This is a genomic window from Streptomyces sp. NPDC048352 (assembly GCF_040651895.1).
Lineage (GTDB): Bacteria > Actinomycetota > Actinomycetes > Streptomycetales > Streptomycetaceae > Streptomyces.
The window spans coordinates 86,576-141,730 of sequence record NZ_JBEZKZ010000001.1; the positions used below are offsets into that span (position 1 = coordinate 86,576).

At 70.8% G+C, this 55,155-nt stretch carries 53 protein-coding genes and 8 pseudogenes (1 of these 61 running past the window's edge); 28 read left to right on the forward strand and 33 right to left on the reverse strand.

Annotated elements, in window-relative coordinates; all coding sequences use genetic code 11:
• Positions 1 to 267: 267 nt before the first annotated feature.
• Together AB0D45_RS00370 and AB0D45_RS00375 are read right to left on the reverse strand one after the other, a co-directional pair.
• Entirely contained in the window at positions 268 to 789 is a 522-nt protein-coding gene (locus tag AB0D45_RS00370) for a hypothetical protein (protein ID WP_362454502.1), read from the reverse strand.
• A gap of 279 nt (positions 790 to 1,068) precedes the next feature.
• Complete coding sequence (locus AB0D45_RS00375; protein ID WP_362454740.1) at positions 1,069 to 1,740, reverse strand: HNH endonuclease family protein; 672 nt, start codon at positions 1,738 to 1,740, stop codon at positions 1,069 to 1,071.
• Positions 1,741 to 2,379: 639 nt separating this feature from the next.
• On the opposite strand from AB0D45_RS00375, the gene AB0D45_RS00380 reads away from it, so the two are divergent.
• From AB0D45_RS00380 to AB0D45_RS00390, 3 genes are read left to right on the forward strand one after another with little or no spacing between them, the layout of a single operon-like run.
• A complete protein-coding gene (locus AB0D45_RS00380) occupies positions 2,380 to 2,865 on the forward strand; it encodes a hypothetical protein (RefSeq protein ID WP_362454504.1) in 486 nt (161 codons plus the stop codon).
• 1 nt (position 2,866) lies between these two features.
• Positions 2,867 to 3,283, forward strand: coding sequence for a hypothetical protein (locus tag AB0D45_RS00385; protein WP_362454742.1), 417 nt, complete (start codon positions 2,867 to 2,869; stop codon positions 3,281 to 3,283).
• Complete coding sequence (locus tag AB0D45_RS00390) at positions 3,252 to 3,803, forward strand: EF-hand domain-containing protein (protein WP_362454506.1); 552 nt, start codon at positions 3,252 to 3,254, stop codon at positions 3,801 to 3,803. Before AB0D45_RS00385 ends, AB0D45_RS00390 begins: the two co-directional genes overlap by 32 nt.
• Positions 3,804 to 4,084: 281 nt before the next feature.
• Here AB0D45_RS00390 and AB0D45_RS00395 read toward each other — a convergent pair.
• Both AB0D45_RS00395 and AB0D45_RS00400 read right to left on the reverse strand, forming a co-directional pair.
• Positions 4,085 to 4,334: pseudogene (locus AB0D45_RS00395) on the reverse strand (thioredoxin-disulfide reductase); the annotation flags it as partial.
• Positions 4,335 to 4,460: 126 nt separating this feature from the next.
• Positions 4,461 to 4,877 (reverse strand): arsenate reductase ArsC, encoded by a 417-nt coding sequence (locus AB0D45_RS00400; RefSeq protein ID WP_362454508.1) that lies wholly within the window; start codon positions 4,875 to 4,877, stop codon positions 4,461 to 4,463.
• A 103-nt stretch (positions 4,878 to 4,980) separates the two neighbouring features.
• Here AB0D45_RS00400 and AB0D45_RS00405 point away from each other — a divergent pair, with 103 nt between their 5' ends.
• Genes AB0D45_RS00405 through AB0D45_RS00415 form a run of 3 tightly spaced genes read left to right on the forward strand, consistent with a single transcriptional unit; the run spans position 4,981 to position 7,172 of the window.
• Entirely contained in the window at positions 4,981 to 5,295 is a 315-nt protein-coding gene (locus AB0D45_RS00405; protein WP_362454510.1) for a metalloregulator ArsR/SmtB family transcription factor, read from the forward strand.
• Positions 5,296 to 5,337: 42 nt separating this feature from the next.
• Positions 5,338 to 6,120, forward strand: a complete 783-nt coding sequence (locus tag AB0D45_RS00410) for an MIP/aquaporin family protein (protein WP_362454512.1) — start codon at positions 5,338 to 5,340, stop codon at positions 6,118 to 6,120.
• Positions 6,117 to 7,172: an ArsO family NAD(P)H-dependent flavin-containing monooxygenase gene (locus AB0D45_RS00415; RefSeq protein WP_362454514.1), complete on the forward strand. Its 1,056-nt coding sequence runs from the start codon at positions 6,117 to 6,119 to the stop codon at positions 7,170 to 7,172. Before AB0D45_RS00410 ends, AB0D45_RS00415 begins: the two co-directional genes overlap by 4 nt.
• A 44-nt stretch (positions 7,173 to 7,216) precedes the next feature.
• Here AB0D45_RS00415 and AB0D45_RS00420 read toward each other — a convergent pair whose 3' ends face one another.
• From AB0D45_RS00420 to AB0D45_RS00435, 4 genes are all read right to left on the reverse strand, one after another.
• Positions 7,217 to 8,032 (reverse strand): sulfite exporter TauE/SafE family protein, encoded by an 816-nt coding sequence (locus tag AB0D45_RS00420; RefSeq protein WP_362454516.1) that lies wholly within the window; start codon positions 8,030 to 8,032, stop codon positions 7,217 to 7,219.
• A 170-nt stretch (positions 8,033 to 8,202) separates the two neighbouring features.
• Positions 8,203 to 8,703, reverse strand: coding sequence for an N-acetyltransferase family protein (locus tag AB0D45_RS00425; RefSeq protein ID WP_362454518.1), 501 nt, complete (start codon positions 8,701 to 8,703; stop codon positions 8,203 to 8,205).
• Complete coding sequence (locus AB0D45_RS00430; RefSeq protein WP_362454519.1) at positions 8,700 to 9,068, reverse strand: metalloregulator ArsR/SmtB family transcription factor; 369 nt, start codon at positions 9,066 to 9,068, stop codon at positions 8,700 to 8,702. Before AB0D45_RS00430 ends, AB0D45_RS00425 begins: the two co-directional genes overlap by 4 nt.
• A 510-nt stretch (positions 9,069 to 9,578) precedes the next feature.
• Positions 9,579 to 9,818, reverse strand: coding sequence for an NAD(P)-binding domain-containing protein (locus tag AB0D45_RS00435; RefSeq protein ID WP_362454521.1), 240 nt, complete (start codon positions 9,816 to 9,818; stop codon positions 9,579 to 9,581).
• Positions 9,819 to 10,055: 237 nt separating this feature from the next.
• Here AB0D45_RS00435 and AB0D45_RS00440 point away from each other — a divergent pair, with 237 nt between their 5' ends.
• Both AB0D45_RS00440 and AB0D45_RS00445 read left to right on the forward strand, forming a co-directional pair.
• Entirely contained in the window at positions 10,056 to 11,423 is a 1,368-nt protein-coding gene (locus AB0D45_RS00440; RefSeq protein ID WP_362454523.1) for an FAD-dependent oxidoreductase, read from the forward strand.
• A gap of 1 nt (position 11,424) precedes the next feature.
• On the forward strand, positions 11,425 to 12,642 hold the full coding sequence (locus AB0D45_RS00445) for an MFS transporter (RefSeq protein ID WP_362454525.1): 1,218 nt from the start codon (positions 11,425 to 11,427) through the stop codon (positions 12,640 to 12,642).
• Positions 12,643 to 13,137: 495 nt separating this feature from the next.
• Here AB0D45_RS00445 and AB0D45_RS00450 read toward each other — a convergent pair whose 3' ends face one another.
• Positions 13,138 to 13,488, reverse strand: a complete 351-nt coding sequence (locus AB0D45_RS00450) for a hypothetical protein (RefSeq protein ID WP_362454527.1) — start codon at positions 13,486 to 13,488, stop codon at positions 13,138 to 13,140.
• A 324-nt stretch (positions 13,489 to 13,812) separates the two neighbouring features.
• Here AB0D45_RS00450 and AB0D45_RS00455 point away from each other — a divergent pair, with 324 nt between their 5' ends.
• Positions 13,813 to 14,289, forward strand: a complete 477-nt coding sequence (locus tag AB0D45_RS00455; RefSeq protein WP_362454529.1) for a hypothetical protein — start codon at positions 13,813 to 13,815, stop codon at positions 14,287 to 14,289.
• Positions 14,290 to 14,572: 283 nt separating this feature from the next.
• Positions 14,573 to 14,731 (forward strand): hypothetical protein, encoded by a 159-nt coding sequence (locus AB0D45_RS00460; RefSeq protein ID WP_362454531.1) that lies wholly within the window; start codon positions 14,573 to 14,575, stop codon positions 14,729 to 14,731.
• A 71-nt stretch (positions 14,732 to 14,802) separates the two neighbouring features.
• Here the strand turns inward: AB0D45_RS00460 and AB0D45_RS00465 are convergent, their stop codons facing one another.
• The 4 genes and pseudogenes from AB0D45_RS00465 to AB0D45_RS00480 all read right to left on the reverse strand — a co-directional run.
• The gene (locus tag AB0D45_RS00465; protein ID WP_362454533.1) at positions 14,803 to 15,468 is read right to left on the reverse strand and encodes a class I SAM-dependent methyltransferase; all 666 of its coding nucleotides are present in this window, start codon (positions 15,466 to 15,468) and stop codon (positions 14,803 to 14,805) included.
• Between the two features lie 485 nt (positions 15,469 to 15,953).
• On the reverse strand, positions 15,954 to 16,214 hold the full coding sequence (locus tag AB0D45_RS00470; RefSeq protein WP_362454535.1) for a hypothetical protein: 261 nt from the start codon (positions 16,212 to 16,214) through the stop codon (positions 15,954 to 15,956).
• 200 nt (positions 16,215 to 16,414) lie between these two features.
• A complete protein-coding gene (locus AB0D45_RS00475) occupies positions 16,415 to 16,978 on the reverse strand; it encodes a hypothetical protein (protein WP_362454537.1) in 564 nt (187 codons plus the stop codon).
• 253 nt (positions 16,979 to 17,231) lie between these two features.
• Positions 17,232 to 17,498, reverse strand: a pseudogene (locus tag AB0D45_RS00480) (hypothetical protein); the annotation flags it as partial.
• Between the two features lie 393 nt (positions 17,499 to 17,891).
• Between AB0D45_RS00480 and AB0D45_RS00485 the strand changes: the two are divergent.
• Together AB0D45_RS00485 and AB0D45_RS00490 are read left to right on the forward strand one after the other, a co-directional pair.
• Positions 17,892 to 18,146 (forward strand): hypothetical protein, encoded by a 255-nt coding sequence (locus AB0D45_RS00485; protein ID WP_362454539.1) that lies wholly within the window; start codon positions 17,892 to 17,894, stop codon positions 18,144 to 18,146.
• A gap of 803 nt (positions 18,147 to 18,949) precedes the next feature.
• Positions 18,950 to 19,428 (forward strand): annotated as a pseudogene (locus tag AB0D45_RS00490) (leucine zipper domain-containing protein); the annotation flags it as partial.
• 482 nt (positions 19,429 to 19,910) lie between these two features.
• Here the strand turns inward: AB0D45_RS00490 and AB0D45_RS00495 are convergent.
• The 7 genes and pseudogenes from AB0D45_RS00495 to AB0D45_RS00525 all read right to left on the reverse strand — a co-directional run bounded on the left by AB0D45_RS00495 (position 19,911) and on the right by AB0D45_RS00525 (position 27,113).
• Positions 19,911 to 22,034 carry an MMPL family transporter gene (locus tag AB0D45_RS00495; RefSeq protein ID WP_362454541.1) on the reverse strand — a complete coding sequence of 708 codons (2,124 nt, stop codon included), beginning with the start codon at positions 22,032 to 22,034 and terminating at the stop codon, positions 19,911 to 19,913.
• Positions 22,035 to 22,222: 188 nt separating this feature from the next.
• A pseudogene (locus AB0D45_RS00500) lies at positions 22,223 to 22,432 on the reverse strand (oxidoreductase); the annotation flags it as partial.
• Between the two features lie 234 nt (positions 22,433 to 22,666).
• Entirely contained in the window at positions 22,667 to 23,338 is a 672-nt protein-coding gene (locus AB0D45_RS00505; RefSeq protein ID WP_362454542.1) for a LysE family translocator, read from the reverse strand.
• 63 nt (positions 23,339 to 23,401) lie between these two features.
• Positions 23,402 to 23,542, reverse strand: coding sequence for a hypothetical protein (locus AB0D45_RS00510; protein ID WP_362454544.1), 141 nt, complete (start codon positions 23,540 to 23,542; stop codon positions 23,402 to 23,404).
• Positions 23,542 to 23,844 carry an aminotransferase class III-fold pyridoxal phosphate-dependent enzyme gene (locus AB0D45_RS00515; protein ID WP_362454744.1) on the reverse strand — a complete coding sequence of 101 codons (303 nt, stop codon included), beginning with the start codon at positions 23,842 to 23,844 and terminating at the stop codon, positions 23,542 to 23,544. Before AB0D45_RS00515 ends, AB0D45_RS00510 begins: the two co-directional genes overlap by 1 nt.
• Before the next feature lie 847 nt (positions 23,845 to 24,691).
• On the reverse strand, positions 24,692 to 25,420 hold the full coding sequence (locus tag AB0D45_RS00520; protein ID WP_362454546.1) for a DUF6193 family natural product biosynthesis protein: 729 nt from the start codon (positions 25,418 to 25,420) through the stop codon (positions 24,692 to 24,694).
• Between the two features lie 190 nt (positions 25,421 to 25,610).
• A complete protein-coding gene (locus tag AB0D45_RS00525; protein WP_362454548.1) occupies positions 25,611 to 27,113 on the reverse strand; it encodes a hypothetical protein in 1,503 nt (500 codons plus the stop codon).
• 112 nt (positions 27,114 to 27,225) lie between these two features.
• Between AB0D45_RS00525 and AB0D45_RS00530 the strand changes: the two genes are divergently transcribed.
• On the forward strand, positions 27,226 to 28,419 hold the full coding sequence (locus AB0D45_RS00530) for a HAMP domain-containing sensor histidine kinase (protein ID WP_362454550.1): 1,194 nt from the start codon (positions 27,226 to 27,228) through the stop codon (positions 28,417 to 28,419).
• Complete coding sequence (locus AB0D45_RS00535; protein ID WP_362454551.1) at positions 28,416 to 29,114, forward strand: response regulator transcription factor; 699 nt, start codon at positions 28,416 to 28,418, stop codon at positions 29,112 to 29,114. Before AB0D45_RS00530 ends, AB0D45_RS00535 begins: the two co-directional genes overlap by 4 nt.
• 568 nt (positions 29,115 to 29,682) lie before the next feature.
• Here the strand turns inward: AB0D45_RS00535 and AB0D45_RS00540 are convergent.
• Both AB0D45_RS00540 and AB0D45_RS00545 read right to left on the reverse strand, forming a co-directional pair.
• Positions 29,683 to 30,825, reverse strand: a complete 1,143-nt coding sequence (locus AB0D45_RS00540; protein ID WP_362454745.1) for a serine hydrolase domain-containing protein — start codon at positions 30,823 to 30,825, stop codon at positions 29,683 to 29,685.
• A gap of 167 nt (positions 30,826 to 30,992) precedes the next feature.
• Positions 30,993 to 31,889, reverse strand: a complete 897-nt coding sequence (locus AB0D45_RS00545; protein ID WP_362454553.1) for an alpha/beta hydrolase — start codon at positions 31,887 to 31,889, stop codon at positions 30,993 to 30,995.
• Positions 31,890 to 31,996: 107 nt separating this feature from the next.
• Here AB0D45_RS00545 and AB0D45_RS00550 point away from each other — a divergent pair, with 107 nt between their 5' ends.
• The 4 genes and pseudogenes from AB0D45_RS00550 to AB0D45_RS00565 form a co-directional block, all read left to right on the forward strand.
• Positions 31,997 to 33,031 carry a helix-turn-helix domain-containing protein gene (locus AB0D45_RS00550; RefSeq protein ID WP_362454554.1) on the forward strand — a complete coding sequence of 345 codons (1,035 nt, stop codon included), beginning with the start codon at positions 31,997 to 31,999 and terminating at the stop codon, positions 33,029 to 33,031.
• A 154-nt stretch (positions 33,032 to 33,185) separates the two neighbouring features.
• Positions 33,186 to 33,440, forward strand: a complete 255-nt coding sequence (locus AB0D45_RS00555; protein WP_362454556.1) for a DUF6332 family protein — start codon at positions 33,186 to 33,188, stop codon at positions 33,438 to 33,440.
• Between the two features lie 214 nt (positions 33,441 to 33,654).
• A complete protein-coding gene (locus AB0D45_RS00560) occupies positions 33,655 to 34,233 on the forward strand; it encodes a suppressor of fused domain protein (protein ID WP_362454557.1) in 579 nt (192 codons plus the stop codon).
• Between the two features lie 183 nt (positions 34,234 to 34,416).
• A pseudogene (locus AB0D45_RS00565) lies at positions 34,417 to 34,506 on the forward strand (IS630 family transposase); the annotation flags it as partial.
• Between the two features lie 21 nt (positions 34,507 to 34,527).
• On the opposite strand, the gene AB0D45_RS00570 reads toward AB0D45_RS00565, so the two are convergent.
• The gene (locus AB0D45_RS00570) at positions 34,528 to 35,388 is read right to left on the reverse strand and encodes an alpha/beta hydrolase (RefSeq protein ID WP_362454559.1); all 861 of its coding nucleotides are present in this window, start codon (positions 35,386 to 35,388) and stop codon (positions 34,528 to 34,530) included.
• A gap of 255 nt (positions 35,389 to 35,643) precedes the next feature.
• Here AB0D45_RS00570 and AB0D45_RS00575 point away from each other — a divergent pair, with 255 nt between their 5' ends.
• Both AB0D45_RS00575 and AB0D45_RS00580 read left to right on the forward strand, forming a co-directional pair.
• Complete coding sequence (locus AB0D45_RS00575; protein ID WP_362454561.1) at positions 35,644 to 37,020, forward strand: M1 family metallopeptidase; 1,377 nt, start codon at positions 35,644 to 35,646, stop codon at positions 37,018 to 37,020.
• A 154-nt stretch (positions 37,021 to 37,174) separates the two neighbouring features.
• A complete protein-coding gene (locus AB0D45_RS00580) occupies positions 37,175 to 37,672 on the forward strand; it encodes a hypothetical protein (protein ID WP_362454563.1) in 498 nt (165 codons plus the stop codon).
• A gap of 8 nt (positions 37,673 to 37,680) precedes the next feature.
• Here the strand turns inward: AB0D45_RS00580 and AB0D45_RS00585 are convergent, their stop codons facing one another.
• Positions 37,681 to 39,273, reverse strand: coding sequence for an ISL3 family transposase (locus AB0D45_RS00585; RefSeq protein WP_362454565.1), 1,593 nt, complete (start codon positions 39,271 to 39,273; stop codon positions 37,681 to 37,683).
• A gap of 81 nt (positions 39,274 to 39,354) precedes the next feature.
• Positions 39,355 to 39,564: a hypothetical protein gene (locus AB0D45_RS00590; RefSeq protein WP_362454567.1), complete on the reverse strand. Its 210-nt coding sequence runs from the start codon at positions 39,562 to 39,564 to the stop codon at positions 39,355 to 39,357.
• 337 nt (positions 39,565 to 39,901) lie between these two features.
• Here AB0D45_RS00590 and AB0D45_RS00595 point away from each other — a divergent pair.
• Positions 39,902 to 40,381: pseudogene (locus tag AB0D45_RS00595) on the forward strand (IS5/IS1182 family transposase); the annotation flags it as partial.
• Between the two features lie 54 nt (positions 40,382 to 40,435).
• Here the strand turns inward: AB0D45_RS00595 and AB0D45_RS00600 are convergent.
• Positions 40,436 to 40,981, reverse strand: a complete 546-nt coding sequence (locus AB0D45_RS00600; RefSeq protein WP_362454569.1) for an MOSC domain-containing protein — start codon at positions 40,979 to 40,981, stop codon at positions 40,436 to 40,438.
• Between the two features lie 105 nt (positions 40,982 to 41,086).
• Positions 41,087 to 41,643 (reverse strand): annotated as a pseudogene (locus AB0D45_RS00605) (transposase); the annotation flags it as partial.
• Between the two features lie 129 nt (positions 41,644 to 41,772).
• Between AB0D45_RS00605 and AB0D45_RS00610 the strand changes: the two are divergent.
• The 3 genes and pseudogenes from AB0D45_RS00610 (at position 41,773) to AB0D45_RS00620 (ending at position 43,368) form a co-directional block, all read left to right on the forward strand.
• On the forward strand, positions 41,773 to 42,153 hold the full coding sequence (locus AB0D45_RS00610) for a DUF6221 family protein (protein ID WP_362454571.1): 381 nt from the start codon (positions 41,773 to 41,775) through the stop codon (positions 42,151 to 42,153).
• Positions 42,154 to 42,414: 261 nt separating this feature from the next.
• Positions 42,415 to 42,697: pseudogene (locus tag AB0D45_RS00615) on the forward strand (transposase); the annotation flags it as partial.
• Positions 42,698 to 42,897: 200 nt separating this feature from the next.
• Entirely contained in the window at positions 42,898 to 43,368 is a 471-nt protein-coding gene (locus AB0D45_RS00620; RefSeq protein ID WP_362454572.1) for an SMI1/KNR4 family protein, read from the forward strand.
• Between the two features lie 352 nt (positions 43,369 to 43,720).
• Here AB0D45_RS00620 and AB0D45_RS00625 read toward each other — a convergent pair whose 3' ends face one another.
• Positions 43,721 to 44,167 (reverse strand): transposase, encoded by a 447-nt coding sequence (locus AB0D45_RS00625; RefSeq protein WP_362454574.1) that lies wholly within the window; start codon positions 44,165 to 44,167, stop codon positions 43,721 to 43,723.
• Positions 44,168 to 44,210: 43 nt separating this feature from the next.
• Positions 44,211 to 44,834: a hypothetical protein gene (locus AB0D45_RS00630; protein ID WP_362454576.1), complete on the reverse strand. Its 624-nt coding sequence runs from the start codon at positions 44,832 to 44,834 to the stop codon at positions 44,211 to 44,213.
• Positions 44,835 to 44,962: 128 nt separating this feature from the next.
• Between AB0D45_RS00630 and AB0D45_RS00635 the strand changes: the two genes are divergently transcribed.
• Positions 44,963 to 45,430, forward strand: a complete 468-nt coding sequence (locus AB0D45_RS00635; RefSeq protein WP_362454578.1) for a 2OG-Fe(II) oxygenase — start codon at positions 44,963 to 44,965, stop codon at positions 45,428 to 45,430.
• A gap of 551 nt (positions 45,431 to 45,981) precedes the next feature.
• Here AB0D45_RS00635 and AB0D45_RS00640 read toward each other — a convergent pair.
• From AB0D45_RS00640 to ligA, 3 genes are all read right to left on the reverse strand, one after another.
• Positions 45,982 to 46,398 carry a hypothetical protein gene (locus AB0D45_RS00640; RefSeq protein ID WP_362454580.1) on the reverse strand — a complete coding sequence of 139 codons (417 nt, stop codon included), beginning with the start codon at positions 46,396 to 46,398 and terminating at the stop codon, positions 45,982 to 45,984.
• A 413-nt stretch (positions 46,399 to 46,811) separates the two neighbouring features.
• Entirely contained in the window at positions 46,812 to 47,591 is a 780-nt protein-coding gene (locus tag AB0D45_RS00645) for a hypothetical protein (RefSeq protein WP_362454582.1), read from the reverse strand.
• 216 nt (positions 47,592 to 47,807) lie between these two features.
• Positions 47,808 to 49,862, reverse strand: coding sequence for an NAD-dependent DNA ligase LigA (gene ligA / locus AB0D45_RS00650; RefSeq protein ID WP_362454747.1), 2,055 nt, complete (start codon positions 49,860 to 49,862; stop codon positions 47,808 to 47,810).
• 168 nt (positions 49,863 to 50,030) lie between these two features.
• Between ligA and AB0D45_RS00655 the strand changes: the two genes are divergently transcribed.
• The gene (locus AB0D45_RS00655) at positions 50,031 to 52,514 is read left to right on the forward strand and encodes an MDR family MFS transporter (RefSeq protein ID WP_362454583.1); all 2,484 of its coding nucleotides are present in this window, start codon (positions 50,031 to 50,033) and stop codon (positions 52,512 to 52,514) included.
• Positions 52,515 to 52,629: 115 nt separating this feature from the next.
• On the forward strand, positions 52,630 to 52,920 hold the full coding sequence (locus AB0D45_RS00660; protein WP_362454585.1) for a hypothetical protein: 291 nt from the start codon (positions 52,630 to 52,632) through the stop codon (positions 52,918 to 52,920).
• Between the two features lie 69 nt (positions 52,921 to 52,989).
• Here AB0D45_RS00660 and AB0D45_RS00665 read toward each other — a convergent pair whose 3' ends face one another.
• Positions 52,990 to 53,811, reverse strand: coding sequence for an ATP-grasp domain-containing protein (locus AB0D45_RS00665; RefSeq protein ID WP_362454587.1), 822 nt, complete (start codon positions 53,809 to 53,811; stop codon positions 52,990 to 52,992).
• A gap of 622 nt (positions 53,812 to 54,433) precedes the next feature.
• Between AB0D45_RS00665 and AB0D45_RS00670 the strand changes: the two genes are divergently transcribed.
• Positions 54,434 to 55,155, forward strand: partial view of an MFS transporter gene (locus AB0D45_RS00670; RefSeq protein WP_362454589.1) — the 5' portion only. 469 nt of this gene lie beyond the right edge of the window; only the first 722 of its 1,191 coding nucleotides appear in the window; it begins with the start codon at positions 54,434 to 54,436; its stop codon lies beyond the right edge, outside the window.

Sequence of the window (55,155 nt, forward strand, 5' to 3'; positions counted from 1 at the left end):
TACCGGCTTCCGGCTTCCGGCTTCCGGCTTCCGGCTTCCGGCTTCCGGCTTCCGGCTTCCGGCTTCCGGCTTCCGGCTTCCGGCTTCCGGCTTCCGGCTTCCGGCCAGGCTGCGGCCCTTTCCGCATGTCCACCAAAGGCTCGGCCATCTTCCCAGCGGCCCGCGCACCGCGCCGGACACTGCCGTGCCGGACTCCTGGGCGCCAGATCTCAGCGCTGGTTGACGTTCCAGCGTCCTAGGCGGGCCAGCTCCCTGCGGGCTGCCGCCTCAGTGAGGCCGAGCGCGGCCGCCGCCTGCGCCGGGTGAATCATGCTGCACGCAGCGGGTGGGCTCATAACCGGCCTCCCTGGCGGTCAGCTCCAGCAGACGGACCGCGCGCACCGCGGCAAGAGGTGAAGAGGTGCCGAGCTTGCCGATCTCTGCCTCCAGCTGGTCCAGGAGGCCGGTGAGCGGCGCGGGCAGCGGAATCGCGGCCGCCTCGACGACGACCGTGTGCTTGTCCCAGTCCCGGCAGCATGCGTCCGCCTGCTCGTCGGCGGCGTCCTCTAGGGCGCGTGTGCCGATCGTGTCCCAGTCCAGGGGGTGCTCGGGGCCACTCCATCCGCACGAACACACCGCGTGCAGGGTGGCCGCGCGCGGGATGTGCGGGAAGCGGCCGTCGTAGACGGCCCAGTGCGACGTCTGGTGAACGTCCGGGCCCGACCCGGTGTCGAAGATCGCCGGTCGCGGAACCGTGCCGTCCGACAGGAGTACCCCGACCCAGCCCTCGTGGGAGGTCCCGAACTCCACCGTCGTCCACGTTTCCTGCCGTCGGCCATGACGTCCCCTTTTCGCGCGACGGGCCCGCCATCGGCAGCCGGCCCCGTCCGACCATGGCGCATGGAGACGGCAGAGGCAGAAGAACTCGACAGCTTCCCCCTCGATGTGGGTGGCACGACCGCGCAGGCCGACTTCCTGGCTGCTGGCAGGGGTCAGAAAGGCCGCTCAAAGTGTGGTGATCGATCCGGTGACGGCGCCGAGCCCTGTCACCGGGACTTGGCGCCGCCACACCCTCTACGGTGCTCGGCACTACGGGGCGGGGGTGAACTCCACGTCCGTGCCGCCACAGCCGGCCGCAATGTCCAGCAGCCGGTGCTGCTCTGCCTCGTCGACGGCGAGGCCCCAGCGGAGCTTGGTCGCGGTCCACTCGGCGGCGTACCGGCACAGCGCATCCGGCGACGGCGGCAGCCACTGGGCCGGATCCTGATCCGCCTTGCTGCGATTCGACCGGGCCGTCACCGCCACCAGGCTCGACGGCTGGCCCTGGTCGTTCGCGTACGCCTCCCGCCGCGCCGCCGTCCACGCCGACGCCCCGCTGTCCCACGCCTCCGCCAGCGGCACCATGTGGTCGATGTCCAGCGCCCCGGCAGGCGTCACCTCCTGCTCGTCGTAGTACGACCACCACACCCCGCCCGTCAGCGTGCAGCCCGGCCCGATCTCCGGCTCGACGACAGCTTCGGACAGCAGCACCTCAGCACGCGTGTTGCAACCGTCGTCGGGCTGGTCACCGGCATTCCAGTGCCGGAACGAGGTGCGCTGGTAGCCGGTCCGGTCCTCGACCGCGAGCGGAAGTGCGGAGACCGCCACCCCCATCGGCAGCACCTGCGGCACCACGGCCGGCCGCTCGGTGGCGAGCGCGGTCGTCGCGGGGAAGGACAGGGCGAGAGCAGCGGCCGCTGCTACGGCCCGCATCAAGATCATCATGCGGTGGTTCTACCGGCCACCCCGACAGCAGCACCAGGGCGCGGAGCAACAGTTCACTCCCCCGGGCTGTCCGATTCACCGCCGAAACGCCACTGCACGACGGTCAGGGCGCGGCCGAGCGCGGGGCTTCTCCCCGCTGGCCGGACCCAGCACCAACACCCGTCCGGTGGTGTGGCTCGGCAGCGGTCCTGGCGTGCGCCGGAGCACGGGGGCAGCCCTTCTTTCACTCACTTGGGTGAATCGGGGGGCTGCGGGGGGAGAAGTGCACGGTGGGGTTCGTCTGCGAGGCGAGGACGCGATCACGCCGACCGCGTCCCGCCAAGTAGATGGAGAACCACTAAACATGCCGTCCTTGGAGTGGATCGGGTACGTCCCGACCGCCGTGAGCGCGGTGCACGCTCTGGTCGCTCTTGCGAGTCTTGCCGGCGCGGTACTACCGGCCGCCGGGACACCCGCCGTGAAGCGACCGCCGAGCCCGTGGTGCCGAAGCAGTGCGGTGGCGCAGCGCAGGAGGTTGCGGTGGTGCGGGTGGAGCTGGCCGTGGCCACAAAGACCGTGGTGCGGATCGAGCGCCGACTCCCCCGCGGTCATCGGTGCGGGCGCCGGCTCCGGTCCGGCGGACGGGGAGCGGGGCCCGTGGCAGGCGGTGGGGCGGAAGAGGAGTTCGCGCCGGACCCCGACACGGAACAGCAGCTCGGACCCGGTGCCGGTGCCGGTGCCGGTGCGGACGAAGGGTCCGTGCCGGAGCCCGATGCGCAGCGGTTGCTGGCGGCGGCTCCGGCGTTCATGAAGTTCAGCCCATACGTGCTGCGGCGTTCGTTTCGGTCGTTGTCGTTGGCGACGTGTCAGGACGTGGTGGCGGAAGCGCTCCTGCGGGTGGGCGTGAAGGTGGCGGAGGGTGAGCTGCCGGCGGATACGAACGTGATGGCGTACCTACGGACCGCCGCGCGGAACCTGGCCGTCGACGAGTGTCGCCGGGAACAGCGCGGCGGCAAGCGGACGGTGGTGATGGACGCGCAGACGCTGGAGGCGCTGCCCGACGGCGAGGACCAGGAGGTGGTGGACGAGCTCGCCCACCTGCTGGCCCAGCTCGCCGGTCTGCCTGCGCATCCTCAACCGTGACCTGGGCACCGACTTCGACCTCGACGCCTACGCCCACCACGTCGCCTGGTCCGCGCCCGAGCGGCGCGTGGAGATCGGCCTGCGTGCGCTCGCCGACCAGAGCGTCGACAGCTCGACGGCGAGCTGTCGGGGCACGGCTTCGAGACCGTGCGCCACCTGCCGGACACCAGCGGCCGGTACATGCTCCTCCTCGCCCGCCTGGGGGCGTGAACCACGCCCAGGCAGTCTCGCGCCGTCCGCCGCGGGGTATGTGGCCAGGCGTCAGGTACGTGTTCATGGCAGGGAATCGGCCGTTGCGTGGTCGAAGCCGGATCCGCTGGCCTTGCCCGGCGGCGACCCGGAAAGATCCGCTTCGACCCGATCTCCACTCACCTGCCGAGGCACTGATGGCGACGGCGACCGATCTGCGGACACGTAAGTTCAACCGCTTCTTCGACCTGCTGGACACCGACGGCAACGGCTACACCGAGCCCGGGGACTGGGCCAGGACCGCCCGGGAGTTCTCCTCCGGCTTTGGCCACGTCGAGGGCTCCGCCCAGGCCAGGGCACTCCACCAGGCCTACCAGCAGGTCCACCACAACATCGGCGCGGCCATGGACACCGACGGCGACGGACGGGTCAGCAGGGAGGAGTTCCATGCCGGTCTTCACCGCCACGTCGCCGACCTCGGCCTCCTCGACAAGACGTTCCGCCCCGCGCTCGACGCCGAGTTCGACACCGCCGACCTCAACGGCGACGGCGTTCTCCAGGGCGAGGAGATCGACCTCATCTGGAAGGTGTGGGGCATGTCCGAGAAGGACGCCAAGACCGCCACGGAGCAGATGGACCGCGACGGCGACGGCCGCATCAGCCGCGACGAGTACTACGCCACCTGGCGCGAGTACCTGGCCAGCGAAGACCCCGACGCCCCCGGCAGCTGGCTCCTCGGACACCCGTAGCCGACGACAGCCGCCCGGCACGAGTGAGGGTGCCGGGCTGCTGTCGCATGCAGGCTGCCGGTCAGTTCAGAGAAGTCACTGGACCAAACGAGATGGCTCCGACCCACAGGGCCTTCATCGGCCGCCTCCGCGTTCTCGTTGGTCGCTCTCTTCCAGCGTTGCACCGCCCCGGTCGGTCTCTGGGAGACGGCCAGGGTGGGCGCGGCACGGTCGGCGATCGAGGCCGTGCCGCGTCGACTGACGGGGACCGTGATCGGCTCGGCCTGTGTACGGCGGGCGGCGAGATAGCGCTCGTCGTCGAGCTCCGGCTGGCTGGTGAAGGGGTCGGTGCGCGGGTCATGGCCGATGGCGATGAAGAGGCCGGCGACCTCCAGGTCGCGGAGCTTTCCGGTGAAGGTGCCGCACAGGACGACGCCGGAGAGCATGCCGTTCGTTTCCTGAATCTCGGCGATTTCGCTGTCGAACCTTGCAGGCGCGCAGGCTGGAGCAGCGGTGGACGACGGTGACGGATCGGGCGAAGCGGGTGTGGAAGAAGAACTCAGGGGCTTGAGTTGGGCGCGGGCGGTGTAGAGGGCGGCGGTGTATCCGGCGGGGCCGGAGCCGATGATGGCGACGTCGCGTATGCCCTCGGTGGGGGTCGTGTCGATCCCGCCGGCCTCAGGTCTTCTTGGCGTCGATCCCGGCGATCAGGCCCTCGATGAGGCCCTTGATCTCGTCGCGGATGGGGCGGACGGCCTCGACGCCCTGGCCGGCCGGGTCTTCGAGCTGCCAGTCGAGGTAGGTCTTGCCGGGGAAGTACGGGCAGGCGTCGCCGCAGCCCATGGTGATGATGTAGTCCGACGCCTGGGCGGCCTCGGGGGTCAGCACCTTGGGGGTCTGGTCGGAGATGTCGATGCCCAGTTCGGCCATCGCGGCCACTGCGGAGGGGTTGATCTTCTCGCCGGGCATGGAGCCGGCGGAACGGACCTCGACGCGGTCTCCGGCGAGGTGGCGCAGGAAGCCCGCGGCCATCTGGGAGCGGCCGGCGTTGTGGATGCAGACGAAGAGAACAGACGCGAGCGGGTTCGCGGACATCGGCTTTTCCTTCATGGCAGGCGCGGCCGTCGCATACCGCGAACCTGCGGCATGGTTCAGCCCGGACTGGTGTCAGCCCTCGATGATGTGACAGTATCAGCCCATGATGACATCAGTCGACACTGATCTGATCCGGGTTCTGGCCGACCCGCTCAGGCTCCAGATCGTGACCCTGCTCGCCCGCGAGACGCTGTGCACCACCCACCTCGTGGAGGAGACGGGTGCCAAGCAGACGAACCTCTCCAACCACCTGAAGGTGCTGCGCGAGGCCGGGGTCGTCGATACGGAGCCATGCGGGAGGTACATCTACTACCGCCTGCGTCCGGAAGTCATCGAATTGCTCGCCGGTCAGTTCGCCAACCTTGCGGCGACCGCGCGCGCCACCGCCGAAGCGAACCTCAAGCGGTCCTGCCCATAGCCATCCCGCGCCCTGCCTTCACCTGCCCGAGGAGAACCCGCCGTGATCGGCACCGAGCCCGCCGCGAGTGACGCCATAGCCGCCGATTCGTCGCCGCAGCCCGCGCCCGGCGCGACCCCGCCCCGCACTCCGCTGATCGCCCGCGCCGCCGCCGAGCTGGTCGGCACCGCCGCCTTGGTCGCGGTCGTGGTCGGCTCCGGCATCCAGGCCACCGAGCTCACCGACGACGTCGCCTTGCAACTGCTGGCCAACTCCACCGCCACCGTCTTCGGCCTCGGCGTCCTGATCGCCCTCCTCGGACCGGTCTCCGGCGCCCACTTCAACCCGGCCGTCACGTTGGCCGAGTGGTGGACCGCCCGCCGCGGCGGCGCCGGCGTCACCGCTCGCGAGCTCGCCGTCTACGTGCCCTCCCAGATCACCGGAGCCATCGCGGGTGCGATCCTCGCGGACGCCATGTTCGGCGAGCCGCTGGCGAAGTGGTCCACCCACGACCGGTCCCACGGGAACCTGCTGCTCGGCGAGGTCGTTGCCACGGCGGGCCTGATCCTGCTGATCTTCGGGCTGGCGAAGACCGACCGGCTGCGGTTCGCGCCGGTCGCGGTGGCCTCGTACATCGGCGCCGCGTACTGGTTCACGTCCTCCACCTCCTTCGCCAACCCCGCCGTCACCATCGGCCGCGCCTTCACCGACACCTTCGCGGGCATCGCCCCGTCGTCGGTGGCCGGCTTCATCGGCATGCAGCTGGTGGGGGTGGTCGTCGGCCTGTCGCTGGTCGCGGTCATCTTCATGCGCGGGAAGACCGACACCGGAGCTCCTGCGGCATGAGCCGGCGTACGGACGTGGTGGTGATCGGCGGCGGCCAGTCAGGGCTCGCCGCCGGCTACCACCTGCGCCGCCTGGGCATCGAGCACGTCGTCCTCGACGCCCAGACGGCACCCGGTGGGGCCTGGCAGCACACCTGGGAGTCGCTGCGCCTGTTCTCGCCCGCGGCGTACTCCTCGCTGCCCGGCCGGCTGATGCCCGTGCAGGAGGGGCACCTCTACCCCGACGCCGCGCACGTAGTGGCCTACCTCGCGGACTACGAGAAACGGTACGAGCTCCCGGTCGAGCGCGGCGTGCGGGTGGATGCCGTCCACCGCGACGGCGCGTTCCTGCGCGTCGAGACCGAGGGCGGCGACTGGCAGGCCCGCGCCGTCATCAGTGCCACCGGGACCTGGACCCGCCCGTTCCTGCCGGCCGTCCCGGGCCGTCGCGAGTTCACCGGACGGCAGCTCCACACGGTCCAGTACCGCCACCCCGCCGAGTTCGCCGGGCAGCGCGTGATCGTGGTGGGCGGCGGGAACTCCGGCGCGCAGATCGCCGCCGACCTCGCCGGTACGGCGGAGCTGACCTGGGTGACCCAGCGCCCGCCGCGCTACCTGGCCGATGACATCGACGGCCGCGCCCTGTTCGACCACGCCACCGCCCGCCGCCGCGCCCTCGACGAAGGCCGCACCGACACCGGGGGCGTCGCCTCGCTCGGAGACATCGTGGCCGTACCCCCGGTCCGTGCGGCCCGGGACGCCGGACTCCTGACGACCAGGCCGATGTTCAGCCGGCTCACCACCACGGGTGTGGAGTGGGCTGACGACCTTGAGGCCGAGGCGGACGCGGTCATCTGGTGCACCGGCTTCCGGCCAGCGCTCGCCCCCTTCGCCGGCCTGCGCCTGCGCGGCAGCCGCGGCCACATCGCCACCGACGGCACGCGGGCCTTGGATGAACCGCGCCTGCACCTGCTCGGGTACGGCGACTGGACCGGCCCCGCCTCCGCCACCCTCATCGGCGTCGGCCGCCCGGCCCGCGACGGCGCCCGCCAGATCCGCGACCTGCTCACCTGACGCCCCCTCATACGGCGCGAAGTACGGGGCGTTCGGTGCCACGATCAGTCGTGTCGGGCCAGCTTGTACGCGGACACGAGAAGGATTACGGCCAGCGCGGGGATCAGGACCATGTCCGGGAACACCCCGAGCAGCAGCCCGCCCAGGACCGCGCCCGCGATCGAGCCCGCGGCCATGGTCGCGATGAACCGGAGGTTGGAGCCCAGGACGGCGAAGCTGCCGTCTCGGCTGTAGCGGGCGAAGGCGACGAGCATGGTCGGCAGGGATACCAGCAGGGAGAGGCTGCCGGCCGTTTTGATGTCCTGCCCGAAGAGCAGCACGATCGTCGGGATCAGCAGTTCGCCGCCGGCGACGCCCATGATGGCCGCGACGACGCCGATTCCGAAGCCGGCCGCGATACCGGCGGGGATCTGTGCCCCCAGCGGCAGAGCGAGCGTGCCCAGTAGGGGGGTGTGCGTGAGGACCAGGGCGGCCGCCATGAGCACCATGAGGACGGACAGGACCTTGTAGAGGGTGGCGGAGCGCATCCGGACGGCCCAGGAGGCTCCGGCCCACGCGCCGAGCAAGCTGCCGGCCAGGAGGTTGGCAGCGACGGGCCAGCGGGCGGCCACTTCGGCGGCCGGGACAGCGGCCAGCCGGGCAGGCAACGCGGCCAGGACCACGACCAGGCTCATCGCCTTGTTCAGGATGACCGCCGAGAGCGCCGCGAACCCGAACAGGCCGATCAGCAGCGGCAGACGGAACTCCGCGCCGCCCAGCCCGATCATCCCGCCCAACACCCCGATCGCCGCTCCCGCAGCGAACACCACGGGTGCGGTGTGCGTCGGGCGGAGGCGGTCGAGGGCCGTTTCGGTGTGCATCACAGCATCCTCGCTGGTCACCAGCCCTCCTGCTACGGCCGGTCCGTAGCTTCGAGGCATCCCACCACGTGTCTTCCGGCGGTTGGTGCGGACCTCCGAGCCCAGGATTCGACTGCCCTGCGCGGATGTCGGCCCTCGCCGGACCAGCCTGCGCCGGCGTGAACCGCGCGCTATGCCAGGACGGTGCTGCGGCGCTCCAGCAGGACCACGTCCCGCCAGACGCCGTGATGGCGCCCGATGCGTTCGCGGGTTCCGATGATACGGAAGCCGGCACGGACGTGGAGGGCGAGGCTGGCGGTGTTCTCGGGGAAGATCCCTGACTGGATCGTCCAGATTCCGGCCCTCTCCGTGGAGGAGATCAGCGTGTCCAGCAGGGCGCCGGCCACGCCCCGGCCGCGGGCGTCAGGGTGGACGTAGACGGAGTGCTCGATCACCCCGGCGTAGGCGCAGCGGTCCGATACCGCGCTCGCCGCCACCCAGCCCAGCACCGCCTCGTCCGTGTCCAGGGCGACGAAGCGGTGCTCGGCCAGTTTCGCGGCGTCGAACGACTCCCAGTCGGGGGCGGTGGTCTCGAAGGTGGCGTTGCCCTCGTCGATACCGGCCTGGTAGATCGCCAGGACCCGTTCGGCGTGCTCGGGAAGCATCGGGACGATCCGAACCACCATGGTCATGCCGCCTTCGCGGCGCCGGCCAGCAACGCGCCCATGGCGGCGAGCACGGAGTGCTCGACCCGGTAGTACACCCAGGTCCCGCGCCGCTCGGAGGACAGCAGGCCGGCCTCCTTCAGCTTCTTCAGGTGGTGGGAGACCGTCGGCTGGGAGACGCCGACGTCCGAGATGTCGCACACGCACGCCTCGCCGCCCTCGTGGGAGGCGACGGCGGAGAACAGGCGCAGACGCACGGGGTCGCCGAGCGCCTTGAACATCTTTGACGCGACCTCGGCCTCGTCCGCCGACATCGGGCGCTCGTTCAGCGGCGGGCAGCACGCGGCGACGGCTTCGGGCTCCAGCAGCGGCAACGCCTTCGCATTCGACATATGTCTATGTTGACATATGTCGAACCAATGGGGGAAGGGCCTCAGGATCGGGCGAGGTAGCCAGCCAGACGGCGGGCCGCCCGTTCGGCATCCCGCCCGCACCCGCGAAGGGAGGTCGAGGACAGGCCGCGCTGCCACTCCAGACCCACGTACGCCAGCCCTGGATGCGCGAGACAGACGCCGTCGCGGTGCGGGGGCCGGCCGGAGGCGTCGAGGGCCTCGTCCACGTGGGCGACGTAGGGGAGGTGGGGTGGTAGCCGGTGGCAAGGATGATCGAATCCACGGTTTCCGTGCTCCCGTCCGCCCACGTGACCTTGCCGCCCTCCAGACCGGTGGACATCGGGCGGCGGTCCGGAAGGCCGACTGCGAGCGCGGCCCGGTAGCGGCCGTCGTCCAGCACCGGCTGCGCGGGCGGGGTACGCAGAAGCCCGCCGAGCGGGGCGGTATGGAGGCCGGTGCGGGTGAGTCAGAAAGGCAGGTCGCGCTCCAGCAGCCGCTGGCGGGCGACCTTCACCGGCGCGCGCGTCGCCGGCTTCGCACGCCCCCCGGGGGGAGCTCGGCGGCGACCGGGACCGCGGAGTTGCCCGCGCCGACCACGACAACCCGCTGCCCGGCGAACTCGGCGGGGGCGCGGTAGTCGGCGACGTGCAGCACCTGCCCGGTGAAGACCTCCAGCCCCGGCAGCGAGGACTGGCACGGGCGGCCGAAGCTCCCGGACGTGGCGACCACCACGCCTGTCCTGATGCTCACCCCGCCACGATCCCGCAGCCCGGTCCGACGCCTTCAGCGCCACCGGCGCCACACCCTGCTTGAACGGTGCGTGCGCGGCGGCAACGCCCGACTGCCCGCCGCCGACGACTACGGCTTCCACGTACTCCGCGTCGACCCCTGCGGATTCGATGAATGTCTATGTTGACGTACATCGAAACAGGTGCCATGCTGATCACGCAAGGCATCGACAGACATCGAAGCAATGAGGAGCCGACCATGACCGCGCCCGCCACCACCGGCCTGCCCGTCGTCGTCATCGGGGCCGGCCCCGTCGGCCTGGCAGCCGCCGCCCACCTCGAAGACCGCGGCCTGGACTTCCTCGTCCTCGAAGCCGGCCCCCATGCCGGAGCTGCCACCCGCGACTGGGCCCACGTACGGCTGTTCTCGCGCTGGGGTGAGGTCGTCGACCCGGCCGCCGAGAAGCTCCTGGCCCCGACCGGCTGGGTCAAGCCCGATGACGCCTCCTACCCCACAGGCGGGGACTGGGCCGAGCTCTACCTCCAGCCCCTCGCCGACGTCCTCGGCGACCGCGTCCGCTTCGGCGCCCGCGTCACCGGCGTCTCCCGCACCGGACGCGACCGCATCGTGGATGCGGACCGCGACACCCAGCCGTTTGTGATCCACATCGAGGCGACTGACGCCCGCGAGGAGCGCCTCTTCGCCCGCGCCGTGATCGACGCCTCCGGCACCTGGTCCACCCCTGGCCCCGCAGGCGGTAGCGGACTGCCCGCCCTCGGCGAGAACGCGGCCGCCGACCGGATCACCTACCGCGTCCCCGACCTGAAGGACCCGGCCGTCCGCTCCCGCTACGCGGGCAAGCGCACCGCCGTCATCGGCTCCGGCGCTTCCGCCTTCACCACCCTCGCCTACCTCGCCGACCTGGCCAAGGCCGAGGACGGCGCCGGCACCAAGGCCGTGTGGATCCTGCGCCGCGGCATCTCCGGCTCCACCTTCGGCGGCGGTGAAGCCGACCAGCTGCCCGCCCGCGGCGCGCTGGGACTGGCAGCCAAGGCCGCGGTGGATGGGGGCTACGCGGACGCAGTCACCGGCTTCCGCACCGACGCCTTCGAGCGCGACGGCGAGGGTCGCTTGGTTCTGGTCGGCGAGGACGGGCGCCGGCTGGGGGCGGTGGACGAGGTCATCGTGCTCACCGGCTTCCGCCCCGACCTCGCCTCCCTGAACGAGCTGCGCCTCCGCCTCGACGAGCGTCTCCAGGCCCCGGTCGAGCTGGCGCCGCTGATCGACCCGAACCAGCACTCCTGCGGCACCGTCTACCCGCACGGACAGGCTGAGCTCTCCCACCCGGAAAAGGACGTCTACCTCGTCGGAATGAAGTCCTACGGCCGGGCCCCCACCTTCCTCGCCGTGACCGGCTACGAGCAGGTCCGCTCCATCGCCGCCCACCTCGCCGGCGACCACGAGGCCGCCGAGCGCGTCGAACTCACCCTCCCCGAGACCGGGGTGTGTGGCGGCGCGGGCCTCTTCGACGAGCCCGAGGCTGCCGAGCAGAGCGGCGGCGGATGCTGCGCGGCCCCGGCCACCCTCACCATCGGCGCCGCCCCCGCTTCCTCCGGCGGCTGCTGAGGTGAGCGACCTGCAAAGCGGCGCGGCCGCGACCGGGACGGGGGCCGGGTCGCGGCCACGCGCCGTGCTGCCCGCCCTCTGCCTCACTCAGATCACCAGCTGGGGCATCGTCTACTACGCCTTCCCCGTCCTGAATCCGGCCATCACGGCCGACACCGGCTGGAGCGCGGGCGCGACCATCGCGGCGTTCTCCGCCGCCCTCGTCGTCTCCGCCATAACGGGGATCCACGTCGGCCGCGTCCTGGACCACCGCGGGCCCCGCACCGTCATGACGGCCGGCTCTGTGCTGGGGGCCATGAGCCTGCTGGTGATCGCCGCCGCCCCCAACCTGGCCGCCTTCTTCGCCGGATGGCTGCTCGCCGGAGCAGCGATGGCCGCCACCTTCTACCAGCCGGCCTTCGCCGCCCTCACCCGCTGGTGGGCCCCCGACCACATCGGCGCCCTCACCATCGTCACCCTCGCCGGCGGCCTCGCCTCCACCGTCTTCGCACCCCTGACCGCGATACTCGCCAACCACATGTCCTGGCGCGCCACCTACACGGTCCTCGCCGGCATCCTCGCCATCCTGACCGTCCCGGCCCACGCCCTCGCGCTGAAAGCCCCCTGGCCGCCGGCCCCGCCGAGCCCGCCGCACTCCGGCGGCAACGAGCAAGTCGTGCGCAGCCGGGCGTTCGGGATGCTGGCCGTCACCTTCACCCTGTCCGCGTTCGCGATGTACGCCGTCGTCATCGGCCTCGTCCCCCTACTCCTCGAACGCGGCTACACCACCACCCAGGCCGCATGGGCCCTCGGCCTGGGAGGCGCCGGCCAGACCCTCGGCCGCACCCTCTACGCGACCCTCGCCCGCCACCTCGGCGTCACCGCCCGCACCGTCACCCTGATCGCCCTCGGCGCCCTCACCACCGCAGCCCTCGCCACCGTCGCCGGCCCCTACGCCCTACTCGTCGCGGTATCCGTCCTCGCCGGGGTGATCCGCGGCAACCTCACCCTCCTCCAGGCCACCGCCGTCACCGACCGCTGGGGCGCCACCCACTACGGCCGACTCTCCGGACTCCTCGGCGCACCAGCCCACGCCGCGGCAGCCCTCGCCCCCTTCACCGGCGCCCTCCTCTCAGGACCCCTCGGCGGCTACCCGGCCCTGTTCGCACTGCTCGCCGCCCTGTCGATCACTGCCGCTGTCACAGCCTTCGGGGCCCGCCCCCTCAGCCGGGAGAAATGACTCACCCGAACCGGCGATAGCCCTACACCTGTTGCAGCAACTACAGTGAACACTCCGCGCGCTGAGCTGCACAGACTCCCGTCTTCCGCCTCGCGCCACACCTGCTCCCCCAGAGAACTCACTCTGTGCGTCGTGCCGACAGTCCCGGTAGGAGCAGTTGACCCGCCCCTGACGGTGACCGACCCCGCACTACCGCCCGCCCGGATCACGCTGCTGCTGCCAGACGGGCAAGAGATCGGACGCGTACGGCTCTACGAACGGCTCCAGGGTGCGGCAACCCCCCGTAACCCGCCCGAGGCGTCCTGGCGGCCTAGCCCGTGGGCGGTCTGCGCTCGGTTGAGTGCGGGCCGTGAAAGGTTCCAGTGGTGTCTGGCAGAGTTCTGGCCATGTTGCAGGTGTGTCTGAACGGAGCACGTAGTCAGAGCGGGGGCCGTTGGGTTCCCATGAGCCCTGGTGCGCCCCGGGGCATGCGGCCAGCGCGTCCCCCTGCCCGGGTCAGCCGTCGGCAGTGCCACCGGTCAGCAGCAGCTCCGCCAAGGGCGTTCGCGCGTGGTACACGAACGGCCTGTGCGCGTGGTGGTGAGGAGACCAGCGGCGCGTACGGCTGAGGCTGTGGCGTTGCTGACGCCGATGCGGCGTGCCAGTCCAGTTCTCCGGCGTGAGGCGGTGCCAGCGTGCGGCGTTGCGGACGTAGGCCTCCTTCAGGAGCACCGTCTGCGTGAAGCCATCTGCGCGTGCCCGCGCGCCCGGAAGTCCTTGTCGGCAGCCTCCGTCGCTCATCTCCAGCCGGTCGATGCCCGCGGCCTTCGCGAAGGCCGCGATCGCCGCCAGGTACGCCGCTTCCATCGGCCCGTGGTCGCTGACCGTGTCCTCCCGGTGTAGCGCCCAGGCTCCTCGCGGTCGGCAGGGTCGTACGTGGTGATGCGTTGGACAAAGGACGGCGGCAGATGCTCCCTGGCCGCTGGCTCCGTGCGGGACTGTCCGTCGGATGGTTGACGACCGGGTGGAAAGGGTCTTTCCGGTGTCGGCATCAGCTGCTGAGGTCGAACACGCCACACGCGGTGAACGGGCCGCCTGGACGTAGATTCACTTCCTCGGCTGACGACCCGTCGGCGGTCGGGGCCGGGCCATCACCACCGCACCAACCTTTCCGACCACTGGGAGAAGTACATGACCGTCGATGACCAGCGCCTGCTGTCTCTGCTGCGGAACCTGGATGATCCGGAGCACTGGGAATTCCCTCGGGACTACGATCATGTCGCCACCCGGGCCCGCTTCGATCGGCTTGCCGGAGACATCGACCAGGCATTCGACTGCGCATGCTCCGTTGATCGGGGAGTGCAAGATGCCAGTTTCCACGGTGACATCGTCATCCCGGCCATCGCCACGAAGAGCCGTGACCTTGTCGTCGTCCGCTTCAGCAACTTTGGATCCTTGATCACTGCGGGTGCAGGAGGGGTCAGAGCCGACACGCCAGAGCCCGCCGGCGGGCTGCATGACGAGGACCGCAGCCGGATCAAAGCCGCCGCAGAGGCACTCGACTGCGTCTGGATGCCCCGCCACCTGTTGAGGAAGCGATACGGCGGATCGACAGAGATGGACGACTGGCAGCGGCTGTGGTGGCACCGCTTCTTCGACTACATGTGATCACCGGCACCAGGCATCCGGACAGTTCCCATACCCGACGTCACCCTTAGTACTCCATCAGGATTTTGCTGTCTGACCTGCGGGTTTCGCTGGAGTGCCAGGGCGCCCGCTTCGAGCTGTCGCCGAAGGGTACGTGGGAGCTCGGCGGGGTCGGCGAGGACTCTCGTGACGGCGCAGGGCCTCACATCCGATGTGACGATCGCCTCAGGGCCTGCACGCCGACTCCCACAGCCTCTACCCCGCGATGTCTCGGGCCCGGCTGGGAAGTTACCTACACCTGCCAATGGCCGAGCTTGAGGCCGACGTCGCCCGCATCCGGCTCGGCGAGGTCCGCGCCGAGACCGAGCGCCTGGACCGCGCGGTCGCCGCGTACGGCCGACTCCTCGACCGTGACCACGACGACGACATGGTCACCGACGAACTAACCCACACCGCCCCCTGATGCCACAGCAGCCCGAACCGCTCCCGGCGGAGAAATTGTCAATTCCTGCGGATTTGGGGGAGGCGCAGCGGCTACTGCTGGGTGGTGATGCCAGGAAGTTTCCGTCCTGCATCGAGTTGAAGGCCGAGATAGGTCCATGCCACTCCAGGACGCCCGTGCGGATCATCACGCTGAGCTTCGTGGACGACGTCCAGGCCGTAGCTGTGGGCGAGGCTGATGGTTTCCTCAGCGGAGACGGGGAACATACGGCGGCCCGCCGGGACCGGGCCATGACGCAGCGAGAGGACCACCCGGCCTTCGGTCTCGAGCAGGCTGACCAGGCGGGCCATGGCCGAGGTGCGCTGTCGCTCATCGAGATGCATCCAGACTGCGGTCAGGAGGATCAGATCGAAGCGGCGCTTTTGTGCGGTCAGCCCAAGAAGCTCGGGAAGTGCGTCATCGACCCATTCGATCTCCTGGTCGGCATGGATACGCCGACCCAGCGCGCGTAGCTCGGCGGTGGGTTCGGCGGCGACGACCTGGTGCCCCAGAGCGGCCAGCGCCGCCGCGTCGCGTCCGCTGCCCGCCCCGACATCCAGCACGGAGCTGGGCTGCGAGGGGAACAAGTGAAGCACCTCGCAGTGTACCTCGTTGAAGGCCACGCTCTCGTACTGCTCGGCAAGAGCCTCCGCCGTCTCACCGTATCCGGCGGTACTGGCCATAGCGTGCAACTGGGCGCTGTCTGTCTCGCTGTTCATGACGAGGCACCCTACGTCCGCCCCGGCCCGGTCACCACGATGAAGATCACTGCTCGCGCATGGTGGGCTGCCGAACCGTACGGTGACAGCCCGCCTGGCAGGGCCACGGCCCGCTGAGGTGTTCACGCTGCGGAAGGCTGCGGGTTCTCGAGGACCAGGCCGGCGGGCAGCTGGGCGGCTGCGGCCATCAGGTCGGGGAACGCGTCCTGGACCAAGGCGCCACGGCGGGTCTGGAGCAGCACCCGCCCGCCCGGCTCGGAGGGGGTGAAGACGAGCAGCTGGTGACCGTCGTACTTCAGCTCGTAGGCCAGCCCGGGCCGGAACGGTGCGGGGCCGGGATCGTCTCGGCGGCCTGCGCCAGCATCGATACGACCGGCGGCCGCAGCACCACGTCCCCACCTTCACACCAACCGCCGGCCCCCATCCCCAACCCTGAGGCGCGCCGGACCACACGGCCCGGCAGCGGACCGCCGTACGGCAGATCGTCACATCGTCCACTTCGCGGAACGCGGTGCCGTCCCAGTCGCTTCGGCGTAGGCGTACAGGGCGCATCCGCAGCGGGCCGCGCACGTCTTGACCGTGATCTTCCAGTTGTCCGGCCACGGCCCGTCATAGCTGCTGTCGTTGATGTCCTGTGTGCTAGACGCGCACTTGAAGGCCGGCGCGGCCGTCGCGGTGGGAGCGGCTGGCGCCGCCACCGCCGCCGCGGCCAGCGCGGCCACCGCCACGCGCTTGATGATGTTCATGCCCGGTCAATGCCGCTGCCGCCGGGGCGACACGGCCCGGTCTCGAGACCGCCCCCGACGAGGGACCTCTCCCCCAGGCGTCCGGATGTGAGACGCTGGTCACGGCCGCCGGTCAGGTGGCGGCGGGCGCGGCCCCCGGGAGGGCCGGAAGGACGTCGCGGTACCCGCCGTCGAGCCCATACCCGCGCAAGACCTCCACCTCACCGCTGTGCCCCACCAGCGAGCTTGTGCTCGAAGTACTCGGCGATCCGTGCGCTGTCGCCGCGCATGAGCTGTGCAACGCACGAGCCCGCCCACGAGCCGAGAGTGAGGGCCAGCTCGCGGGCGTCATCCACCTCGCGGCCGTCCCGCAGGTAGGCCAGGTACGGACCTCCAATGGAGGCGAGGCGCACGGCGGGGCCGAGCTGCGAGTCCAGGTCGGCGGTGACGACGGACAGGATCTCGATCGCGGTGGGCCCGGCAGGGTGGGAATGCTGCTGTGTCTGGCAGCCCTGGTCTCCGAAGTCACGGAGCCAGCGCGTGACCTTCTCCTCGTCGCCGAGCTGGGTGAGCAGGTAGGCGGACAGCTCGACGGCTAGCCACTCCACCAGGAGCAAGGAGTTCTCGATAAGGGTTCCCTCCGCCTCCCATCCCTCCACCGCAGCGGTGAGCGTGCGGTGCATCCCCCAGTTCGGCGGCCCCTCCCCGTGGTGGCCGGCTTCATCGAGGGCGGTCGCCTTGATCAGTGAGAACGCGACCTTGCTCGGGGATTCGAACTCGATCATCTGCCCCTCACTTCCCGCTGGTCCGAAGGAGCGGCCCGATCCAGTCCAGGAGCGCCCGGTCGGGGCCTCCCGCCCCACCTCGTACGTGTGGCCGCCGACAACGGAGCCCGGGCCGATGACGACCCGCCGTGGGCGTGGCCCGGCGCCCGTACGTCGATGCCGGGCCCGAGCCGGGTGATCCCGCCCGACGAGGACGGCACCGGCCGGGCCGGGGCCTTGTACACGTGCCAGCCGCTGCGGGCGTGTGCGTCGTCGATCCGCCGGAACCGGCGGCGCTGATGCCGGCGCCGACGGTGGGGGCGAGCAAGGCGGTGGTCTTGGCCCACGCGGGGATGGGCTGCGAGGTTTGAACCGGCGCGGGCGGCGGGGGCGTGGTCTGGGTGTAGGCGAGGGTGCGGACCCCGTTGGGCAGGGGGACCCAGTCGACCCCCGGCGGGATGTCCGCGGGCAGGATCACCGGCTGCTCGGCAGGCACCCAGGGGGCGGGGGTGATGCTCTCATGCGGGGTCTGGAAGTGCACAACGGGGTCCCTTCAACGAAGGCGGCCGGCACCCTCGCGGGGGTGCCAGCCGGTGCCTTGCTTGTCGTGTCGCTTGTCGTGCGGCTTGTCGCTTGTCTTGTCTTGTCGCTTGTCACCTTGCAGGTCAAAGCCGGTTTCTGGCCTCGGCAAGCCACCCAGGGCTCTTCTTGCGGGCATGGGCGACAAGCGAGATGAAGACGGCCGCCGCACCGCGGCCCCGGGGTACGTCCGCCGGACAGCGCAACCTCTCCCCGCGCGGGTGCGGGCTCCCCTGCCTGGAGCGGGGCGGACATTAGCTTGTGGGACGGCGGGCGGCCGCGTCCGCTCATACCTGGCACGCGGCCAGCCCCCGATCCCGCCCCGTACGTCGAGCGCGTTTCCCGAGGAGGACAGATGCCGGGTACACCGCCCCCCTGCGAGCATGCCAAGGCCGGCCTCAAAAAGGCCAAGGAAGTGACGGCTGCCGAGCTGAAAGACCTGAACGACGCTCAACACAAGCTCATCGAGTTGCAAGCCGTACAGCCCCCGAACGAGGCGGCGATCGAGGCCCAGGAGGCCAAGGTCGACACCGCCAGGAACAACTGGCTGAAGGCAAGAAAGACTGAGAAGGAGTGGCAGGTAGCGGTGGAGGAACTGTGTAATCCGTAGCACGGACGCATGGGTCCGGTCGCGGCCAGGACGGTCCTAGGATCATGCGGGCGCGTTCCTGGACCGCCTCATCTCGGCCGGACCTAGTCCTGGTCGGGTTGTCGGGGGCGTGGCGCCGGTGGACGTAGCGGCCGTCGTGCTGGTCCGACATGGACGGCGGTGCCGTCGCCGGCCCAGGAGTGCGGCCGCCGAACAGCGCAACATCTCCCCGCGCGGGTGCGGGCTCCCTTACCTGGAGCGGAGCGGACATGAGCTTGTGGGACGGCGGGCGGCCGCGTCCGCTCATACCTGGCACGCGACCGGACCCCGACCCCGTTCCGTACGTCGAGTGCGTTTCCCGAGGAGTACAGATGCAGGACCACTGCCCATCTGCCGTCACGCCAAGGCTGGCTTTGAGAAGGCCAAACGAACACGATTGTCCGGCTGCATGAGCTTGACGCCGCTCAACACAAACTTGACGAGTTGGAAGCGCACAGCCTCCGGACGAGGCGGCGATCGAGGACCAGGGGGACGAGGTCGACAGAGCCAGGGACGCCTGGCTTGCTGCAATGAAGAAGGAGAAGGAGTGGGAGGTAGCGGTGGAGGAACTGTCTAATCCGTAGCACGGACGGATGGGGCCGGTCGCGGCCGGGATAGTCTTAAGATCACGCGGGCGCGCTTCTCGAGTGCCTCGTCTCGGCCGGGTCTAGCCCTAGGTGTGTTGTCCCGGGACGTTGGTGACACGCGTGCTGGGTTCTTGAAAGGGTGAGGGCCTTCTGGCTGGGTGTGGATTGCGACATCTGCACCTAGATCAGGAGGCCCTCGTGGTCCACCGTAATGCCCCGCTGACCGAGACTGGACGTCTGCGTCTTGCCCGTTGTGTCGTGGACGACGGCTGGCCCGTGCGCCGGGCAGCGGAGCGTTTCCAGGTCAGCCACACCACCGCCGCCCGCTGGGCCACCCGCTACCGGCAGCTCGGTGTCGCCGGAATGAGTGACCGCTCCAGCCGCCCCCACCACCAGCCGGCAGGAGCCGGGCCGAGGTGGAGGAACACGTCATCCGCCTGCGGCGCGAGCACCGGATCGGGCCCCTGCGGCTGGCCGCCCGGTGCGGCATCGCGGCCTCGACCGCCCACCGCATCCTGACCCGCCACGGCCTGCCGCCCCTGGCCGCACTCGACCGGGCCACCGGCGAACCCGTCCGCCGCTACGAACGCGCCCGACCCGGCGAACTCGTCCACATCAACGTCAAGAAACTCGGCCGGGTCCCCGACGGCGGCGACCACAAGACCCTCGGACGGGCCGAAAGGGTCCGGACCAGGAGTATCGGGTGATCGGTTCCAGCGGGTGACGTTTCTGCACTCGCGGACGTGCCTGGACGCTTGCCCTAAGGGTGAACAGCCTCGCCCCGGCCACCTTCCGGCGCACCGGGTGGGTCACCCATACGACTCAACTCCACGCGTCTGACCACCCGTTACGGCACGTCGACCGGTCTGGTGAGACACCGCAGCGTCCTCGCCGGTCGGGCAGCGATCACGTCCGCACCCCGGGTACGGTCGTTCCTCCCCGCCCCACAGCGAGGCCGGACCGTGCAGTGGAGATCGGCGAGATCATGCACTTTCACGTCTTCAGGCGGGGTCGGTAACGGGCTGGAGAGGGGCCGGGCCCATGGCCGCAGCCCAGCCCCGCGAGATCCCCTCTCAGAATCGAACAGCAATTTCACAGCCGCCGGTTGGCCCCTGCAGATGTGCGCGCGGGCGTCCTCCCGCTGCCCGACGGGGCGTGGCTACGGCGTGCTGGGCGCCCGGTTCTTCGGCAGCAGGTCGGGATGCGGTCCTCGGGCCAGGGAGCTGGGCCACCAGCTGCGCGGGCCGATGTCGATCACCAGGGCCGGGACCAGCAGGGAACGGACGACGAGCGTGTCGAGCAGGACGCCGAAGGCCACGATGAACGCGATCTGGACGAGGAAGGCGAGCGGGATCACCATGAGGGCCGCGAAGGTGGCCGCGAGCACCACTCCGGCGGAGGTGATGACGCCTCCGGTCGTGGTCAGGCCCCGGAGCACCCCTTGGCGCACCCCGTGGACGAACGATTCCTCGCGGACCCGGGACATCAGGAAGATGTTGTAGTCGACGCCGAGCGCCACGAGGAAGACGAAGCCGTAGAGGGGAACGGAGGAGTCGGTGCCGCTGAACCCGAGCAGGTACTCGAACACGAGCGCGGAGACACCGAGTGTGGCCAGGAAGTTCAGTGCCACGGTGGCGACGAGGAGGAGCGGAAGGAGGAAGGAGCGCAGCAGCAGGAAGAGGATGACCAGGATGATGCCGAGGACGACGGGGACGATGACCGTGCGGTCGCGGGCTGCGGTCCGCTGGGTGTCGTACTGCTGGGCCGTGTAGCCGCCGACGATGGCGTTGGCGTCGGGGACGGCGTGGAGGCGGGTGCGCAGGGCGGCGACCGTTTGCTTCGCGTCGTCGCTGTCGGCGGCGGCCTCGAGGGTGGCGTCCATGCGGATGCGGCCGTCAACCACCAGCGGCTCGCCATCACCGGGTCGGCCACCCGCTGTCACGGGTGCGACCGAGGCGACGCCGTCCGTCGCACGGGCGGCTGCCTGCACGTCGGAGGCCTTTGCGGCGTCCGTGATGATCACCGTGGGCTGGCCCGATCCGCCGGGGAAGTGCCGGCTGAGGGCCGTCTGTGCGGCGACGGAGGGCGCGTCCTTGACGAAGATCTCGTCCAGGGGAACACCGTGGGAGGACAGGCCCGTTACGCATGCGGCCAGAGCGAGCATGAGGACGGTGGCGGACACCCAGACGCGGCGTGGAGCCCGGCCGACGAGGGCCGCCACCCGGTTCCACACGCGGTGTCCCTCCCCGGTGGCGTCGCCGGCTTTCGGAGTGGCGGGCCAGAACGCGGTCCGGCCCAGGAGGGCCAGTACGGCGGGCAGGAACGTCAGGGTGGTCAGGACGGAGCAGACGATACCGATGGCACCGACCGGGCCCAGTGCCCGGTTGTTGGTCAGGTCGCTCGCGAGCAGGGCGAGCAGGCCGAGGGCCACGGTGGCGGCGCTGGCGGTGATCGCCCCCGCCGAACGGCGGACCGCAGCGAGAACAGCGGCCGTGCGGTCCCCCCGAGCGGCGAGTTCCTCCCGGAACCGTGCCGCGAGCAGCAACGCGTAGTCGGTCGCCGCGCCGATGACCAGGATGGACAGGATTCCTTGCACCTGGCCGTCGACCCGCACGATGCCGTGGTCGGCGAGGGCGTAGACGGCGGCGCACGCCAGCCCGAGGGCGAAGACGGCGCTGATGATGATCACCAGGGGCAGCAGCAGGCTGCGGTAGACCAGCAGCAGGATCAGGAGCACCGCGCCGAGCGCCACGCCCAGAAGGAGACCGTCGATGCCGGAGAAGGCGTCGGCGAGATCGGCCTGGGTGGCCGCGGGTCCCGCGATCTGCGCGCTGAGACCCGGTACGGATTCCGCCGCGGCACGCACCTCGTCCAGGACCGCCGGCAGTTCGTCGCCCAGATCAGGTGCGAGGGGGGCTACGGCCTGGAGCGCGAGCCGGTCGTCGGAGGGCAGGGCGGGCGAGGGCGGTCCGGAGATCCCCGGCTTCCCGGCCAGCACGGCGAGCGAGGCGGTCGCCTCCTGCTGCTGGACGCCGGTGACGGGAGCGCCGTCCTCGGCCTGCCAGACGATGATCGCCGGCACCGACTCGGACCGTTCGAACGCCTTCCGCGCCTCCAGGACGCGGGTGGACTCGGCACTCTGCGGCAGGAAGGCCGCCTGGTCGTTCGTGGCGACCTGACCGAGCTTCCCCGCGTAGGGGCCGAGGGTTCCGCCGATTCCCAGCCAGAGCACCAGCAGCAGTGCGGGCACCAGCCATCGGCTCCACCTCGACAAGCTCTTCATCGACAGGGCTCTCCTCTACTCAACCGTGAAGTGTCTCGATGATCGACAGATCAAAAGTCCTATCTCCCTCCGGTACTTCCGTGCGACGACTAGATCGGATGCAGTCCTTCGCCGTACTTCTGGGCGGTGTGGACGCTGGGTTCGACCGACCGGACCCTGCTTCCGCGGCCAAGCCGGTACGGCGGTGGTCAGCCGGGGATCGGGGTGGCTCGGGTCGCGGTGAGCGAGAGGTCCCAGAGCCGTGCGGCCGGGTCGGGGGCGATCGCGTACGGGCGTACGCCGCCGTCGTCCATCGGCGCGTCACGGTCCACGACGCGTGCGACGTCGCAGCCTTCGAGGTAGAGGCCGCCGCGGTCGTCGAGGAGTGGGGAGGTGGTCGCCCCCAGACCGGTGGCGGCCGGTGGCGGCCCCTTGGGACGGCGACCGTTCTGCCACCGCATCGTGGAAGCCGGGCAGGGTGATCCGGCCCGACTCGTCGCTCAGCAGGCTCACCACCCTGCACAGCTCGAAAGCCAGGTGGGAGGCAGCGCCGGACACGGCCCCGTGCAGGACTCCCCCGCGTGCACGTTGCCCCTCCCCCAGCGCCGGGGGTGCATGCCAGCCGGCCTGTCGGATCCGGAGCGGCCCCGGCGTCATGCCGTGGCGGCCACGCCGATGCCGATGGTGATGAAGAGCCAGCCGGTGGTGAGTTCCCAGCGGTGCCGGAAGGTGGGGCGGGCGAGGAGGGTGCGCAGGCGGGTGGCGAGGGCGACCAGGGCGAACCAGTAGACGATGCCGATGACGACGTCCAGGGTGCCGAGGAAGAAGATCTGGCGGGTCATGGATCCGTCGCCGTGGACGAACTGCGGCAGGATGCTGAGGAAGAACAGGGCCGCTTTGGGGTTGAGGACGTTGGTCAGGAAGCCCTGGCTGAAGCCGGACCGCCACCGGCTCCGGGTCGGGTCGGTCGGGGGCGGTTCCTTCGCGGGCAGGCCGTCGGAGCCGGTGGCGGTCCGCTGCCCGGCGGCCCGCTCGCGCGCGGTCCGCCGAGCGGCCAGCACGGCCCGGACTCCCAGGTAGACGAGGTAGGCGGCGCCGAGCAGCTTGATCGCTTCGTAGACGACTGGGGAGCGGGTGGCGATCAGCGAGAGCCCGGTGGCGGCGGCCAGCATGTGCACGCACAGCCCGGTCTGGGCACCGAGCGCGGCGGCCCGGCCCTTCGACGGGTGTTCGGCCGCCGACCGGAGCACCACGAGAAAGTCGGGCCCGGGTACGAGGTACGCCAGCAGCACCACGCCGAGGAACCCCACGAGGTCGACCGACATTCGTTCTCCGTTCGTCAGTCCCGTGGCCGTGCCGCCGGGGTGGTCCGTCCGACTGTCGGGCGGTCAGGCCACGAGGGGTTCGACGCCCGCCACCGAAGCGACGGCGTCTTCGAGTGGGGCCAGGCCCTGTTCGAGTTGTGCGTACGCCACCGTCAGGGGTGGCAGGATCTGCGCCACCTCGTCGTGCGGTCCGGCCGTCTCCATCAGCAGGCCGCCGCACGGTTGAAGGGCAGGCCCCAGGCCAGGCCGCGCCCGCGCGGGGCGGGCAGCCCGTGGAAGGTGCCGTTGTGCTCGCCGGGCTTCCACACGTCGTAATCGGGCCGTATCAGGGTCAGGGCCATGGGCATCCCGTACCCGCTGTGGACTTTGGCAGGCAGGCGATGTCGGGAACGATCCCGGCCCGGTTCGAAGGAGATGAACGGGCCCGTGTGCCCGTAGCCCGTCTGTATGTCGTCGACCACCAGCAGGGTGCCGTGCTCCCGCGTCCAGGAGGCGAGCGTGCGCAGCCAGGCCGGGCGGGGGTGTTGATGCCGCCCTCGCCCTGGGCGGTCTCCACGACGACGGTTGCGAGGGGACCCTCGGCGGCGGTGTCCAGGGACCGGGTGAGGCGGGCCGAGGCCTGCTCGTCGTCATCTGCGGGTCGTCGAACTGCCCGGGGAACTGGACGCCGTAATCAGCGGGCGGTGTGGCGGGCGCGGTCCTTCTCGGCGCCGCCGAGGCGGGCCGCTTCCGAAAGGGGTACGCGGCGTGCGCCGGCGGCAGGGACCGCGGGCCGGTCCGTGGGGGGGAGGCAGTGTCGAGGGCAGCGAGCACCGCGTTGTGGTCGGTCTTTCCGTTGGGGTGGAGGGGCAGGTGCGCGAGGCGCAGCAGCGTGCGCGGGACCATGTAGGCGGGGAGCTCCTCGCGCAGGGCTTCCTGGAGCGGCGGTGAGTTCGCCGGTGTAGACCGCCCGCAGGGCGGGAGCGCCTGTTTGAGGGTGAGCGGCTCACCCGCGAAGGCCGCGTAGCGCGGGGTCGGCATCGACGCGGGCGCCAGGCGCCGCATGCGGGCGGCGAGCGAGACCACCGACGGTACGGAGAACGAGGCCGGCGCGTGCGGCCCTACCGGAAGGTGATCCTCTCCTACGAGCGGTCCTGGGTCCTGTGCACGGGCTCCGACTTGTGGGCCCCCCAAGGCCACCGGCCCGGCCCCGCTCGTCGGGGGGCCCTCCTCAACGACTCGGAGATCGATGCCGTACGACTGTCCTGGGCGCCCTGACCGACCGCCGCCTGCCCGCTTCTAACGGCAGCCACATGGCCGGGAGATGGGTAAGCGCCAATGACGGGTATGGGCTTCGGCCTCCCCCGCCTGGCGTCACTCCCTGCCTTTGGCCGTGCCCATGACGGCCGGACCCAGTCCGCCGGGGAGGTGGGTCACCGCCTGGGCGACAGCCTCTTCGGCGGTGGCGGCCTCGCTGATGACGCCGGCGTGAGGGTGCTTCAGGACGCGGTACGGACTGCCGCCATGTGACGGGGCGATGGCAACCTCACTCTGGAACGGGAATCCGGTGCAGGAGCTGAAGCCGAGCGTCCAGTGGCTGGAGAACACATAGAGCTCTCGCAGCCGCCGTTCGGCGTGAGCCGCTTCCACGAGTGCGCCGAACTCAGGGAAATCCGGAGCCTCGGCTGCCTCATTCCGTATCAAACGCCACTGCAGCTCCACGACCGCGGCCGGCCCGCGCTCGTGCGCCTCGGCGCGCTCGCTGGAGTGCAGAAACGGCAGCTCCGCCCGCAGCTCCCGCAGGCTCCCGCCCTGCCCCCACGCCACGCCTGCCCTGACGACATCCGCAAGATCGGGCGTGGATCCGGTGATGAGTTCGACCCCCTGGCTCCAACCGGAGACACCGAACCAACGGCTCTCGGCCCCGATGTGAACGGACAGCGGCTTGCGCTCGGGGACCGACGCAGCGATGCCCGCCGAAACGAGTGCCCCCCAGTCGCCGGGCACCACCGCGAGATCGACACCAAGGTCGGCCGCCAGTCGTTCCAGCGCGGCGGCAAGGCTGCCTGCAGCGACCAGCTCGGGATAAAGCTCAGAGTTCACCTCCGAAGTCTGCCATTGCCCTGACGGCTGGCGCTCGAAGGGCGTGACCGGTGGTCAGTGGATGCAGGCCCGGGAGAGCCGCGTGGTCCTGTTGTTGTCGGACGGGTCCTTCCCGTCTTCACCGCAGCCCGCGCCGAACCCGGCTTCCGAGGAGGCCGCCGACCTGGGGGTCGGGCAGGGCGCAGGCGGTTCAGCCGGCCCGGCCGCGCCCGGAGCTCCTGCACCGCGCGGCGAACCACAGCAGCAGCGCCGCGTACGCGCACAGCACGCCGAGCCCGGCCCACCACGGCAGCGGGAAGTACCCGGCGGAGGGCGCGTAGTGGGCCAGGACCTGCGGGTGCTCGACGAGGGTCTGCCGGGTAGCGAAGCCCGCGGCCGGGGTGAGGCGCAGTAGCCACTGCGCCGGGCCGTCGGCGATCAGCGGGAAGGAGGTCACGGTGTACGGGACCCCGACCGCAAGGAGTGCGAGGGGAACCGCGAACCGGGCGCGCCGCAGCAGGGTGCCGAGGGCGAACGCGAGGACCGCGGAGAGGGCTAGGGCGGCGGCCGTGCCGAGGACGACGCGCGCTCCGGTGGGCGTGGACACGGGGAGCACGGTGATCCCGTTCCCCTTGAGGACCGACACGCCCGCCGGGAGCACGATCGCGACGGCGAGGAGCCCGGTGGCGAAGGTGGCGGCCGCGACGACGGCCGCCCGGGCCGCGAGCACCCGGCGGGTGGGCGGCCCGCCGGGGTTCCCGGAGGTGGCGAAGCGCACCGCGACCACGAGGACGACGAGGAGGGCGAGCGGCAGGCCGCCCAGGGTGCTCTCCACCGGGCGGGCGCCGTCCTCGGCGCCGACCGGGCCGATGTCGCCGATGCCGGTGACGGTGATCGTGCCGTCCTTCTCCACTGCCCCGGACGGCTGGTGGTACTTCTCCCAGTCGGTGCGGTTCATGTCGCCGAGGGTGTCCGTGGTCCAGCCACCTTCGGTGACCGCGCCCGTCAGGGCGACCTTGTCGAAGACCGCGGAGGCCTGCGTGAAGCGCACGTGTTCGCGTACGCCGCCGCCGAAGCCGGTGGGCTGCAGCGTCAGGTCGCCGGGTGAGGCCGCGAACAACCCGATCCGCGCGGTCTGGTGCAGTCCGGGCAGCCGCGCAGTGCCGACCTTCGTCCAGCGCTCGCCGTCGGGGGACTCGTAGCCGGTGACGGTGTCACCCGACCGCGTCAGCCGCAGCCAGCGCGGCGACTGGGCCGAGACCCCGCCGGCGCGGCCCGCGATGTCGTGGTGGTAGTCGTACTGCATGCGCACCCCGTGGGCGCCGGTGAGCATCAGCCCCGCGTACGAGGATCCCGGGCGAACCCCGTCCTTGATGATGATCCCGGCCTTCGCCCACGGCACCAGGCCGGGGAGGATCTGGTCGTGGTTCGGTGGCGGGTAGGTGATGGTGCCGGTCATGGACGTCATCCGGACCGTGATGGTGCCGTGCTCGCCCAGCTCGCGGTGGGCGAAGGCGAACTGGTCGTTGACGAGGGAGCCGTCGGGTCCGGTCGGGTCGACGGGGCACGGGCCGTCGCAGGACGCGTGGTTGCCGAAGGCGTGGAGGAAGCCGAGGGCGATGACGGCCAGGGCGGCCGCGGCCATCGCGATCAGCCGGCCCGGACGCCGGAACCGGGTCCACTCCCGCCGGAGCGGTTCGTTGGTCGTGGTCATGGGGCGGTTCTACGGTCCGGTCCCTCACACGGTCCGAACCGTCCCCGTTACGCCGCTGTTAGGTGCGGCGGGGCATCCTGGGCCCGGCCGGACGCGGAGGGGGACGGGGACCATGGACATGCTGCGGGGCGGGACGGTCCGCCGACGGTTCACGCTGCTCTACGCGGCCGGCTTCCTCGGGTCGGGGACCGTACTGCTCGCCCTCAGCCACCTGATGTCCGGCACCCGGGTGACCGGCATCGCCCCCGGACAGCTCCCGGACGGCGGGTCAGGCGGGTCGGGCGGGTCCGCCGTCGCCGTCGAGCAGCAGGTCCAGGACCTCCAGCGGCAACTCGCCGAGATCCAGGGGCAGCAGGGCCACCGGCTGCTGGTCGGCTCGCTGTTCGCGCTGCTGGTGATGGCGGGGCTCTCGCTCCTGCTCGGCCGGGTCCTCGCCGGGCAGGTGCTGCGTCCGCTGCGGATGATCACCGTGGCGACCCGGCGGATCTCCGCGGCCAACCTCCACGAGCGGCTCGCCGTCGCCGGGCCCGCCGACGAGGTCAAGGAGCTCGCCGACACCGTCGACTCCCTGTTGGAACGCCTGGAGGCCTCGTTCGCCGCGCAGCGCCGCTTCGTCGGCAACGCCTCCCACGAACTGCGTACGCCGCTGGCGACGATGAGGGCGTCGCTGGACGTGGCCGTCGCCAAACCGGAACCCGCGGCACAGACCGTCGTCCTCGCCGGGCGGCTGCGGACCGAGCTCGACCGGCTGGACCGCCTGCTGGACGGCTTCCTCGTCCTCGCCCGCGCGCAGCACGGCACCCTCGCCGAGCGGACCCCGGTGCCGCTGGGCGGCCTGGTGGCGGAGGCGCTGACCGCGCGGGCCGCCGACATCGCCGCGAAGGGGCTGACCGTCGAGGGGGTGGACGGGGCGGGTCCGCCGCCGTGGACGCGGGGCAGTGCCGCGCTGCTGTCTCGGCTGGTGGAGAACGTCGTCGACAACGCGGTCGTGCACAACCAGGAGGGCGGCTGGATCCGGATCTCGGCGGGGCAGGACGACGGCCGGGTACGCCTGGTCGTGGAGAGCGGAGGCCGCGTCCTGGACCAGGGGCAGGTGGACCGGTTGGCGCAGCCGTTCGAGCGGCTCAGCGCCGACCGGACCGGGTCGGAGGACGGCTCCGGGCTGGGGCTGTCCGTCGTCGCGGCGATCGTCGGGGCGCACGGCGGCCGCCTCGCCCTGCGGGCCCTTCCGGAAGGCGGTTTGGGCGTCACCGTGCTACTGCCGGCGGCCGCCGGGCCGGACGGGGACGCGGGGGTGGCGGTGTGAGGGTGCTGGTCGTGGAGGACTCGCGGTCGCTGGCCGAGGTCGTCGCTGAGGGGCTACGGGACCAGGGGATGGCCGTCGACGTGGCGCACGACGGCCTGGCCGCCGCAGCCAGGATCGACGTGTACGCGTACGACGTCGTGGTCCTGGACCGCGATCTCCCCGGCATCCACGGTGACGTGCTGTGCCAGATGATCACCGAGCGGGACGGGCGGGACGGGCGGGCGATGGTGCTGATGCTGACCGCCGCCGGCGAGCCCGGCGACCGGGTCAGCGGTCTCACCCTCGGGGCCGACGACTACCTCGCGAAGCCCTTCCACTTCCCCGAGCTCGTCCTGCGCATCCGGTCCTTGGCCCGGCGCAGGCCGGCCGCCCGGGGCCGCACGCTGCGGGCGGCCGGCCTCGAACTCGACCCGGTTCGGCGGACCGTGCTGCGCGAGGGCCGTCCGCTGGAGCTGTCGGTGAAGGAGTTCGCGGTCCTGGAGGCGCTGCTGCGCGCCAGCCCCGGCTTCCTGAGCGCGGAGCAGCTGCTGGAGCAGGTGTGGGACGAGAACGCCGATCCCTTCACCAACACGGTCACCGTCACCATCGGCCGGCTGCGCCGCAAGCTGGGCGCTCCCCCGGTGATCACGACGACGGCCGGGGTCGGTTACCGCGTCGCCGAGGCCGCCGGACCGGGCCGGCCGGCCGGCTTGTAGGCGCCCCTCGCGGACTTGCCGGACTTGTAGGGGGCGAAGTCCGCGTTGTCCCTACAGCCGAGCTACTGCGAGGCAGCGCCGTGCTTCGCTTTGTGGTCGCCTGGCAGGGTGAGCACCGTCTCCTGGTGGTTGCCGGTCGGCTGTGTGCCAAGCCCTGTCCGCCGCCTTGGACGAGCAGGTCGAGAGTGGGGCCCGCCTCTGACCGTGACCGACCCTGCACCACCTCCCGTGCCGATCACGTTGCTGCGGCCGTCGTACGGCTCGCTCCCGTACCACTCCGTAAGGTGCCTTACGGACCTTCGCAGCGCCGCGCGGAGGCCAAAGGCCGGAACTCGGCGGGGCCAGGACCCCACTGCCGCCGTCAACAGGACTCCCGGATGCCCGACTTGGTCGAAGCCGGTGGCCGCCTGCGGGTCTTCGTCAGCAGCTGGGTTGTGACGGGGACGGCCCGGCCGCCGGGCCGTCCCCGTCCTCCAGGAGGGTCAGGCGGCGCCCTGGTGCCGGTCACCCGGGACCGGCGGGTGCGCTCAGCCTTCCGGGGCCGGTTCCTTCAATGCGCCCCGGCCGGCTACGGCCGGGCGGCCTGGCCGTCGCCGCACATCGCCTGCCCGAACAGCGTCTGCAGCGCTTCGTCGATGGGGTGGTGCTGGGCGTTCCCCGCGGGGTCCGGTTTGGCCCACCTCTGGAGGTTGACCGCGACGGACATCTGGCGCTTGCCGTCGGCCCGGGTCATGGAGATCGTTCCGGCTCCCCATACCGTGCCGTCGTGGCCCCAGAAGGTGCCGCAGCCCTCGATGTCGAGCTTGTGCAGGCCGAGGCCGTACTGGATCGTCGATCCGTCCAGGGCGATGACCGGGACGGTGCGCTGCATCTGCTCCAGCGACGACCGGTTGACGATCCTGCCGCCGAGCAGCTTGGCGTAGAAGACGTTGAGATCGTCCATGGTCGACACCAGGGCGGCCCCTGTCCCGGTCCAGGACATGTTGTAGACGCTGTAGTCGCGCGGCGGATCGAGCAGGCCGTACGCGGCCTCGTACATCCGTGAGTGCGGTCCCTTGATGCGCGTCCCGGTCGGAAACGCGGTGTGCCGCAGGCCGGCGCGCTCGATGACGTTCCGGGTGATGTACTCCTCGGCCGGGGTACCGGTCACCTGCTCCAAGAGCTGTCCGAGGAGCAGGTAGTTGGTGTTGGAGTACACCCCTACGGGACCTCCGGGCTCGCCCGCGGGAGGCGCGTTGAGCCCCAGCGCGATCAGCTCGGCCGGGCGGAACTGCCTGAAGCGGTTGTCGTCGAGGCTCTCGGGCGAGGGTGTCTGCAGGGACGGGAACGCGTAGCGGATGTAATCGGGGATGCCGCTGGTGTTGTTGAGCAGCATGCGCACCGTGATCTTCCTGCCGCGCTCTCCCGGCACCAGCTGCGGGAGGTAGTCGCCGATCGGCGCATCGAGCCGGATCCTGCCCTGCTCGACCTGCTGCATGACCGCGGCGGCGGTGAAGGTCTTGGTGATGCTGCCGACGCGCTGCCGCATGTCGGGCGTGACGGGGCGGCGGGTCGTGAGATCGGCGACCCCGGATGCCCCGCGCCATGTCCGGCCGCCGTCGCGCACCTCGGCGTACACCCCCGGGATCCCGGCGCGGTGGACACCGTCCAGGGAGGTCTGCAGCTCCGCGGGCCGGAACGGGGCCGACGGGTTCGTGCTGTCGGCCGCCACCGCGTTCGTCCCGTCGGGCGGGGGAGCCGCCGCCACCGTGCCCGCGCAGACGCCGAGCGCGGCCACACTTCCACAAACCGCCAGTCGGATCTTCAAGACAGCCGTCCTTTCGTGATCATTGAGTACGGGCGACGGGGACGCTCCCCGTGCCTTGGGACGCGCCCGGCTCACTCGGCCAGAGCGCGGCGCAGAGCGGCGCCGAGTTCGGCGTTCTGGCGCTGCGAGACGTCGGCGAACAGGAGGGCCTGCGATCCGTGGAAGGTGCCGGCCCACTGGTGGAGCTCGACCGGCACGCCCGCTTGCATCAGGCGCAGCGCGTAGGCGATGCCCTCGTCGCGGTTCGGGCAGAACTCCGCTGTGGCGATGTAGGCGGGTGGCAACCCGGACAGGTCGACGGCCCGCGCGGGGGCGGCGTACGGCGTGGCGGGCTGGGAGCCCAGGTAGTGCCGCCACGCCGCGGCGAGCTTGTCGCGGTCGAACCAGGGCGTGTCGGTGAAGTTCCGCGCCGACCACGTCTCCTGCCGGTCGTCCAGCCCCGGCTGGTTGAGCAGTTGGAAGCGGATCGCCGGTCCCTGCTCGTCACGCGCCCGCAACGCCACCGCGGCGGCGATGTTCGCGCCGGCGCTGTGACCGCCGACCGCGATCCGTGATGGGTCGATGCCGAGTTCGTCCGCGTGCTCGGCCGTCCAGGCCAGTACCGCGTAGGTGTCGTCGAAGGCGGCCGGGAACGGGTGCTCGGGCGCCAGGCGGTAGCCCACCGAGATCACCACCGCCCCGGAAAGGGAGGCGACCCGGGCGGCCCACGGGTGCTCGGTGTCCAGGTCACCGAAGACTCCGCCGCCGCCGTGCAACCAGACGATGGCGCCCTGCGCCCGGTGCGGGCGGTAGACCCGGACCGGCACGTCCGTACCGGCGGGCACCGTACGGTCCTCGACCTCCATGTCCGAGGTGTCCGGGGCGGGAGTGGCAGCCGCACGCTCGGCGAATTCCTTCCGCGCGGTGACCGGGTCGTTCATGTCGAGCTGCGGGAGGAACGGGATGAATGCTTCGAGTTCGGGATCCATGACGACCATCCTCCCGGCCGTCACCCGGGGACTCATCCGCCATCCGTCGCGCATCCCCTCCCCGTCGCGCGCCGATCGGCGCACCCCCGTCCCCCTATCCTTCTGCCATGGAGGCACTGGCCGTTCGGCTGTCGGGACTGGATCCGTACGTCGACGGGGCGATACGCATCGTCGCGTTCTACGACACGCTCATGCGCCGGCGGGTGGATCTCCCCGCGCTCGCCCGGGCATCGGCGGGCCTGGCCGAATGCGTGGCCGGATTGCGGCTCCACGGCACGGGACGGACCACCCGCGTCTCGCCCGACGGCAGGCAGGCGTCCGCCCCGTCGGCACCCGCGTCCACCACGGCGCCGATCACACTCGACGAGGAGGAGATCGGCAGCGTGTGGCTGGAGCGCCCCGGCCCGCCCAATCCGCTCGACGAAGTGCTCCTCGACAGGCTCGCCATCGCCGCGGCGGCCGTCGCCGAGCGGTACGGCCCGGCCCGCACGACCATGGCCGACCCCGCCCTCGTCGAACTGGCGATCAGCTCGGACGGCGACGAGGCGGCCAGAGCCCGGGCCCTGCGGCTCCTGGGCTTCGCCGCCGAACTGCCCCTCCACGTCGTCGCCGTACGCTCACAGCTCCCGCTCGACCGGATCGGCGGCATGATCTGCCCGGACCGCCCGGTGAAGGCGGCGCCGCTCGCCGACGTCGGCGTCATCCTGGCCGCCACCGCCGACCCGGCCCGGTTCCCGGCAGGCGTACGCGCCGGCATCGGCACCGCCGACAGCCCCGACCGTTCTTGGCGCGAGGCACGCACCGCCCTGCGTTTCACGACCCCGCGCGAACCCGTCGTCCGCCACGCCGACCTGGGCGCGCTGGCGCTCCTGGCCGAGGTGCCCCAGGACACCGCGCGGGAGAACGCCGACGTGGCCGCGATCGCACGCATCGCCGGCAACCCGGAGGATCTGGAGACGCTGGACACGTACTGCGCCACCGGCTCCCTCCGCAGGGCCGCCGACCTCCTGCACCTGCACCACAGCAGTGTCGCCCGCCGCCTCGAACAGATCGAGAAGACCCTGGACATCGAACTCACGGCCCCGGCGGGGCTGACCCGGGCGAGGATCGCGCTCACCGCATGGCGGCTCCTGGACGGCTGAGGAGGCTACGGACGCGGCCGGGCACTGCGGATCTCGTCCGGCACATGGCCGTCGGCCCCGATTCGTGGACTCCGATGCTGGGGCGTCGCACGTTCCTCGCGGGGGTTGGTTCAGATGAGGGTCCGCGGTCTGAGCGTCATGTGAAACTTGCAGCATGGGCCAGGGGCGAGAGTCGCGGTGGGAGAAGGACGCGATGACGGTCGAGATCGTGTTCGCCCTGGTGACGGCTGCTGTCTTGGCGGCGGCCGTGTTCGGCGTGCTGTTGGTACCGGCACTGGTCGTCGGTGTCTCCGAGCCTGCGGGGAAAGCCCTGCTCGTGGTGGGGACCGTGCTGGCTGTCGTTGCCGCGGTGTGGCGTGTGGTGCGGGTGCTGCTCCGGTTCGATGCCCGCCGGCGGCAGGGGCGTTGAGGCAGGGGCCGCGTCGTGGTGCACGCTCCGCCGGCTCTTCGTGCGGTCGGCCATTCGGGCCCGTTCGATGGTGGGCTGTGGCGGGTGTGCAGCCTCGGCCTTGGGACCGGTAGGCCCACATGCCGAGGTATCGCGTATACACGGCTGATGCCCACGAGTCATCACGCTGGGTAAGCGATCGGACCGGTTGTTCGTGGTCTGGCATGATCGCGCGGTGAGTGATGCGAGGCTGCTGGCCGCGGAGGCCGTTGAGTCACATGTTCGGGCCTTCTTCGAGGGGCATTTCGTGGAGGTCGTCGTCTGCGACCTCGGGTCGGGGCGGCGCGAGGTTGTGCCCGACCTGCGGGTTCTCGTTGTGGGCCCCGGTCCGCGCAGCGACAGTTGGGCCTATGTGACCGCAGGGTGCTGGGCCGCGATGGAGAAGGACGGCCATGGGCTTGAGTTCGTCATGACCGCCCACGTCCGCGACCAGCGGTTCATCGACCTCATGGCCATGATCGCCTACTACCACTGCGGAGGGCATCAGCTCGATCTGGAACACAGCATGCCGATCGGGGAACCATGGGTGCCGGGCTCGACCTGCGACCACCTGCTGATCAGCCTGCCCTACCTCCACGGCCCGGACCTTGAGCACTGTCCGCTGCCCGGGGGACACGCCCGCATCCTGTGGACTCTGCCTGTGACGGCCGCCGAAATCGAGTTCCGCAGGCGCGAGGGCCATGAGGCGTTGGAGCAACTCTTCGACGACGCGGAGATCATTCCCACTGATCCTTTCCGGGCGTCGGTGGTGTGAGGCGTTGGCCGAACCGTTCCCGTCGGTCAAGGCGTGTGATCACCGGGGGCGGCGTACCGGCGCCAGGTTCCGCCGGCTTCGGTGACCAGGCGGGTGGTGGTCTTGTCGTAATAGCCGAGTGCCTTCGCGACGCCGGGGGCCGAGGCTTGGAGGACAGCCTGACGGATCGTGGAGGTCCTGCCGCACGCCTGCCTTCGCCGGCGCGACAGGAACGCCCGCCACCCCGACGTCCTTGCCGCCCAACGACGCGAACGCGCCCGCATCCGCAGCTAAAAGGGCATCCTCGGATGCCCATCAGTCGGGGAAGAAGTCACCCAAGGCGGCGGAGAGCGGGCCAGGGGCTTCCTCGGCAACATGGTGGCCGGCGTCGATGCCGTGACCCCGGACGTCGTCAGCCCAGTTGCGCCAGATGGTACGCGGGTCGCCGTACAGGTCCTCCAGGTCGTCCCGTAGCGACCACAGGACCAGGACGGGGCAGTCGATCCGGGCGCCCCGGGCTCGGTCCGCTTCCTCGTGTCGGCGGTCCACGGTGAGTCCGGCGCGGTAGTCCTCCAGCATGGCGCGGACGACCTCCGGATTCCTGGTGGCGGCCCGCCACTCGTCGTAATTCTCCTGCCCCATGGCTTCGGGGGTACCGCGGTACCAGGCGTCGGGATCGGCGTTGATGACGCGCTCGGGAGTCTGTGGCTGGGCGAAGAAGAACCAGTGCCACCACGCGGTGGCGAACCTCGCATCCGCGCGGGCCAGGTGCTCGCTCAGAGGCAGGCCGTCCACAAACGCCACCCTGGTCACCACCGAGGGGTGGTCCAGCACCAGGCGGAGCGCCACGGCGACCCCGCGGTCGTGCCCGACGAGCCCGAAGCGCCGGTGCCCCAGCGTCCGCATGACCTCCACCATGTCCCGGGCTACGGCACGCTTGGAGTGCGGGACATGATCAGGAGCGGGCGCGGGGCCACGAGAGCGGCCGTAACCGCGCAGGTCTGGGCAGACGACGGTGAAGCCGCGCCGTACCAGGAGGGGAGCGACCCTGTGCCACGTCGCCGACGTGCGCGGGTGGCCGTGCAACAACAGGAGAGGCGGCCCCTCGCCCCCGTACCGAACGAAGACGGACGCATCCCCCGTGCACACCGTCTTGGTCATGAACCCCTCGAACACGCGACGCCCCTCCCGGCTCCGGCCCAGTCCGTCCGCACTACCCCGCCATTCCGCCTGCCCCTTAAGAGCCACCGCACTCGTCCGTACCGCCGAGAAGCCGAGGCCCCCGTGTTGGGCGGCGCACCCGGGGCTTTGATCACCCCTCCGTCGGCGTACCGATGCGGTCGAGCGTTCTGTGCTGCCGGGGCGGGGCTGGGGTGGTGCGGGCGGCGGAATGTGTGCGTCCGGGGGGAGGGGGGTTCTAGCGTGCTTGGCATGAACTCGTTCAGGTGGATGCCGTTGCTCGCGCTCGTGGGCGTTCTGCTGTTCGTGCCGCAGGCCGCCGTGGCCCAGGGCGACCCGGCCCCCGTGGGGGCGGCGACACCGGACCGCCCCTCGTACGACGTGTCGCTGCGCGCCGATGGCGACGGGTCGCGCTGGACCGGCCGGCAGACGGTGTCGTTCCGCAACGCCGCCCGCACGCCGCTGCGTTCGGTCGACGTACGGCTGTGGGGCAACGGCGCCGACGGCTGCGGTGCCCCCGGCCGGCCGGCCGCGGTGCGCGTGGGCAGGGTCACCGGAGGGACCCCGCGGCCGCTCGCTGTCGGGTGCACCGCGCTACCGATCGACCTGCCCGCTCCGCTGCCGTCCGGGGCGCGTACGAGCGTCTCCTTCGACGTCGAGATCACCGTCCCGGACCGCGTCCACCGCTTCGGCAGGGACGGCGCGCACCGCTACCTCGGCAACGCGCTGCCGCTGCTGTCCGTACGCGACGCCCAGGGCCGCCACCTCGACCCGGACGTCGGCTTCGGCGAGAGCTTCCACACCCTGGCCGGTGACTTCCGGGTCACCCTCGACCACCCCAGCGCGCTCGTCGTCCCCGCGACGGGCACCACCACCCGGCGCCCGGGCGCACCCGGCCGTACGGTCAGCGTCAGCGTGGCGCGCGGGGTCCGGGATTTCGCATGGGCTGCGGGCCCCTTCCGGTCGCAGACGGTGACGACGCCCGGCGGCATCCGGCTGAACGCGTACTGGACCGCCACCACCTCCCCCGAGGGGGTCTCCGCCGCTCTGAGGGACGCCGCCGGCGCGGTGGACGAGTTCGGCAGGCGGTTCGGCCGCTACCCGTACGGCGAGCTCGACCTCGTCATGAGCGACACGCTCGACGACTTCGGCAGCATGGAGTTCCCCGGCCTCGTCCTGCTGTGGACCGAACCGGACGGGTCGGCCGTCGTCCACGAGGTCGCCCACCAGTGGTTCTACGGGATCGTCGGCAACGACCAGTTCGCGTCGCCCTGGTTGGACGAGTCCTTCGCCCAGTACGCCAACCAGCTGTACCACCGGGAGGACACCACAACCTGCTGGGAGGACCAGGGCGCCTGGCCCAGCGACACGGCCGCCCTCACGCGCTCCCTGGCCTACTACGCGGACGGCCACCGCTCGGAGTACGTCCGGGTCGTCTACATGCGCGGGGCCTGCGCCCTGCACGACCTCGAACGCGTCCTGGGCGGCCCGGCGATGGCGGCCCTGCTGAACGGCTACGTGCGAGACCACTGGCTGGGCGTCACCACCACCGCGGACTTCAAGCGGGCGGCGCAGGCGGCCGCGGCCGGGGACCTCGGCCCGTTCTGGACGGAGCACAGGATCCTCTGATCGCGACGCCTACGCGGCCCGCGGGTTCCGGAATGGCTGCGCAGGTGAGAGCGGGTTCTGGTCCAACTTCTGTGGAGCTCTCACGCTCTGTAACCTGCCGGGACTGGATGCCCCTTCGTGACTCGTTGACAGACCTGTTTGAGATCATGCCCACATGGACTTCGACCTCGCCCCACCGACCGGCGTTGGCCCGTTGCGGATCGGTATGACTCGGCACGCGGCCAACACGGCGCTGGACGCGCTCCGCGATCTCTCCGCGGTCTCGGAGTCTGATCGGCCGGGGCAGCACGTCTTCCGTCCCAGCGGACTGATGATCAGCATCCACTGCATGCGAGACATGCTTGAAGCCATCGAGTTGGGAAGGCCGTCGTCCCAGACGGACCGAGTGTTGTTTCAGGGTGTGGACGTGTTCGCGCTTCCGGCCCGCGAGGTTGTCCAGCGCATGGGCCAGTTCACCTCGATTGAGGAAGATCCTGACGACGATGCTTCATTCATTGCCCCGGACTTGCTGCTGAGCTTCTGGCGTCCGTTCGCGGCCGACGATGAGCCCGAGGAAGAGCAGGGCTACCACTTCAGCTCGGTCCTGCTGGCACGGCCTGGCTACTACGACACCCCTGCTCAGGCTGCGGAGCGACTCCAGCAGAGCTCGTGACGGGCCCGTCAGGACGCCAGCAGGACTCGTTTCCGCAAGAGGCCGAAGCCAGCCCGGCCGTACATCTGGCGCTTGATCATTTTGATCCGGTTGCCGTGGCCTTCGACGACGCCGGAGCTCCACGGCAGTGTGAGGCCGGCGGTGACGGCTACGAGATCGCGTTCGAGGCCGTTGACGAAGGTGTGGAGGCTGGGCAGGTCGTCGGCGCGGACCGCCTTGATCCATTGCGGGAGCTGGTCGCCCTGGAGCTGGGTGAGCATTTTCCCGAACGCGCGGACGTGCCCGTTGAGGGCATCCAGTTCGGGGCAGCCGGCCAGGACGGCTTTGAGCTTCAGGCGCTCGCTCTCCGGCAGGGTATCGGGGTGGGTCAGGATCCAGCTGGTGACCGTGCGTGGGGACGGCGGGCGGGCTGCTGGTGCGGTCGGGCCTGTGCGGAACGGCTGGAGGTAGGCGCGGACGGCTCCGTAGCCGCCGGTGTAGCCGTGAGCCTTGATCTCTTCCCAGAGGGTCCAGGCGTTCGTGCAGCCTTTGGCCCATCGCTCGTGCAGGTAGGGCTTGAAGTCGTCGAGCTTGGTCGGGCGGTTCTGCCACTGCCCCTGGAACAGGTCTTCCGGCCTGGCGGCGTCGGCCAGCCGTTGGACGGTTCGGTAGGTCATGCCGAGCTGGCGCTGGATCGAGCGTCGGCTGCGGCCGGCAGTCAGCAGCGCGTGGACGGTGGCGTGCTTGGCCCGGGTGCGATCGGCGAAACGGTGCCCGGTCGGCCATGGCGACCCGCTCTCGGCCGGGGCCGGCGCCTTCTCCGGCACCGACTCTACGAAGGTCGCACGTAGGCACGGGCGGTGGCGGGAGACACATCGCTCGGCCGCTTCGCCAAGGTTGCGCCACAGGTGGAACCGGTCGGCGACCTGGACCGCAGTGGGCGCCCCGATCCTGGCCCCCTCGGCGAAGAACGGAGCACGGTCACGGCAGACGACCTCAATCCCCGGGCGTTCGGCCAGCCAGGCCGCGACAGTGCCCGCCTCACGATCCGGCAGCAGGTCAATCGGCCTGCGAGTCTCGACGTCGACCAGCACAGTCCCGTGGACACGGCCCTTTCGCATCGCGTACTCGTCGACGCCGACCACCCGCGGGACCTGTGGCTTGGGTTCCGGGAGGGCATCGACCAGCCGCAGGACCGTATTCCGGCTGATCCTCGCCCCGAAGACGTCGGCCAGCCTGGCACCGGCACGGCTGGCCAATGCGAGGCCGACCTCGGCCAGGACTGACCGCATGCGTTCGGTCCGCTGGCTGTATCGCCGGGTCAGGCCCGCGACCTGCTCGACGAACGTCCGGCGCCCGCAGGAGACGTCCTCGCACGTGAAGCGCCGGACACGAAGCCGCAGCACCACCCGCCGTCCCGCCACGGGGAGGTCAGCTGGAAACCGCAGGTAGGAGCCGTGCACCCGCCCCGACCAGCTCCCACAACCCGGGCACAGAGCCCCAGCCGTCCGGCATCTGACACCGACCCGAATCACCTCGCCATCGTCCTGCACTGACTCCACCCTGATCCCCGGATCCGCCAGGAAGAGCAGCTCTTCCAGCCGGAGTAGTACCTCGCGCACAGCCCAGAACCATCAGCCCGGACGTCGTCGGCATCAGCAGTTTCCAGACGATCTCGCGAGATCTACCAGCAAGATCAACGGTCACAGGGAGTAGGCACACCAAAGAAGTTGGACCAGAACCGGTACGGCGATGCCGGCGCCGCGCCGCCAGGTTTCCGCGACGGGCCGCCGGAGGTCGGGCTCGTCACCGGTGTGTTTGGCGAGCGTCCCGAAGATCATCCCCCGCAGGCGGCGGACCGCCTCGGGGTCGACCTCGTCGAGTGTGCGGTGCGGGCCGAAGGTCAGGCGCACGAGGCATCCGCCCAGCCGGCAGGGCGTCCGGCTGAGCGGCCAACGCGTCCCGGGGCTCTGGGAGACCGGCTCACGCGTGCCCGCGCCGCCGACGACGAGCGCGCGGACCACCCGGGGTGTTCCAGCGCAGCGTCGACCGCGGTGGCACCGCCCATCAGGACGCCGACCAGGACGGCCGGCCCGGCCTCGATCGCCCGGAGGAGACCGGCGAGGTCGCTCGGAGTCCCCAGCCATCGGCAATGATCACCCGGTGGTACGGGCTGAAGGCACCGATCCGTTCTCCCACATCCGATGGTCGAGGAACTCTCCGTGCAGGAGGACCAGGGCCGGGCCCGCGTACTACCGCACGAACCACACGATGCGCCAGCTCGTGCCGCTTTTCGGGATCTCCCCGGCCGCCGTCCGCCGGGGCATCCAACGGCTGCGTCCGCTGCCGGCGCTCGAGCCAGCCGCACGGCCGGTGGCCGACACCGCCGGGCTCCGGATCGTGGACGGCACCTTGACCCGGTGCGCGATCGCACCATCGCTGCCTCGTCACGGAACTACCGGTTCTCCGGGAACGTGCAGGTCATCATCGACGCCGCCACCGCGCGGTCGTCGCCTCGGCCCGGCCCGCGCCGGGCAACAGGGCCGACGCCCATGTCTGGCGCAGGAGGAAGACAACACCAAACACCGCCGAGTCCGGGCCCGTGGCGAGCACACCTTCGCCCGCATGAAGAACTGGAAGATCCTGCGCGGCTGCCGTCAGAGGGGCAACGGCCTCCACCATGCCGTCCGAGACGTCGCCACCATGCACAACCTCGCCCTGACAGGGTGAAAACAGCAGGTCAACCACTCATGCCTGCGCGAGACCAACCGTCTGCAACACCCTTTAGACGCGCTCCAGGGGGCGGTGAGGGGGCGGCGGCAGCTCGACCCGTACGGGATCCTGCGGGCGGACCGGTCCGCCGCGACGGACCACAGCCATGACGCCGGACTTGAAGGTGAACTCGCCCGAGTCCGGGTCCAGGGCGAAGACCTGACCGAGCAGTCCTGCACGGAAGTCGTTGATCTTCGCACAGGGATTGCGCAGCCCCGTCACCTCGACCACCGCCTGCTCCCCGAGGTGGAGCAGCGCCCCAGTGGGGAGGCCCAGCAAGTCCACCCCACGGGTGGTGATGTTCTCGCCGAGCTGGCCCGCGGAGATGTCGAACCCCTTGAGCGCCAGCTCGTCGAAGAGCTCCTCATGCATCAGATGGACCTGGCGCAGGTTGGGAAGATCCGGCTCGTACGTCATGCGGAACTGGTGGCGGATCGTCTCACCCGCATGGACGTCCCCCTCGACCCCGAGCCCGGCGAGCAATGTGACCGACTCCCGGTTGGGCTTGCTGAACGCATACGTCTCGTTGCGGCTCACCGCCGCGACCCGGCCGGCCATCACTCACCCCACGTGCTCTCGGTCCATGTACTCCAGGTCTGCAGCCGGGATGATCCTACGGCGTACCGCCGACCGGACCGCGCTTGTGCTCCTCTTTCCAGGCCGGAGTTCGCTCTTGCCGCGTTCGCGGCGGTGCGGGATGACGAGTCCGGTGCCCTGGTAGCCGGCGTCGGCGATCGTGAGCGTCTTGCCGACGGTGTCCTTGGCGCCGGACTCCTCCCACGCCTTGCAGTCGTTGCGGTTCCCGGCGAGCGGCCGGCCGACCACGACGACCAGGCGGGTATCGGTGTCGATGACGACCTGGTGGTTGGTGGAGTATCGGTAGTCTTTCGACCGCTCGGCGATGGCGTGGTCACGGGTGGGGGCCAACGTGCCATCCACGATGACCACCGCATCCTCGGCGAACCGTTTGCTGGACCGGAGCGCGAGCATCGGATCGAGGTGGTCGATGGCGCGGTCCGCTGCCGACTTCGAGATCCCGAACAGCGGGGCGAGTGGCGCATGGTCAGGTTCGTTCGCCAGTACGCGGTGACCTGCAAGGTCCGGTCTTCCAACGCAAGGCTCCATGGCCGACCCTTGCGGACTGAGTCCGCACCTGCGCGACGCAGCCCCCTCACCAGCTTCCCGAAGGCGCGCGGGCTCAGCCCGGAGAACGGTGGTATTCAGGACGGCTCCGACGCCGTGATCACACCGGCCACGTCAAGATCCTTCCATTGTCGGCCCGCCAGCCGGGTCAGCCCACAGCATGGAAAACAGGCGACCGGGCCTGGCGCATCGTCCAGGATGACCTCATGAGTCAAGACCTGGTGACGTTCCTCCACGCACGGCTGGATGAGGAGGCCGACCTGGCCCGACGCTGCGACGGTGACGGCTGCGGGCAGTGGACCGCTCACGGGCACACCGTCGACTTCTGCCAAGGAGAACTCTCCGGCTTCCATCCCACGATCGCCTTGCACGTCGCGCTGTACGACCCGGCTCGTGTCCTGCTGGAGGTCGAGGCCAAGCGACGCGTGGTCGCCCGCCATGCCCTCAGTCCTGGCACGGGCGACCCCGAACTACCGTGGGACAACCGCGATGACTGCCAGTACGACGGCGAGACCTGGCCATGCGATGACCTGCTCGACCTCGCGTCACCTTATGCCAATCACCCCGACTACCCCCGACGCCCCTGAGACGGAGATCGTTTACGGGGACAGCCCTTGGCGGATTCACCACACAGAACATGGTCAACCAGGCCCGGGCACACACCAGGCCATCGGCTGACCTGTCAACCAGCCTGAGTCCCAGATACTGCCCAGCGAGCCACCCAAGAGCCACCGGCTTGTATCGGTGAGTTCACTGGTGGGTTGCTTACAACGGCCAACACAATGAGGTGGATCGGCTCTGACAGCAGTGCCCTGGGTGGAAGTTGAGCGTCCACCCCGGCGTGGGGAGGCCGTCCCCACCGCAAGCCCGACTCTGTGTTTGCCGACCGTGGCTATGACCACGACGTCTACCGTGACCAGGTTCGCGATCGCGGCATCGTGCCGGCGATTGCCCGCCGTGGAACGCGGCATGGCACCTACCGGTGGGTGGTCGAGCGGAGTTTCGCGTGGTTGCACGGCTTCCGACGCCTGAGGTTCCGCTGGGAATGTCGGGCCGACATCCATGATGCCTTCCTTCCTCAGACTGAACTGCTGCCTCATCACCTTCCGACGAGTGAAATCCTTGTGTTAGCTGTTGTGCGCTGCTGGACGGAGCTCAAGCACCTCGGACCGCAGCCGACAACCGCACCGGTGGCCATGTTTGGCCTGACCCCTCTTGGCAGCCGCCGAGACCGGCGGCCCACAGGGACGAGGAAGGAACTCTGATATGCCTCAGCCTGCTGTCGCTCGCCTGCGTCAGCTACTCCCGCCCCTGTCTCCGGAGGGGACGCGGTGGACTGGGAAGGGCTCGCCGACACGGCGCAGTTGGAACTCCCGGCGGACTACCGCGAGTTCGTGGAGTCGTACGGCGGCGGAGAGATCGACGAGTACCTGTCCGTCAGTACGCCTCCCGTCCCGGGATCGCCGTATGGGGATCTCCTCGACAGAGTCGATCCCGCACTCTCGGACCGGGAGTGCCAGGAAATGGGCGCTCTCCTTGGAAGACAAGGCTTGCCGCTCCTGTTGCCCTTCGCGGACTCGGCGAGCAGCGATGTCGCCTTCTGGCTACGAAAGGGCGCACCCGACAGCTGGAGGGTGGTCACTTTTCGGAGGCAGGCGCCGTGGGGGGCGAACCGCTGGACGGTCTTCGATGGTGGCATGGCCGAGTTCTGCCTGGCCGTCCTGACCGGTGTGGTGGATCCGTTCAGCGAGCCGATCGCGGGATCAGGACCGCACGTGTTCGTGAGCTGGCGCGATTTGTAACCACCAGGCCGACTCGCGCAATCACCCGAACGTACTGCTGTCCTCAGGTGCCGGTAGGCGACTCACGTCATTATGTGAGCCGTTATTAGTCCATTGGACGGAGTGCAGCGGGGGGGGAGGAGCGAGCAGATGCCCTGCTCACCTTCTGCCTCAGCCAACAGAATCGCTTCGGCGCGGGCATGTCGGTCGATGCCGCCACCGGCCAGCTGGCCGAGGAGTGCCATCTCAAAGTGCTGCCCGTCCGTAGTGCGGACCTCAGCCTGCGGATCGCCGAACTCCTGGCCTAAGCACTGTCCCGTAAATGATCTCCGAGTCGTCTCAGGCATGGTCGGCTGCGGTGCGGCCTGCTGGTCTATCCGACAAGGGCGAGGTTGTGCATGCGGGCGATGCCGAGCATGGCCTGGTGGACGCCGTCGCCTTTGAGGCGGCAGTCGCGGAGGATCTTCCAGGTCTTCATGCGGGCGAAGACGTGCTCGACCCGGGCGCGGACGTGCTTGTGGGACATATTGTGGTCCTCTTTCCAGTCCGGGAGTTCGGTCTGGCCGCGCTGCCGACGGTGCGGGATGACCAATCCGGTGCCCGGGTAGCCGCCGTCGGCGATCGTGGTGGTCTTCCCGACGGCGGCTTTGGCGCCCGATTCCTTGCAATCGTTGCGGTTCCCGGCGAGCGGCCGGCCCTTGCGGACCGCGTCCGCACCCTGGCACCGCAGAACCGTTACCAGCTTCCCGCAGGCGCGAGGGCTCAGCCCGGAGAACGGGGCTATCCAGGAAGATTCCGACGCCGTGATCACACCAGCCATACCAAGATCGTTTCATGGCGGGGCTGGCGACTCGACCCACCTCTCAGCTACCGCTCAGCGGAGACGCCCACGTGGGGTCGTGTCGGGATCTCCTCGTGAGGTGGGCCAGGAGGTGCTCCGCCGCGATGGAGGCAGTGTCTTGCGGCGCGCCAACTGCAGTCAGGGCGGCGATGAGCCTTGCTGCTGCCGTTTCCGGCACGTCCGGGTCGGTGAGAAGGGGAAGCAGCAGCAGGAAGCGGGTGGCCGTGTCCTGGACGCCTTCGTCCGCAGGCGACGGGCTGTCAGCGATCCGGATCAGTTCCTGCCATGTCAGCCCAGTGCCCGAGAAATCTCCGTCCCAGCTGGCGATCTGCTCGGCGTGGCTTCTGCCTGGATGGGTGAGGAGGTAGTCGGTGCCGTAATCGCCATCCACGTTGCGGTGGATCACCACGGCTCCGGGGCCGTCTTCTGCCGGCACCCTGAACGCTGGCCAGCGCTCAGGATCGAAGAGGACCTCGGACAGGGCATCGACATCGGCGCCGTCCTCGCCGAACCACTCTGGAACCGGGCGCTCGGGACACCCCCCGTCGCTGCACATCGCCAGGAGGTAGTTCGACCAGAAGCCCGGGTGGACCAGCAGTGACTCGCCCGGCACCAACGGGCCGACGTCGTATCCCTTGATCAGCACCCCTCGATCCTGTCACTAGCCACTGACACGGTCCGATCCGGGATCGGCAAGGGGGCGCCGTCCAGTTACGGGACAGCTGTTAGGCGCAGGAGGTGCTCGGGCTGCAAACAGAGTTCTCTCATGCCCGAATGTCCTTGACCGTCTACGGCGAAGGCGGGTACTTCGGTCTGCATTGCGATGCCGTCTGGGTGCCCGATCCTACGAACTCCGGGGACGCGATCTACTACCTGCACCGGCGGCCGCGAGGTTTCGAGGGAGGACAGCTCCGCATTCACGACACCCTCGTGCGTGACGGCCGACCGCAACGCGCCAAGACGTTCCAGACGGTCGAGCCGGTCCACGACAGCATCGTGTTTGTCCCCCTCCACCGCCTTCCACGAAGTGACGGCACTGGCGTGCCCGTCCAGGCAGTTCGCCGACTGGCGGTTCAGCGTGAACATCTGCGCCTTCCATGCATCGTGGACGGGTGGGCAACGCTCCTCCAGTCAGATCCTGCAATGGATGGCCCAGCGCGGCGGTCACCTGCGATTCATGCCGACTCGCCGGTCACACCTCGCAGCCCGTACGACTTCCCCAGCCGGAACTCGCGCAACTGACACCTGGGTAAGAACACAAGCGACAGGCCGGACGCCTTGGGTACCGGGCGAGTCTCGCATCGTCCCATCGTCGCCGACGTGGCGCCGCATGCCCTGAGCATCACCCTCGCCAAGAGACCGGCGGGAAAGAGTACCGAGACTTGCGCGCTCAGCAGCAGGTCGGCGGCGCGGGATCTGCGAGCGGTGGTACCGCTCGGCCGCACTCGTCGGCACGTACTGGAAGGAGCGGCAGGGGCGGTCCCCAGCGGGTGGCGATGCCGGTACCCGGGTGCAGGGGTGTCAGGAGTTTGTTGAAGCCGGTGTAGGTGAATCCTGTGGGGTCGACTTCGGTGCAGTAGACGTAGTGCTGGCTGTCGCTGGTGCAGGCATGTTCGCAGGTCGGTATGCAGGTCTAGCCCCAGCCGACCAGGCTGAGGGTGTCGGAACGCCGGTCCAGGTGGTGGGCCCGTATCCCTGCGGCGGTGGGGGGCGAGACGGCCGGGCTGCTCCTGGCATAGGCGGACGAGGAGGTCGAGGAGGCCGCCGCTGCGGCCCGGCGGGAGACTGTCGGCTCAGACCACTCGCGTACAGCCGTTCCGGGTACAGAACTCCTCGGCCAGACGCGCGTTGCTCCCGTCGTACATCGTGATGTAGACCCGCTGGACGCCGCCCGGGACCGCGATCCGCAGTGATCCGCTGAGGGGCTGGTCCGCCCCGCCCGCCTGCGCGTACGGGCTGCAGATGAGACCCGACCTCGCGTCACCGTTCGCCCCGTAGGCGCAGACCCGGCGGTAGCCGCTCGCCGCATGGACGGCGCCGGATACGGTGGCGGTGTACCCGTCGGTGAAGTGGATCGTCCCGGCAGTGCTGCTGTTGCCGTAGGCCATGCCGAAGGGCATGTCCACGTCGTTCACGGCCGCTTGCGCCGGCGCGGCGAAACCGATGGCCGTCATCACGGCCACGCTCATCACCATCAGAGCCTTGCGCATGTCTCTTCCTCTCCGTCGGACGAACCTGGAGCGAACAGAAGCTGCAACAACACTACTCGCGACCGACCTTGAACACGTCACAAAGTGGCCGCGGGCCCCGCCCCCTATCGGGCGGCCCCGTCAGGCGCCTCCTGCTCCAGGTGGAGAGGTGTGATCAGCTGAGCTTCCGCAGCGGTGGGGACGGCGTGCCTCCGCCGCACGGCCCGCCGCCTACGCCGTCACCGCAGCGGCGATCCGAGACGCGATGACACCCCTGCGAGCTCATACCCCGACGCGAATTCGTCCTCGCCGAGACGTCCAGGCATTCCCGTCACACCGAAGGCCAGCCCCCTCAGCAGCTGCCCCGGAACTCCTTTGCGATGCTGGTGGACGGCCTGACCCCGGCCGTCCGCCCACAGGAGTGAAGCCGCCCTTCAGCTCATGGCGGCGCTGCGGGCGGCGAGGGTCGTGCTCGCGGCGTCGGGGAGCGTGGCGGGGTAGAACAGCGTGGTGACAGCGAAGGTGGCGGCGTCGCTCCACGCGCAGACAGGCCGGTCACCGACGGGATACGTCACGACGCCGCAGGTGAGCCCGCCGCCATGCGGGCCGGCGTCGAAGGTGGCGGCGTCGTGTGCCTTCGCCCCGGCGATGAAGTTCGTGAACTCCTGGCTGATGGACATCCGCGCCTTCTCCGCCTTGAGCTTCGGATTCGCCTCGGTGGTGCGGAGCATGAGGATGAGGTCAGCGGTGTCGTCGGCGTTCTGGTCGTAGAAGCCGGCCCACGTTCCTTCGGGGAGCGTTCGGCCTGCCAGCCATGCGGTCTTCGTCTGCTCGGCGGCGGTTCCGGTCATCAGCCGGAAGTCTCCAAAGGAGCCCGGCAGGGCAGCCCGCGGGCCGCCCGCGCTCGGGGCCGGGGTCTGCTCGACAGCCTGCGGTACCGCTTCCGCGGCGCGCGGCTCGGGGTTGTAGCCGCGTACCGCCTGGACCACGGCCCACAGCGCGATCAGGAACGTCGCACCGACGACCAGCCGGTGCCGATTGGCCGCCCTGCGCAAGGTGTCGGCGTGGTCACCGCCGGGAGGCGTCGACGGTGCGCGCCAGGAGCGGGTGGCACGCCAGAGCACCAAGGCGGCGATGACGGAGACGAGGGAAAGCCCCAGTACCCGACCGAGGGCGTAGCTCTGGGAGGTGGAATCGACGACTGTGCTGATCACAGGCTGGATCGTACGTGTGATCGACGAGCTCGGAAGTCACGATTCGGCTGCCGTACCGCTCACTGCGCGCACGTGTGGATCGTCATCCGCGAGCGGATACCAGCAACGCCCACGAGGAAACAGACTTCGCCTGGCATGCGCTCGACGCCGGCTGGGACATCGACTGCCGAAGCGAGTCCGGACAGGACTGTGCCGGGGGTCGGCGGGCGGTGAGGGCTAGTTGGTGGGGAGGAGGTCGGCTACGAGGGTGGCGAATTCCTCCGGGGCGAGGATGCGGATGCCCAGTTCCTCGGCCTTGGTGCGCTTGGAGCCGGCCTTTTCGCCCGCCACCAGGAGGGTGGTGCGCTTGGACACCGACGACGACGCCTTCGCACCGGCCCGCTCGATCAGCTCGTTCATCTCGTTACGGGACAGCGCGGCCAGGGGCCCGGTCATGGAGCCGGTGACCACGACGGCCTGTCCGGCCAGCGGGCCGCCGCCCTCCGGGGTGTCGCCGTCGGGCGCCTCGGACGCGGGCTCGTGCTGCGGTTCGGTGACCTGCGTGCCTACCTGCTGGGCCTGGAGCTTGTCGAGGAGCGGGGCGAGTTCGGCGAGTTCGGCCGCGATGACGCGGGCCTTCTCGGTGCCGATGCCGTCGACCCCGGCCAGGGTATCGGCGTCGGCGGCCCGGATGGCGGCCATCGAGCCGAAGTACGCGGCGATCCGGCGGGACATCGTGCGCCCGGTGCCACGGACGCCGAGCGCGCAGAACACGCGGTTCAGGGCGGCCCCGCGGGCGGTCTCGATCGCGGCCAGGAGGTTGGTGACGCTGGTCTCGCCCATCCGTTCCAAGCCGAGGAGCTGCTCGCGGGTGAGGGTGAACAGGTCGGCGATGTCGTTGACCAGGCCGGCCTCCACCAGCTGGACGGCGCGCGTGCTGCCGAGGCCTTCGATGTCGAGCTGGTCGCGGCCGGCTGCGTAGATGACCGAGGCCACGGTCTGGCAGCTGCGTCCGCGTACACACCGCCACCGCTGTTCGGAGGTGTCGATCGCGTCGCCGCAGCGGGGGCACGTTTCGGGGAAGAGGATCGGGGTCTCGGCGCCGGTGCGCTGGTCGGCCAGCGGTGCCTCGACGCGGGGGATCACGTCGCCGGCCCGGTACACGAACACCTGGTCGCCGATCATGAGGCCGCGGCGGGTGATGTCGGACGGGTTGTGGAGGGTGGCGTAGGTGACCGTCACCCCGTCGATGACCACGGGCTCCAGGACGGCGCGCGGGGCGATGATCCCGGTCCGGCCGACGTTCCACTCCACCGCCACAAGGCGCGTCACCTTGTGCTCTGCCGCCAGCTTCCGGGCCACCGCCCACCTGGGGGCGCGCGAGCCGTTGCCGGCCTGCCGCTGGTCCTCGGCCGCGTCGGCCTTCACGACGACACCGTCGATCCCGAACGGCAGGTCCGCGCGCAGGCCGGCGATCACGTCGATACGTTCCTGCACCTGCTCCAGCGTCTCCAAGCGCTTCGGGGCTGCAGGCGTGCCGGCTGCCGTGTTCGCGCCGAGCGCGGTCAGCTTCTCCAGCAGGGCGAGGTGGCCGAGGTCGTCGAGGCCGATCGCGCCGTAGGCGAAGAACGTCAACTCGATCCGGTAGAGGCGGTCCTTGGCCCGCAGGGTGCCGGCCGCGCCGCTGCGCGGATGCGCGAAGGGCGTGGCCTCGTGGGCGAGGCGGATCCGGTTGGCCTCCTCGAACTGCGCGGTCGTCAGCAGCACCTCCCCGCGCAACTCGACGTCGACCGGCTCGGTGAGCACCGGCGGCAGACCGAGGACGGCGTCGGCGGCGTGGGTGATGTCCTCGCCGGCCAGACCGTCGCCGCGGGTGAGGAGCTGAACGAGCCGGCCGCCCCGATAGCGGGCGGCCACCGCGAGGCCGTCGAGCTTGGGCTCCACACACCACCCGGCAACAGGGCGCCCGAGCCGTCGTTCCAGCCCTGCCGCCCACTCGGCGAGCTCGTCGGCGTCGAAGACGTTGTCGAGGGAGAGCATCGGCACCGAGTGCGGCACGTCGCCCTGCACCGCCCCGCCCGCCACCTTCCCGGTCGGCGACTCGGCCAGCACCTCGTCGGGGTGGGCGTCCTCGTAGGCCGTGATGGCGCGCAGCAGTCCGTCATACTCGTCGTCGCCGAGCGGGGTCGTCCCGTCGCCGTAGTACGCGGCCGACGCCGCCAAGGCGGTGGTCACGGCCTTCACGTAGGCGGCAGGAGAGGGGAGGGCACTGGTTTCGGTCATGAAGGTCATCATGCTGCCCAGCACTGACAACGCTGGGGTCCCGCCATGCCGGCCGTTCCCCTTGCTCCGCCGCCGGACCGCGACCGGGGCGGTGACGATGCGGTTGCGTCTCTCCGGCCGCCGTTTTCGTCGCGACCCCGGGCTCACCCCGGCCTGACGGTTGGCATACTTCGCCCCGTGGACCAGTTGATCGCAGCAGACCCGACCCACATCGGCCCGTACCGTCTGATCGCCCGGCTGGGTGAGGGCGGCATGGGCCTGGTCTATCTGGGCCGGTCCGAGGGCGGGCGCACCGTGGCGGTGAAGGTCGTGCAGGCCGAGCACGCCGGGCACCCCGAGTTCCGCAGGCGCTTCGCCCGCGAGGTGGCCGCAGCCCGGCGGGTGGGCGGGGACTGGACGGCAGCGGTGCTCGACGCCGATCCGGAGGCCGCCGTGCCGTGGGTGGCGACGCAGTACATCCCGGGGCCGGACCTGCGCACCGTGGTCGCCGAGGACTTCGGGCCGCTGCCCGAGTACTCGGTGCACACCCTCGCCAACCGGCTCGCCGTCGCGCTGCGGGCCGTGCACGAGGCAGGCCTGATCCACCGTGACCTGAAGCCGTCGAACGTACTCGTCACCGTCGACGGCCCCCGCGTCATCGACTTCGGCATCGCTCGGGCGATGGACAGCCTCACCGGGGACAGCCTGCACACCCGCACCGGCATGCTCATCGGCTCCCCCGGCTTCATGTCTCCGGAGCAGGTCCGCGGCCGCGAACTCACGCCCGCCAGCGACGTCTTCTGCCTCGGTGCCGTCCTCGTGTACGCCTCCACCGGACGGCTCCTGTTCGGCGCCGCCGATTCCGGGCTGAACGCCCACCTCTTCCGGGTGGCCGAGGAGGAACCGGACCTCACCGGCGTTCCGGAACCACTGAGCGGCCTCGTACGCGCCTGCCTGGAGAAGGATCCCGCCGCCCGGCCGACGCCCCAGGAGGTCGCCGACCGGACGGCGGTCGAACAGCCCGGGGAGTGGCTGCCGGGCACGGTACTGGCGCAACTCGGCCGCCGTGCGGCCAAGTTGCTGGACTGGTCTCCCGAGACGCCCGCCGCGGAGCCCGGTGCGCAGCCGGATCCCCGCGTCCCCTCCGTACCGCGCCAGCACCAGCCGGTGCCCGCGCCGCCGCCCCCGTACGCGCCCACGGCCCCGGCCGCGGCGCGGTCCGTCCCCGCGCAGGGCTTCGGGCCGCCCCCGGCCGCCCTCCCCTACCCGGCGGGCCCGCACCCCAGGCGCTGGTGGGGGCTGGGCGTGATCGCCCTGACGCAGCTGCTGGTACTGCTCGACGTGGTGGGTTTCAGCGCCGCCCTGCCGACGGTCCAGTCCGATCTCGGCTTCGCCGACGACGCACCGAACCCGGTCACCGCCTACGTACTCGCCTTCACCGGTCTGCTGCTGCTCGGCGGGTACGTGTGCGACCGCGTGGGCGCCAAACGGACCCTGATCATCGGCTTGGCCGGCTTCGCAGCCGTCTCGGTGCTGTGCGGCTCGGCGGGCGATCCCGGCCTGCTGGTCGTGGCGCGGGCCCTGCAGGGTGCGTTCGCCGCGCTGGTGACACCGTCCGGACTGTCCCTGCTGTCCACCGGTTTCACCGACCCGAGGGAACGTTCCCGGGCCTTCGGGATCTACGGGGCGGTCGCGGCCGGCGGCGGGGCGCTCGGGATGCTCGCGGGTGGCTGGCTCACGGAGCTGGCGTCCTGGCGCGTGTCGCAGTACGCCTGGGTCCCGCTCGCGGCCCTCGCGGTGACCGGCGCGGCCACCCTGCTGCCGGGCCGCCCGTCGGACGATCGTGCCCGCTCCGACCGGTTCGGCGTGGTGCTCGGTTCCGGCGGGCTCGTTGCCCTGGTCTACGGCATGGACGAGGCGGGGCGGCTCGGCTGGACCACTCCCCTGGCCCTGCGCCTCCTCGCGGCGGGCGTCCTCCTGCTCATCGCGTTCCTGTGGCGGCAGACCAAGACGTCCGGCACCCCGTCGGCCGGGAACCTCAACTGGCACCGCGACCGCCTCGGCTGTGCCCTGGCGATGGCCCTGACCGGCGCCGGGCTCGTGGTGCTGCTCCCCATGCTCACCGTCTACATGCAGTACGTCTTCGGCTACGCCCCGGGCATGACCGGGGTGCTGCTGCTGCCGCTGGCCGCCGCGGCCGTCATCGCCGCCACGCAGGTCTCGGCGCGCCTCCAGGACCGCACCGCGCCCCGCGTGCTGATCGTGTCCGGACTGGTCACCGCCGCGGCCGGGACGCTGCTCCTCGCCGGTGTCGACCCCGAGAGCGCGTACGGGCCCGACGTGGTGCCCGGCATGCTCCTGACCGGATTCGGCAGCGGTCTGGCCTTCGGGCCGCTCTTCGCCACCGCCACCTCCGGCGTCGCCCCGCGGCACTCCGGCGCGGCCTCGGCGGTCGTTCTCATGGCCCAGCAGGTGGGCGAGTCGATCGGTGCGGCGCTGCTCGTGACCCTCGTCGGCGCTCGTCTGGCCGCTTCGTCGGAAGAGAGCCAGTCCGAGCAGCTGCTGCTCGGCTACACCGACGCCCTCTGGTGGGCGGCCGGCGCTCTGCTGCTGGCGGCGCTGGTGGCCGGCGTGCTGCTCAGGGCCCGGACTCCCAGCGCGGCCGACGCCAACGCCCGATGACGGTGCCGGGGGGTGCCTCTGTGTCCTCTGGGCGGCATCGGCCCACCTTCCGGCATCGCTTGGCGTGCCCGGCCGGGGCCGTGGCCGGGCGGCTCTTGGCGCCTAGAATCCCGGAGTGGAAATCGAACTGTCTGACGCGCTGGACGAACTGCTCGAACTGCAGGAAGCGACCGACGAAGCACAAGCCGAGTTGACGCGCCTGCAGGCGGAGCTCGGCGACTCGGCTCAATGGACCGACGAGCAGCACGTCACCTGGCGGGACGCGTGGGAAGACGCGCGCGAGCCCTGGTGGCTGCTGGATACGGCCCTGGACCAGTACGCGGAGGCTCTCGGTCTGAACCGCGACGAGCTGGAGAGCACCGTGCAGAAGGCGGCAGGCCACGTCCCGCCACCGAACGAAGACTGACGGCCCTCCGGCAGTCGAGCCAGCCCCACCTGCGCCCACCCCGTAAGCAGCCCCTACACCCGAAGTCGGCTACACCGAGGGCGCCGCCCGCTCCTGCAGTCGGCCGCGCTCTCGGTCTGCCCCCCGTTCTTCCACTTCCCCCCTCAGGTACGGCCGGTCCCGGCTCGCGACCGCGGCGATCGGGCCGGCGGCGCGGAGCACCGTGTCCAGGACACGTTCCGGCTCGGAGGCGTAACAGTGGGCGAACCATGCCATGTTCGCCTCGACCACCGCCCAGCCGCCGGCGGCGAGCCGGCCGATGTCCAGGCACACCGCGCTCGGCAGGCCGGCGGCCGTGGCCTCGAGGACTGTACGGCCGAAGGCGAGACTCTCGGCGTCCAGCGGCGCCGGGTCGAGGCGCCCGCAGACGGCGTAGCGGCTCCCCGTGAGGACGGAGCCGTCGAGGACGAACAGCCGGTACTCCGCGGCGAACTCCACGACGCCGCTCACCAGGACCGGCGTGGAGCCATCGAGTCCGCCGGGCAGGCTGGTCCCGTCCTCGTGGACGGCGGCCGGAAGCAGGTCGATCTTCGCCGAGGGCGGCTTCACGAAGGCCCGTTCACGCAGCGCACGGGCCTCGGCGAGGGTGGTGAGCCGTACGCGGCGCCGCAGGAGGGGGTCCGGTACGCGCGTCAGCCAGTCATCGGCCGGCTCGAGCAGCCCGAGGCCCAACGGGCCGGCAAGGCGTGCGGCCGCACGGGGACCGCCGTACCAGTGCACCCTGCGACCCTCGGCGCTCGCCGCCCGGTCGGTCACCTCGTAGCCGCGCCAGGCCGCCGCGCGGGCGAGGAGTTCCCCCGTGGAGGTCCGGGGTGCCGACAGGAGGAGAACGGGCGGGGTACGGGCTTCCATGCCTGCGAGCCTAACTAACCTCGGCCGGCAACCGAACGGGCGCTCGAACGCCCACCCGGTCACCTCTCCCGTCCCGCCGGCCGGGTCTACGGCGAAGGCCCAAGAAGCGGGGGGCGGATCGAGGGAGAGCGGCGACCCGGACGGCACTTGCATCACGCCGCCGGCTGTCGCCCTCGAGCTCTACCGCCGGTACGGCTGCTGGCCCCGGTTCCTCACAGCCCGCCGGCCGCGGCGGAGTCGGCCGCGGCGGAGTCGGCCGAGGGGGGCTCTCCGCTGGGGACCTTTCGCGAGGGCCTTCCGGCGGTTTCGGAGCCCGAACGGGCTCTGACAGGGCCCTCGTCCCGGAAAATGTGCGGTTTGGGTTCGCTCTCGCCGATCTTTTTGCGGTGATCCGTTGACCAGAGTCAAGGCGTCCGGATAGAAAGATCACGATCAGGACCGCGCCCATGAGTCCGGTCCAACACGGCTCAGCCTCGGGGGATTTCGCTTTGCCGCACACAGACGCACTTCGTCCTGCCCGCGTCCTCGTGGTCGAACCCGCCTCCTCCCGGGGCGCCACCCTGATCGGCGTCGCAGCCGGGATTGGGCTGCCGCCGGGAACGCCCGGCGGCTCGGCGTCCTCATGCTCATCCAGTCGCTGGGGCTCGGGGTGTTCCTGACCGCCAGCGCCGTGTTCTTCACCCGGACCATCGGCATCCCCGCCCAGCGGGTGGGCCTCGCCCTGTCGGTCGCCGGGCTCTGCGGTCTGGTCTGCACCGTGCCCCTCGGCCGGCTCGCGGACCGGGTCGGCGCGGGCCGGGTGCTCGCCGTCAACTTCCTGCTCGCGGCTGTCGGCTTCACCGCGTACTGCCTGGTGGACGGCTTCGCCGCGTTCCTCGCGGTCGCCTGCGCCATCGCGGTCCTGGAGACCTCGGCGGGCGCGCTCCAGCCGTCGCTCACCGATGCGCCGGTGGGCGAGGCGGAGCGGGTCAGGGTGAGCGCGCAGATACGCAGCCTGTTCAACCTGGGTTTCCTCGGTGGGGCCGCACTGGCCGGAGCCGCCATCGCGGCCGGCACCTCGACCGCCCTGTACGCCACGGTCCTCGCCAACGCCGCCCTCCAGCTGGTCTCCGTCGCCGTGCTGCTCGGGATGCGGCTGCCCGCGGGCGGTGCCGGGCCCCGGACCACCGCCGCGGAGGCGCCGGGCGGGGTGCTGCGCAGCGCCGCGCTGCGGGACGTGCGCTATGTGGCGGTCGCGCTGGTGTGCGGTGCTCTGGAGCTGTACCACCCGCTGCTGACGGTCGGTCTGCCGCTGTGGACCGTCTCCGGCACCGACGCGCCCGCGCTGCTGGTGTCGGGGCTGCT

Coding starts and splice junctions, on each gene's coding strand:
- AB0D45_RS00505 (WP_362454542.1), bottom strand. CDS start 23,338: ATGTCGGTCGACCTCGTGGGGTTCCTCGGCGTGGTGCTGCTGGCGTAC.
- AB0D45_RS00415 (WP_362454514.1), top strand. CDS start 6,117: ATGAGCCGGCGTACGGACGTGGTGGTGATCGGCGGCGGCCAGTCAGGG.
- AB0D45_RS00425 (WP_362454518.1), bottom strand. CDS start 8,703: ATGACCATGGTGGTTCGGATCGTCCCGATGCTTCCCGAGCACGCCGAA.
- AB0D45_RS00555 (WP_362454556.1), top strand. CDS start 33,186: ATGGGCCAGGGGCGAGAGTCGCGGTGGGAGAAGGACGCGATGACGGTC.
- AB0D45_RS00455 (WP_362454529.1), top strand. CDS start 13,813: ATGACCGTCGATGACCAGCGCCTGCTGTCTCTGCTGCGGAACCTGGAT.
- AB0D45_RS00625 (WP_362454574.1), bottom strand. CDS start 44,167: ATGGCTGGTGTGATCACGGCGTCGGAATCTTCCTGGATAGCCCCGTTC.
- AB0D45_RS00640 (WP_362454580.1), bottom strand. CDS start 46,398: ATGCGCAAGGCTCTGATGGTGATGAGCGTGGCCGTGATGACGGCCATC.
- AB0D45_RS00475 (WP_362454537.1), bottom strand. CDS start 16,978: ATGATCGAGTTCGAATCCCCGAGCAAGGTCGCGTTCTCACTGATCAAG.
- AB0D45_RS00450 (WP_362454527.1), bottom strand. CDS start 13,488: ATGGAAGCGGCGTACCTGGCGGCGATCGCGGCCTTCGCGAAGGCCGCG.
- AB0D45_RS00460 (WP_362454531.1), top strand. CDS start 14,573: ATGGCCGAGCTTGAGGCCGACGTCGCCCGCATCCGGCTCGGCGAGGTC.
- AB0D45_RS00530 (WP_362454550.1), top strand. CDS start 27,226: ATGGACATGCTGCGGGGCGGGACGGTCCGCCGACGGTTCACGCTGCTC.
- AB0D45_RS00580 (WP_362454563.1), top strand. CDS start 37,175: ATGGACTTCGACCTCGCCCCACCGACCGGCGTTGGCCCGTTGCGGATC.
- AB0D45_RS00550 (WP_362454554.1), top strand. CDS start 31,997: ATGGAGGCACTGGCCGTTCGGCTGTCGGGACTGGATCCGTACGTCGAC.
- AB0D45_RS00440 (WP_362454523.1), top strand. CDS start 10,056: ATGACCGCGCCCGCCACCACCGGCCTGCCCGTCGTCGTCATCGGGGCC.
- AB0D45_RS00485 (WP_362454539.1), top strand. CDS start 17,892: ATGCCGGGTACACCGCCCCCCTGCGAGCATGCCAAGGCCGGCCTCAAA.
- AB0D45_RS00470 (WP_362454535.1), bottom strand. CDS start 16,214: ATGAACATCATCAAGCGCGTGGCGGTGGCCGCGCTGGCCGCGGCGGCG.
- AB0D45_RS00575 (WP_362454561.1), top strand. CDS start 35,644: ATGAACTCGTTCAGGTGGATGCCGTTGCTCGCGCTCGTGGGCGTTCTG.
- AB0D45_RS00665 (WP_362454587.1), bottom strand. CDS start 53,811: ATGGAAGCCCGTACCCCGCCCGTTCTCCTCCTGTCGGCACCCCGGACC.
- AB0D45_RS00600 (WP_362454569.1), bottom strand. CDS start 40,981: ATGGCCGGCCGGGTCGCGGCGGTGAGCCGCAACGAGACGTATGCGTTC.
- AB0D45_RS00465 (WP_362454533.1), bottom strand. CDS start 15,468: ATGAACAGCGAGACAGACAGCGCCCAGTTGCACGCTATGGCCAGTACC.
- AB0D45_RS00400 (WP_362454508.1), bottom strand. CDS start 4,877: ATGTCCGCGAACCCGCTCGCGTCTGTTCTCTTCGTCTGCATCCACAAC.
- AB0D45_RS00525 (WP_362454548.1), bottom strand. CDS start 27,113: ATGACCACGACCAACGAACCGCTCCGGCGGGAGTGGACCCGGTTCCGG.
- AB0D45_RS00545 (WP_362454553.1), bottom strand. CDS start 31,889: ATGGATCCCGAACTCGAAGCATTCATCCCGTTCCTCCCGCAGCTCGAC.
- AB0D45_RS00420 (WP_362454516.1), bottom strand. CDS start 8,032: ATGCACACCGAAACGGCCCTCGACCGCCTCCGCCCGACGCACACCGCA.
- AB0D45_RS00405 (WP_362454510.1), top strand. CDS start 4,981: ATGATGACATCAGTCGACACTGATCTGATCCGGGTTCTGGCCGACCCG.
- AB0D45_RS00495 (WP_362454541.1), bottom strand. CDS start 22,034: ATGAAGAGCTTGTCGAGGTGGAGCCGATGGCTGGTGCCCGCACTGCTG.
- AB0D45_RS00390 (WP_362454506.1), top strand. CDS start 3,252: ATGGCGACGGCGACCGATCTGCGGACACGTAAGTTCAACCGCTTCTTC.
- AB0D45_RS00375 (WP_362454740.1), bottom strand. CDS start 1,740: ATGATCTTGATGCGGGCCGTAGCAGCGGCCGCTGCTCTCGCCCTGTCC.
- AB0D45_RS00510 (WP_362454544.1), bottom strand. CDS start 23,542: ATGGAGACGGCCGGACCGCACGACGAGGTGGCGCAGATCCTGCCACCC.
- ligA (WP_362454747.1), bottom strand. CDS start 49,862: ATGACCTTCATGACCGAAACCAGTGCCCTCCCCTCTCCTGCCGCCTAC.
- AB0D45_RS00430 (WP_362454519.1), bottom strand. CDS start 9,068: ATGTCGAATGCGAAGGCGTTGCCGCTGCTGGAGCCCGAAGCCGTCGCC.
- AB0D45_RS00635 (WP_362454578.1), top strand. CDS start 44,963: ATGTCCTTGACCGTCTACGGCGAAGGCGGGTACTTCGGTCTGCATTGC.
- AB0D45_RS00610 (WP_362454571.1), top strand. CDS start 41,773: ATGAGTCAAGACCTGGTGACGTTCCTCCACGCACGGCTGGATGAGGAG.